Origin of the sequence: Burkholderia sp. Bp9012, assembly GCF_003853825.1 — a bacterium.
Lineage (GTDB): Bacteria > Pseudomonadota > Gammaproteobacteria > Burkholderiales > Burkholderiaceae > Burkholderia > Burkholderia diffusa.
This window is the reverse complement of sequence record NZ_QTQA01000043.1, coordinates 1-41,937: the sequence shown is the minus strand read 5'-3', so window position 1 is coordinate 41,937 and position 41,937 is coordinate 1. Positions and strand designations below refer to the sequence as shown.

Annotated in this window: 57 protein-coding genes, 2 tRNA genes and 2 pseudogenes; 25 read left to right on the top strand and 36 right to left on the bottom strand. The window is 62.3% G+C overall.

The genetic code is table 11. The features are described from left to right. Together DIE11_RS34250 and DIE11_RS34245 are read right to left on the bottom strand one after the other, a co-directional pair. Positions 1 to 181 (bottom strand): annotated as a pseudogene (locus DIE11_RS34250) (H-NS family nucleoid-associated regulatory protein); the annotation flags it as partial. A gap of 314 nt (positions 182 to 495) precedes the next feature. After that, a complete protein-coding gene (locus DIE11_RS34245; protein ID WP_124629706.1) occupies positions 496 to 1,416 on the bottom strand; it encodes a hypothetical protein in 921 nt (306 codons plus the stop codon). Positions 1,417 to 1,722: 306 nt separating this feature from the next. On the opposite strand from DIE11_RS34245, the gene DIE11_RS34240 reads away from it, so the two are divergent. Together DIE11_RS34240 and DIE11_RS37305 are read left to right on the top strand one after the other, a co-directional pair. Next, positions 1,723 to 2,832 carry an SMEK domain-containing protein gene (locus DIE11_RS34240; protein ID WP_124629705.1) on the top strand — a complete coding sequence of 370 codons (1,110 nt, stop codon included), beginning with the start codon at positions 1,723 to 1,725 and terminating at the stop codon, positions 2,830 to 2,832. Between the two features lie 112 nt (positions 2,833 to 2,944). Next, positions 2,945 to 3,040, top strand: a pseudogene (locus DIE11_RS37305) (integrase); the annotation flags it as partial. Between the two features lie 874 nt (positions 3,041 to 3,914). Here DIE11_RS37305 and DIE11_RS34230 read toward each other — a convergent pair. From DIE11_RS34230 to DIE11_RS34190, 11 genes are all read right to left on the bottom strand, one after another. Then, the gene (locus tag DIE11_RS34230) at positions 3,915 to 4,346 is read right to left on the bottom strand and encodes a hypothetical protein (RefSeq protein WP_124629704.1); all 432 of its coding nucleotides are present in this window, start codon (positions 4,344 to 4,346) and stop codon (positions 3,915 to 3,917) included. 44 nt (positions 4,347 to 4,390) lie between these two features. After that, a complete protein-coding gene (locus DIE11_RS34225; protein WP_124629703.1) occupies positions 4,391 to 4,639 on the bottom strand; it encodes a phage portal protein in 249 nt (82 codons plus the stop codon). Then, on the bottom strand, positions 4,636 to 4,908 hold the full coding sequence (locus DIE11_RS34220) for a hypothetical protein (protein WP_260437246.1): 273 nt from the start codon (positions 4,906 to 4,908) through the stop codon (positions 4,636 to 4,638). The genes DIE11_RS34225 and DIE11_RS34220 overlap by 4 nt, the downstream gene beginning before the upstream one ends. Positions 4,909 to 4,970: 62 nt before the next feature. Continuing rightward, positions 4,971 to 5,414 (bottom strand): nuclease domain-containing protein, encoded by a 444-nt coding sequence (locus DIE11_RS34215; protein ID WP_124629701.1) that lies wholly within the window; start codon positions 5,412 to 5,414, stop codon positions 4,971 to 4,973. After that, on the bottom strand, positions 5,411 to 5,743 hold the full coding sequence (locus DIE11_RS34210) for a hypothetical protein (RefSeq protein ID WP_124629700.1): 333 nt from the start codon (positions 5,741 to 5,743) through the stop codon (positions 5,411 to 5,413). The genes DIE11_RS34215 and DIE11_RS34210 overlap by 4 nt, the downstream gene beginning before the upstream one ends. Continuing rightward, positions 5,743 to 6,306, bottom strand: a complete 564-nt coding sequence (locus DIE11_RS34205) for a hypothetical protein (protein WP_124629699.1) — start codon at positions 6,304 to 6,306, stop codon at positions 5,743 to 5,745. Before DIE11_RS34205 ends, DIE11_RS34210 begins: the two co-directional genes overlap by 1 nt. Next, on the bottom strand, positions 6,303 to 6,479 hold the full coding sequence (locus DIE11_RS36625) for a hypothetical protein (protein ID WP_185633863.1): 177 nt from the start codon (positions 6,477 to 6,479) through the stop codon (positions 6,303 to 6,305). Before DIE11_RS36625 ends, DIE11_RS34205 begins: the two co-directional genes overlap by 4 nt. Beyond that, positions 6,476 to 7,483 (bottom strand): helix-turn-helix domain-containing protein, encoded by a 1,008-nt coding sequence (locus DIE11_RS34200; protein ID WP_124629698.1) that lies wholly within the window; start codon positions 7,481 to 7,483, stop codon positions 6,476 to 6,478. Before DIE11_RS34200 ends, DIE11_RS36625 begins: the two co-directional genes overlap by 4 nt. Beyond that, positions 7,480 to 8,286, bottom strand: a complete 807-nt coding sequence (locus tag DIE11_RS34195; RefSeq protein ID WP_124629697.1) for a ParB N-terminal domain-containing protein — start codon at positions 8,284 to 8,286, stop codon at positions 7,480 to 7,482. The genes DIE11_RS34200 and DIE11_RS34195 overlap by 4 nt, the downstream gene beginning before the upstream one ends. A gap of 10 nt (positions 8,287 to 8,296) precedes the next feature. Beyond that, complete coding sequence (locus DIE11_RS36620; RefSeq protein ID WP_156429861.1) at positions 8,297 to 8,470, bottom strand: hypothetical protein; 174 nt, start codon at positions 8,468 to 8,470, stop codon at positions 8,297 to 8,299. 82 nt (positions 8,471 to 8,552) lie between these two features. Further along, positions 8,553 to 8,852: a DNA-binding protein gene (locus DIE11_RS34190; RefSeq protein ID WP_081056699.1), complete on the bottom strand. Its 300-nt coding sequence runs from the start codon at positions 8,850 to 8,852 to the stop codon at positions 8,553 to 8,555. Between the two features lie 143 nt (positions 8,853 to 8,995). Between DIE11_RS34190 and DIE11_RS34185 the strand changes: the two genes are divergently transcribed. From DIE11_RS34185 to DIE11_RS34180, 3 genes are all read left to right on the top strand, one after another. Next, positions 8,996 to 9,247, top strand: coding sequence for a hypothetical protein (locus tag DIE11_RS34185; protein WP_124629696.1), 252 nt, complete (start codon positions 8,996 to 8,998; stop codon positions 9,245 to 9,247). A gap of 208 nt (positions 9,248 to 9,455) precedes the next feature. Beyond that, complete coding sequence (locus DIE11_RS36615; RefSeq protein ID WP_185633862.1) at positions 9,456 to 9,941, top strand: hypothetical protein; 486 nt, start codon at positions 9,456 to 9,458, stop codon at positions 9,939 to 9,941. 250 nt (positions 9,942 to 10,191) lie between these two features. After that, complete coding sequence (locus DIE11_RS34180) at positions 10,192 to 10,419, top strand: DNA-binding protein (protein WP_124629695.1); 228 nt, start codon at positions 10,192 to 10,194, stop codon at positions 10,417 to 10,419. Here the strand turns inward: DIE11_RS34180 and DIE11_RS34175 are convergent. Further along, positions 10,396 to 10,674 (bottom strand): hypothetical protein, encoded by a 279-nt coding sequence (locus DIE11_RS34175; RefSeq protein WP_124629694.1) that lies wholly within the window; start codon positions 10,672 to 10,674, stop codon positions 10,396 to 10,398. The genes DIE11_RS34180 and DIE11_RS34175 overlap by 24 nt on opposite strands. Before the next feature lies 1 nt (position 10,675). Continuing rightward, on the bottom strand, positions 10,676 to 10,879 hold the full coding sequence (locus DIE11_RS34170; RefSeq protein ID WP_124629693.1) for a helix-turn-helix transcriptional regulator: 204 nt from the start codon (positions 10,877 to 10,879) through the stop codon (positions 10,676 to 10,678). 53 nt (positions 10,880 to 10,932) lie between these two features. On the opposite strand from DIE11_RS34170, the gene DIE11_RS34165 reads away from it, so the two are divergent. The 4 genes from DIE11_RS34165 (at position 10,933) to DIE11_RS34150 (ending at position 13,198) form a co-directional block, all read left to right on the top strand. Further along, positions 10,933 to 11,343, top strand: coding sequence for a helix-turn-helix domain-containing protein (locus tag DIE11_RS34165; RefSeq protein WP_260437245.1), 411 nt, complete (start codon positions 10,933 to 10,935; stop codon positions 11,341 to 11,343). A gap of 601 nt (positions 11,344 to 11,944) precedes the next feature. After that, positions 11,945 to 12,127, top strand: coding sequence for a hypothetical protein (locus tag DIE11_RS34160; protein ID WP_124629692.1), 183 nt, complete (start codon positions 11,945 to 11,947; stop codon positions 12,125 to 12,127). Continuing rightward, complete coding sequence (locus tag DIE11_RS34155) at positions 12,124 to 12,531, top strand: type II toxin-antitoxin system death-on-curing family toxin (protein WP_221622481.1); 408 nt, start codon at positions 12,124 to 12,126, stop codon at positions 12,529 to 12,531. Before DIE11_RS34160 ends, DIE11_RS34155 begins: the two co-directional genes overlap by 4 nt. A gap of 484 nt (positions 12,532 to 13,015) precedes the next feature. After that, a complete protein-coding gene (locus DIE11_RS34150; RefSeq protein WP_124629691.1) occupies positions 13,016 to 13,198 on the top strand; it encodes a hypothetical protein in 183 nt (60 codons plus the stop codon). Here the strand turns inward: DIE11_RS34150 and DIE11_RS34145 are convergent. Then, a complete protein-coding gene (locus DIE11_RS34145) occupies positions 13,182 to 13,361 on the bottom strand; it encodes a hypothetical protein (RefSeq protein WP_124629690.1) in 180 nt (59 codons plus the stop codon). The two genes, DIE11_RS34150 and DIE11_RS34145, sit on opposite strands and share 17 nt — an antisense overlap. Positions 13,362 to 13,619: 258 nt before the next feature. On the opposite strand from DIE11_RS34145, the gene DIE11_RS34140 reads away from it, so the two are divergent. Further along, positions 13,620 to 13,913 (top strand): hypothetical protein, encoded by a 294-nt coding sequence (locus tag DIE11_RS34140; protein WP_124629689.1) that lies wholly within the window; start codon positions 13,620 to 13,622, stop codon positions 13,911 to 13,913. Positions 13,914 to 14,050: 137 nt separating this feature from the next. Then, complete coding sequence (locus DIE11_RS37300; RefSeq protein ID WP_260436586.1) at positions 14,051 to 14,173, top strand: hypothetical protein; 123 nt, start codon at positions 14,051 to 14,053, stop codon at positions 14,171 to 14,173. A gap of 24 nt (positions 14,174 to 14,197) precedes the next feature. Here the strand turns inward: DIE11_RS37300 and DIE11_RS34135 are convergent, their stop codons facing one another. Then, positions 14,198 to 15,052, bottom strand: a complete 855-nt coding sequence (locus DIE11_RS34135) for a hypothetical protein (RefSeq protein WP_124629688.1) — start codon at positions 15,050 to 15,052, stop codon at positions 14,198 to 14,200. Between DIE11_RS34135 and DIE11_RS34130 the strand changes: the two genes are divergently transcribed. The 3 genes from DIE11_RS34130 (at position 15,039) to DIE11_RS34120 (ending at position 17,781) form a co-directional block, all read left to right on the top strand. Next, positions 15,039 to 15,656, top strand: a complete 618-nt coding sequence (locus tag DIE11_RS34130) for a 1-pyrroline-5-carboxylate dehydrogenase (protein WP_124629687.1) — start codon at positions 15,039 to 15,041, stop codon at positions 15,654 to 15,656. The genes DIE11_RS34135 and DIE11_RS34130 overlap by 14 nt on opposite strands. A 176-nt stretch (positions 15,657 to 15,832) precedes the next feature. Continuing rightward, positions 15,833 to 17,431: a hypothetical protein gene (locus DIE11_RS34125; protein ID WP_124629686.1), complete on the top strand. Its 1,599-nt coding sequence runs from the start codon at positions 15,833 to 15,835 to the stop codon at positions 17,429 to 17,431. Beyond that, complete coding sequence (locus tag DIE11_RS34120) at positions 17,431 to 17,781, top strand: hypothetical protein (RefSeq protein WP_124629685.1); 351 nt, start codon at positions 17,431 to 17,433, stop codon at positions 17,779 to 17,781. The genes DIE11_RS34125 and DIE11_RS34120 overlap by 1 nt, the downstream gene beginning before the upstream one ends. Positions 17,782 to 17,786: 5 nt before the next feature. On the opposite strand, the gene DIE11_RS34115 is transcribed toward DIE11_RS34120, so the two are convergent. Beyond that, the gene (locus DIE11_RS34115) at positions 17,787 to 18,029 is read right to left on the bottom strand and encodes a hypothetical protein (RefSeq protein ID WP_124629684.1); all 243 of its coding nucleotides are present in this window, start codon (positions 18,027 to 18,029) and stop codon (positions 17,787 to 17,789) included. Positions 18,030 to 18,061: 32 nt separating this feature from the next. Between DIE11_RS34115 and DIE11_RS34110 the strand changes: the two genes are divergently transcribed. Next, complete coding sequence (locus DIE11_RS34110; protein ID WP_221622480.1) at positions 18,062 to 18,832, top strand: hypothetical protein; 771 nt, start codon at positions 18,062 to 18,064, stop codon at positions 18,830 to 18,832. A gap of 268 nt (positions 18,833 to 19,100) precedes the next feature. Here the strand turns inward: DIE11_RS34110 and DIE11_RS34100 are convergent, their stop codons facing one another. Then, on the bottom strand, positions 19,101 to 19,310 hold the full coding sequence (locus DIE11_RS34100; protein WP_124629682.1) for a hypothetical protein: 210 nt from the start codon (positions 19,308 to 19,310) through the stop codon (positions 19,101 to 19,103). A gap of 36 nt (positions 19,311 to 19,346) precedes the next feature. Between DIE11_RS34100 and DIE11_RS34095 the strand changes: the two genes are divergently transcribed. Further along, the gene (locus DIE11_RS34095) at positions 19,347 to 19,556 is read left to right on the top strand and encodes an excisionase (protein ID WP_124629681.1); all 210 of its coding nucleotides are present in this window, start codon (positions 19,347 to 19,349) and stop codon (positions 19,554 to 19,556) included. Further along, complete coding sequence (locus tag DIE11_RS34090; RefSeq protein WP_124629680.1) at positions 19,532 to 20,710, top strand: site-specific integrase; 1,179 nt, start codon at positions 19,532 to 19,534, stop codon at positions 20,708 to 20,710. The genes DIE11_RS34095 and DIE11_RS34090 overlap by 25 nt, the downstream gene beginning before the upstream one ends. A 25-nt stretch (positions 20,711 to 20,735) precedes the next feature. Here DIE11_RS34090 and DIE11_RS34085 read toward each other — a convergent pair. From DIE11_RS34085 to ssuD, 8 genes are all read right to left on the bottom strand, one after another. Continuing rightward, positions 20,736 to 20,811 (bottom strand) — tRNA-His (locus DIE11_RS34085). 59 nt (positions 20,812 to 20,870) lie between these two features. Further along, a complete protein-coding gene (gene dusA, locus DIE11_RS34080; protein WP_260437244.1) occupies positions 20,871 to 21,857 on the bottom strand; it encodes a tRNA dihydrouridine(20/20a) synthase DusA in 987 nt (328 codons plus the stop codon). Between the two features lie 126 nt (positions 21,858 to 21,983). Continuing rightward, the gene (locus DIE11_RS34075) at positions 21,984 to 22,238 is read right to left on the bottom strand and encodes a hypothetical protein (RefSeq protein WP_059524526.1); all 255 of its coding nucleotides are present in this window, start codon (positions 22,236 to 22,238) and stop codon (positions 21,984 to 21,986) included. A gap of 56 nt (positions 22,239 to 22,294) precedes the next feature. Further along, on the bottom strand, positions 22,295 to 22,492 hold the full coding sequence (locus DIE11_RS34070) for a hypothetical protein (RefSeq protein ID WP_124629678.1): 198 nt from the start codon (positions 22,490 to 22,492) through the stop codon (positions 22,295 to 22,297). Positions 22,493 to 22,632: 140 nt separating this feature from the next. Beyond that, positions 22,633 to 22,848 (bottom strand): molybdopterin-binding protein, encoded by a 216-nt coding sequence (locus DIE11_RS34065; RefSeq protein WP_006400187.1) that lies wholly within the window; start codon positions 22,846 to 22,848, stop codon positions 22,633 to 22,635. Between the two features lie 58 nt (positions 22,849 to 22,906). Continuing rightward, positions 22,907 to 23,866, bottom strand: a complete 960-nt coding sequence (locus tag DIE11_RS34060; RefSeq protein ID WP_059603271.1) for an ATP-binding cassette domain-containing protein — start codon at positions 23,864 to 23,866, stop codon at positions 22,907 to 22,909. Further along, complete coding sequence (gene ssuC / locus DIE11_RS34055; protein ID WP_059603273.1) at positions 23,863 to 24,675, bottom strand: aliphatic sulfonate ABC transporter permease SsuC; 813 nt, start codon at positions 24,673 to 24,675, stop codon at positions 23,863 to 23,865. Before ssuC ends, DIE11_RS34060 begins: the two co-directional genes overlap by 4 nt. Positions 24,676 to 24,691: 16 nt before the next feature. After that, positions 24,692 to 25,849, bottom strand: coding sequence for an FMNH2-dependent alkanesulfonate monooxygenase (gene ssuD / locus DIE11_RS34050; protein WP_124629677.1), 1,158 nt, complete (start codon positions 25,847 to 25,849; stop codon positions 24,692 to 24,694). A gap of 341 nt (positions 25,850 to 26,190) precedes the next feature. On the opposite strand from ssuD, the gene DIE11_RS34045 reads away from it, so the two are divergent. After that, positions 26,191 to 26,619: a hypothetical protein gene (locus DIE11_RS34045; protein WP_124629676.1), complete on the top strand. Its 429-nt coding sequence runs from the start codon at positions 26,191 to 26,193 to the stop codon at positions 26,617 to 26,619. 124 nt (positions 26,620 to 26,743) lie between these two features. Here DIE11_RS34045 and DIE11_RS34040 read toward each other — a convergent pair whose 3' ends face one another. Genes DIE11_RS34040 through DIE11_RS34030 form a run of 3 tightly spaced genes read right to left on the bottom strand, consistent with a single transcriptional unit; the run spans position 26,744 to position 28,763 of the window. After that, on the bottom strand, positions 26,744 to 27,892 hold the full coding sequence (locus tag DIE11_RS34040; RefSeq protein WP_124629675.1) for an enoyl-CoA hydratase/isomerase family protein: 1,149 nt from the start codon (positions 27,890 to 27,892) through the stop codon (positions 26,744 to 26,746). A 31-nt stretch (positions 27,893 to 27,923) separates the two neighbouring features. Beyond that, positions 27,924 to 28,262 (bottom strand): multidrug efflux SMR transporter, encoded by a 339-nt coding sequence (locus DIE11_RS34035; protein ID WP_124629674.1) that lies wholly within the window; start codon positions 28,260 to 28,262, stop codon positions 27,924 to 27,926. A 3-nt stretch (positions 28,263 to 28,265) separates the two neighbouring features. Beyond that, entirely contained in the window at positions 28,266 to 28,763 is a 498-nt protein-coding gene (locus DIE11_RS34030) for a heme-degrading domain-containing protein (RefSeq protein ID WP_124629673.1), read from the bottom strand. 216 nt (positions 28,764 to 28,979) lie between these two features. Here DIE11_RS34030 and DIE11_RS34025 point away from each other — a divergent pair. The 7 genes from DIE11_RS34025 (at position 28,980) to DIE11_RS33995 (ending at position 34,343) form a co-directional block, all read left to right on the top strand. After that, positions 28,980 to 29,056 (top strand) — tRNA-Met (locus tag DIE11_RS34025). 172 nt (positions 29,057 to 29,228) lie between these two features. After that, entirely contained in the window at positions 29,229 to 29,774 is a 546-nt protein-coding gene (locus DIE11_RS34020) for an NUDIX hydrolase (protein WP_059603283.1), read from the top strand. An 11-nt stretch (positions 29,775 to 29,785) separates the two neighbouring features. After that, entirely contained in the window at positions 29,786 to 30,550 is a 765-nt protein-coding gene (gene aat, locus DIE11_RS34015; protein WP_059532910.1) for a leucyl/phenylalanyl-tRNA--protein transferase, read from the top strand. A gap of 33 nt (positions 30,551 to 30,583) precedes the next feature. Then, positions 30,584 to 31,414, top strand: coding sequence for an arginyltransferase (locus DIE11_RS34010; RefSeq protein ID WP_059603289.1), 831 nt, complete (start codon positions 30,584 to 30,586; stop codon positions 31,412 to 31,414). Positions 31,415 to 31,593: 179 nt separating this feature from the next. Then, positions 31,594 to 32,631, top strand: coding sequence for a quinone-dependent dihydroorotate dehydrogenase (locus tag DIE11_RS34005; RefSeq protein ID WP_059603292.1), 1,038 nt, complete (start codon positions 31,594 to 31,596; stop codon positions 32,629 to 32,631). Positions 32,632 to 32,733: 102 nt separating this feature from the next. Continuing rightward, entirely contained in the window at positions 32,734 to 33,528 is a 795-nt protein-coding gene (locus DIE11_RS34000) for a cystine ABC transporter substrate-binding protein (protein ID WP_059603294.1), read from the top strand. A 122-nt stretch (positions 33,529 to 33,650) separates the two neighbouring features. Further along, complete coding sequence (locus DIE11_RS33995) at positions 33,651 to 34,343, top strand: amino acid ABC transporter permease (protein ID WP_124629672.1); 693 nt, start codon at positions 33,651 to 33,653, stop codon at positions 34,341 to 34,343. 64 nt (positions 34,344 to 34,407) lie between these two features. On the opposite strand, the gene DIE11_RS33990 is transcribed toward DIE11_RS33995, so the two are convergent. The 6 genes from DIE11_RS33990 to rnr form a co-directional block, all read right to left on the bottom strand. Beyond that, on the bottom strand, positions 34,408 to 35,394 hold the full coding sequence (locus tag DIE11_RS33990) for a Gfo/Idh/MocA family protein (RefSeq protein ID WP_124629671.1): 987 nt from the start codon (positions 35,392 to 35,394) through the stop codon (positions 34,408 to 34,410). Between the two features lie 101 nt (positions 35,395 to 35,495). Beyond that, positions 35,496 to 36,212, bottom strand: coding sequence for a FadR/GntR family transcriptional regulator (locus tag DIE11_RS33985; protein WP_059603302.1), 717 nt, complete (start codon positions 36,210 to 36,212; stop codon positions 35,496 to 35,498). A 283-nt stretch (positions 36,213 to 36,495) separates the two neighbouring features. Then, positions 36,496 to 37,188 (bottom strand): ribose-5-phosphate isomerase RpiA, encoded by a 693-nt coding sequence (rpiA, locus tag DIE11_RS33980; RefSeq protein WP_059603305.1) that lies wholly within the window; start codon positions 37,186 to 37,188, stop codon positions 36,496 to 36,498. Between the two features lie 107 nt (positions 37,189 to 37,295). After that, positions 37,296 to 38,168 (bottom strand): N-acetylmuramoyl-L-alanine amidase, encoded by an 873-nt coding sequence (locus DIE11_RS33975; protein WP_124629670.1) that lies wholly within the window; start codon positions 38,166 to 38,168, stop codon positions 37,296 to 37,298. A gap of 100 nt (positions 38,169 to 38,268) precedes the next feature. Then, positions 38,269 to 39,012: a 23S rRNA (guanosine(2251)-2'-O)-methyltransferase RlmB gene (rlmB, locus tag DIE11_RS33970; RefSeq protein WP_124629669.1), complete on the bottom strand. Its 744-nt coding sequence runs from the start codon at positions 39,010 to 39,012 to the stop codon at positions 38,269 to 38,271. A gap of 151 nt (positions 39,013 to 39,163) precedes the next feature. Beyond that, positions 39,164 to 41,617: a ribonuclease R gene (rnr, locus tag DIE11_RS33965; RefSeq protein ID WP_124629668.1), complete on the bottom strand. Its 2,454-nt coding sequence runs from the start codon at positions 41,615 to 41,617 to the stop codon at positions 39,164 to 39,166. Between the last annotated feature and the right edge of the window lie 320 nt (positions 41,618 to 41,937).

The following is a 41,937-nucleotide window of genomic DNA, read 5'->3' as shown; positions in this document are numbered from 1 at the left end:
CCTTCGTTTGCGTTCCTGACTTGCCACGACGCGCACCAAAAATGTCTTTCTCGGTAATGCCGTACTCCGCGACCTTGGCACGGATCTCTTCGACAACTGCCTGAAACTCAGCTAGGCGAGCAGCTTCTGCTTTCTCGGCCAAAGCGTCCAATTGGGCTTTCAAGACCTTGTAGGTCGCCATGATTTCCTCCCGTTGTTGTGCTGCACACATGATAGCCGAATCGGCCTTTGCGACGGAGCGCATGCAGGTTCGCTAAGTGTGGAATCCTACATAAAGCTCGGCTACCGTCCACTTCCGGTTTCAGATTTCGGCGACTGCAATCCGCCGGTTCGTCAACGAGATCGCCGAGTCGATCATCGTGAATTCCAATCAGGTGGCACAACGAGGGACCATTGCCGACCGCTTGAATCCGCCACAAGGAATGGACATTGCACATGGGCGTGTACTGGCGACAATCCTTTGGTGCGCCGCGATCTAGAAGAGCATCCTCGCTGCTAGACTCCCATAACGCCGCCGCGTCCACCGAGTCCCATGGTAAGGAAGCCCTCATGTGCGTGCGCTGCATGGTGATCGTTGAAGTTGCGTCTGTCGCATGGATGTGCGAGTGGGAGATAGGGTACGGTGCGTTGGCCGCAGCGCAGTTCGAGCGGGCGACCGAACCCTTCCTTCGTGCGGGCGTGAACGCAAACGCCAACGGGCTTGCGTATCTCCTCAACCTGCCTGCAGAGCAACTGCCAGACGTTACCTCCCCAACTGATGACCTGAACCTTGAATTCGCGACTTGCTGCCTCGACAAGCGCGTTGAAGCCTTGGACGCAGCGGTCGTACGGCTCGAAAGGGCCCTTCACCGGTTCGTTGGGCGGCCGAAAATCCGGCTTGAAGTTCAGGAACAGCAACACCTCGGACTTGTTCATGATCGCCGCCGGCACCGCACCGACGTTGATGTACTTCGTGAGGCCACGCAAGCCAGCATAGCGCGACAAAGGCACGTCGACGGGGTGCGGCTTTTTTGCCCGTCGGGGGACAATGGGATACCAGTCATGCCCTAGGATGATGGTCAATCGCTGTTGATGCATGTTCTGGCCGTAGGTCTGGAAGAGGCCGTGATCGGTCCACGGACACACGCCAAGACTTAGCCCAACGCCAGTTTTTCTGGTGATGTCTCGCAGAGCTAGGCCTCGCTGCACAGGATCAGAAACGGTGCTCTCAATTTCGATGGCGCGTTTGCTTGCTTCCTCGTATTGCTCGAACAAGGCGTTGTGGAAATCGGTCGTCAAACAGCCCCACTCGCGCTTCCGGTCGAGGTCCCAATAGTCGCGCAGTTCGGCGCCGATCGGCCCGAAGATGTGCTGGTAGGCATCGGTAATCTGCCTCACCTCGTCGCGCGTGTAGAAAACTCGTTCGTTGCTGTTCATCGCTTCTTAATCGGTGCATCGCCACGTGGAATGATAAGCTCAATATCTCCTACGCCATAGTCCGGCATGCTATGGGCTCATCCCCCGCAGGCCGCATATCAAATCAAGACGTAATGCGGCCAGTTGCGGTCTTTCGATAGCTTCTAGTGTGTTGCATCGATCGGTTGAATCCGCCGTCGATCGGCGCCGGTCGCGCGTTGCAGGGCGGCGGCCGGCCGCGTTCGGCCACGAGCATTATGTTAGAGCTGAACGGTGGTTGACCGGTTCAGAGCGAATTGAAGCCCTTCAGTTTAGTCGGATATGATCATGCGTTTAGCGCAAACTGCGCTGCTTCAAGCAGCCGGTGGTATTCTCCGGCCAGACAAATTGCGATGGAGATCACCTATGCTGAGCCGAGGCTATTTTATTGGAGAAATTGTGGATGACTTGGCCATATTGGGTGGCCAAGTCAAGATGCGAAACGCCATCCACATGTTCGACTTGACGGTTGCAACGGAGAATTTCTTTAGAGACGTTTTGAACATTCTTCTGGATGCCAGCTTCAAAAACTTGAACGCAAACAGATCAAACGAGCCCGGTCTTGATCTGGGAGATGAGAACAAGAAAATCGGGGTTCAAGTGACCTCTTCTGCGACCACCGACAAGGTCAATCACACTTTGGAGAAAATCACCGCCGATCAAGCATCGAAGTATGCAAAGATTGTCGTGCTCGGGATGAATAGGCGACAGAGCGCATATTCCATTAATGTAGCACTCGCTAAGAAGTACGACTTCACGACCGACGACGTCTGGGATCTTGACACGCTTGCCCGCAAGGCGTTCGATCTGCAGATCGATAAGTTGCAGGACCTGTACAACCTAGTACGCTCCAGTTCGGCTAGGCTAAAGATTGAGCTCGAGGTGCCCGACGAAAACGGGAAATTCCCTACTTCTGGGTACGACATGTGGGAGCGGCGGACCAAGCCGAAAGTCGGCGACGGTCGCGCGTTCTGTTCGTTCGTTGAAGAGCACGGCCACGATGCGCCTGAAATCGAGAAGGTTCAAAAAGCGCTCAAGAAGCTCGGGGCGGATCTTTCTCGCCTGCCTAGGCTAACCCGTGAATTCTTGGCGATGCTGTATGAAAGGCGCGAGCGAGGGCAATCGCGCCGATTCGGTGACGGCTCGAGCCATCTCCTGCTTAGCAAAGTGAAGAGGGAGTATCGCGGCGACGACTTGGATGGGGAGTTCGACATCCTGCGGCACGCCGACTTCCTGGACATCAATGGCGAAGACGCGTACGAGCTTGGGGCTACTGAGATCGGTTTAACGATTCCCACCGAATTGGAGGAACTCCAGCTCGAATTCGTATCGTACGTCGTCGAGAAAAAGCTCGGCTTCAGAAACGTGATCGGCTCAATCGATCTTTCAGCGTTCTAGCTGGTCCGCCTGGATTGAATGATCCACCTCGAGGCGCGGTACTTTGAAATGCCACCATCGTCGACGGAGGCAAGCCTCTGCTCGCATGAGGTCGACACAGTTCACGGCACTCTACGGGACACGTACGATGCGCAGGACAAAGGCGTCGCTGATCTACCGCCGCACGAAGAACTTGAGGGCAGTGCAGATGCTTCTCGGACACAGCAAGCATTTGCTCCGGGGAACGGTCGTTCGGCCGGCCACGACCGATGCATCGTCCCTATCAAACATCGACATGCGACTCAATCCAGACCCTGCCACCCTCGCGGCGCGGTACGCCATTTTCGACGACCGCGACCGGCCACGTTACGAGTAACGGCAGCCTGAACGATACCGTTGTTGCATAAATTGACATTAGCTCCCCAAACCGCTGATACTGATCATCCGACGAATAAAATCAGCGAGTCGAATTATGGACCTTGGTACGGCCTGCCAGCAGGCGGTTACACAATCGGATTCAAGCGACTTGCAACAGTTTGCTAACACTGTTGCGGGGATACTCAATCAAGATTCACTACTTAACGGAAATCTGCCGCAGGGCGCGACAATGTCGTACACCATACTCGCTATTAAGATAGGGGGAGATGCTCCCGAGGCCAGTTGGACAGATGACGGCACTGCGATGGGAACGTGGGTGGGTACGGTCCAAGGGGAGAAGGTGTTCGTGTTCGGTACGGCGGTCTTTTCGGATCCGACGCTGGGTTAGATCCCGCGTCATTCCATGCCGACAAGCGAACCGCATAATCAACCGCAAGGTCCCGGTGGACTTTCCAGCTCGGCTACCAGTCAGAAGGTGCGTTTCCCACTGCATTGGATTCGATGATGCAGCACGCGGAGTTGTTGCCGCGCGAATGGGGCTCCGAGCATGAAAATGTCGTTAAGGTGCGCGTTATCGCGCCGAGTCCGAGTTACCTGGGGAGTCAAGCAGACGTGGCCGATCGTCCAAGGGATGGGCGCGGCCGTGGACGCGCCGAGCCTCTTCCTATCGGTCGTTACTCGTTGGTTGGACGCGCGGAAAACGAAGGCTGAGGACTGGCCGGCCGTCATCGCCGTCCGAATGGCATCTCCCTCAACAGACCGCGCGCCCTCACGCGCGGATACAGCGCTACCTTCGCCGCCTGATAGCTCGCATGCGCGTCCGAAAGGTCGAGTCCGCGCGGATTGCTCCAAACTTTTGCGCGGCATGCCTCGTTCATTGCGCCGATTCGCTTCGCCTTCATGTGTCGCTGAATTGCTGCGCGCTCCTGCCACGTCAGAGCGTCAACGCACACGTCGACCTGTTCCGCCCGCTTCTTCGCCGCCTTCCGGTCTGCCTCTTCCGCGCGCTCGTCGGACGTCACCGTGCGTTCGTCTTCGGAGAAGCCACGGCACGACGGATCGATGCGCCCATAGCCAAGGCTCGGCACATACCCTGCCTGCCAGTCGTACCATTCGCCGAGCAGTTCTTCGATCTGGTTGCTTTCGTCGATCGTCATGTTGTTCCCGTTTTCGATTTGCTTGAGAGGTCGGTGATTCGTCGTTACATGACGACCGTGAAGTTGATGCCGTGGTGCGTGAGCCAGTCACCGATCGCATGGCGCATCGTCCGGTTACGGGGCCATGGAAACGAGACCTGCGTTCCATGTTCCGTCTCGGTGACCTCTCCTGAGAACGGGCATTCGTCGAACGCGATGAGATCCGCTCCCGTTAGCCCATCGAAGTGACGAATCGCCGAGATCAGAAGCCGGTCAGGCACGTCGCTGTACAAGATGCACGCAGCAGCACTCATGTCTCATCCCTCAGGTCGATTTCGTGTGCGCCACTAGCGAGGAACTGCCCGAGCACACGCGACTTCTGGTTGTCCACCCAATACAGCTTCGTTCGGAACACGCCCGGCGCGACCCAGCGCGGATCGCCCTTCGCGATATGCGTTCGGTACATCTCAGGAATGAACACGTCCGCCTCAACTGCAGCTACCAGTTGCCGCTTCACGGTCGGAATGCGCGCCAGCCGAAATACAGTCGCATCGATCTTTCGCGTGATCTCGGTGATGACCATCGCCCCCATGCCGCGCTTACGGGGCGTGCTACGCATCCCCGCCGGGATATGCACCCACATCCTCACTGGCAATTTGCCTCTCCCATCTTTCTGGCCCGGACCGGCGCCCATTCCTCAAATGCCCGATCCCACACATCGAACTTGAACTGTTTGGGCGTACCGACGCGGTTCTGATCGATCCACGCGTGACAGGCTCCGCAACCAGGAACCGTGAATTCGTTTTTCGCCTTCATCGCACCAGCCTTTCCGTGGCGCGATTGGTTCGAGTGGCACGGCACCACGGTTTCGTCGATTGGATTCCGCCGACAAAGGCCTGGCACGCGCAGATAACAGGGCTCGCCGCGGCAGGCCTCCAGATACCTCGAACCTTCTGCGACGGTCGGTCGTCTCGGGCGGCGCCTCTTCGTCACCTGCTGCGGGGCCGCTCCCGGCAACGGCGAACTCTTCCGGGACCACGACCCTCGCGACATCGGCTTCGTGCGCGGTTTGAATCCTGAGCGCTTCATGCCGACGCTCGCCCAACATCGACCATCGCGCGTATTGCCGGAATGACCGTGGCAATTCCCACCTCGAACGCGACGTGCCGGCGTTTATCGGCCGGCATCACCTCGTTTGATGCTGGGAACGCCTTGCCAGTGAGATGCAACTCGTAACCTTTCCTGCCCCGCCGCCCCAGCCTGATATACCCGGTAGAAATCAGACGGTTCACGGTGCGCTTCATGCTGTCAGGCGTGGATCGGAGCTGCGATGAAAGCGCCCCCAACGTAATGCCGGGACTTTCACCAAGACGCTCACAGATGCATCGTTGCGTGAAGCTCATCTTTTCGCCGCTCATCAGAATTCCTCCGTTTGCCAACCGCCGCCGTCCCTTGCACGACCAGCCTTCACCGCAATGAACCGCACCGGGTACTGATCCGCAGCGACCTTCACCTTCACGCGCGCGTCGTCTTGCCAGTGCCCCTTGACCTCATGCGCCTCGAGCTGGCCGTTGACGAGCATCACCGCGAAGTCCGGCGTGTAGAACGTGTTGTCAGCGAGCCGGAACTTGATGCCCTCGAAGCGATACCAAGCGACCTCGCCCGCCTGCTTCCGCGCCTCAAGGTGATCGGCGTACCGCTGCTCGGTCTTGTTCATCTCGCCGGTCCTCAGGCGCCCGAGTGCTTGCATGCGCGCCTTGGCGTCGGGCTGGCGGTATGCCGGCGTAAGCACGGACGGCGCACCGATCCCGTCGCCGATATCGTCGAAACCTGCGTCGACTTGCGGCCGATTGCCCGTCGCGTCGAACACTGCCTTCTGTGCCGCCGTCATCTTCGGGCGCGAGTCATCGCGCACGCGAGCCGTACCAACCGTTTTCACACCGGCGTCGACCCGCATCGGCCAGGTTGTTCGTTTCGTCATGCCTTCCTGTCGCTATCCACGTAATTCTTCAACTCACGGCGCGCCGTCTCGGCTGCCGCATTCCCAAAGCGTTCGCGCACAGATGCGATGAGCGCGTGAGCCTTGCTGTTCTTGCCGTCCCGTGCGTCTCGCACGGCGTTCATGAACCGCTCGCGACACTCGCCGGGCGTCATTCCGCTGCCTGCTGCGCGACCTGTTCGCGCGGAATGTCGTTGAAATAGGCGTACAGCGATTCGTAGCGCTCTTCGCTCTCGCGGCTAACCGTGCGCAGCATGTCCTCCATCCACTCGCCTGGTCCGGCTGCCTTGAACACCCTCGCCTTGTACTGCTCGAACACCTGATTCGGCTTTTCCTCGATACCAAGCTGCTTGCCTCTCTCGCGGATGCCCGGCGCGGTCTTCCACCAGTCCGGTGCGACAGTGATGCCAGCACCCGATGACGTCGCGGCCACGTCCCCTTTCAGCGGGAACAAGCCCGTCCAGCCACGCAGCACTGCCTCTTCGATGCATGCCGTCGGGTCTTGCCCCAGCGAACGCAGCTTCGTCAGCTTCCGGATCGATACGGTTGCCGCCGGGCGAGTCCACGGGGCGTCTTTGTGCTTTGCCTCGCGGTGCTCACACCACATGTCCCAATCCTCGAACTTCAGCCAGTCGGGCAGTTCGATCGAGCGCAGCTCGGCATGCAACGCAACTCGCGGCGCACGCCGTGCGCCTTGGTGGTTCTCTGATGGTTCCTGTGGTGGTTCATGGTGAATCGGGTGCAACCCATTGCACCCTTTTGCGAAACCCATTGCACCCTTTGTGTCGCTCGTTGCACCCTTTTTGCTAACCGTTGCACCCTTTTCGATGGGTGCATCCGTTGCACCCTTTTGGCCAGCGGAAATGGGTGCAATCTCTGCACCGTTTATCCAATCGGGATTGATTCGGTATTCGCAGGCACGGCCACGGCCGCCGCTCGCGTTCGCGACCAGAATCAACCAGCCGCGCTCAACCATGCTCTTGATCTGATACTGGACAGCACGCGCCGAGCGGCGTGTCTTCTCCGCCATCGTTTCGATGCTCGGGAAAATGTGCTCTCCGTTGTCGTCGCAGTAGTCGGCCAGCTTGAGGGCGAGCAACAGTTCATGGTCCTCGCCCGGATACCGGTCCCACACCATCGTTTGGACCTTGATGCTCATGCGGCCTCGTCGACCATGCCGAGCACCCACCGGAGAGCGTCCGCGCGCTCGCCCGTCGCCGTCGCCAGTTCCGCGGCAATCTGCTTTCGGGTGCGCATGCGAGGGGCTGCATTGCCGGTAAGCGCGGCTTTCTGCGCGCGCGACCGTTCATGCCCTTGCTTGCCTTCCCCAGCCGCAATAACGACTTTCACCTTTGCACGCTGTTCGGCAGGCTCAAGCTTCCCCAACGTTCGCGCATGCGTGACATTGATCTGCCCGGTGTCGACGGCCTTCTGAACGTCCTCGCAGCAGTCGAGCAAAGCTACGGTCGCGCGAACTGTCTGGACGTTGCACCCAAACAGAATTGCTACATCGTCCTCGGACCGCATGCGCAGCTGGCGCGCCATCTTCGCCGCCATGGAAAGCGGTGTCTCTTGTTGCCGGATCGCGTTCTCGCTGGCGATCGCGGCCGACAATACCGATGCGCGCTCGTTGCGCGCGAGACGGCGGACAATTCCTGGCACCGTGATCGGCGAATCGCCACGATCGATCAATCGACGATTCGCTTCCCGGGCAGCCTTTACGCGTTGCCGCCCGGTGACAACCTGCACCTCACCGGTATCCGGATCTTTCGTCACCTCAATCGGCTGGATCACGCCTTGGAACATGATGTTGCGGACCATGCTCTCGTCGACCGGCCAATGAACCCGCTCGTCAAAGAGCGGATGAGCCGGATCGATTACAAGCATGAGCTTGTCGGGATCGAAGTCGAGCGCGTTTCCCTTGCCCTTCGCTCCGTAGACGTCGATGGAATTTTTTGCCATTCGAGGATCCTCAGTGACCGCACGGCACGGAGCCGTCGAGAGATTCGAGCGCGCCGCACGACAGACACTTGCGCGGATACGTCGGGTGTTGGCTGGCGTCGCGCACTATGCGCCGCACTTCGTGGGAGCCGATCTCGTTCCGCTCATGCGTATCGGCCGATTGGTTGATCTGCGTGGTTTCCATAAATCTCGATCTATTAGGATTACTGAACCCGTATAGAAACGTTCTCCGTCGAAAACGCTTTTACCCGGGCCCGTCGCTTACATCACCACCGGCCGCCACACTCCCCGAAACCTTCACGTGCGCAGTGGCAGTTCACGCCGACCTTGCTCATCGTCGACAGCCCGTCCAGATACTCCCGCGAGACCACGCGCAGTTCGAGCGCATTCAGCCCGGCGTCGATCTTGTTGATCGGAACGCCAAGATTCCCCGACAGGAATCGGCTCACCTGCGAGTCGTCCCAGCCGAGCGCATCCGCCACCGGCCCTCGGCTGCGCGGATCGCTCAGCGCTTCCCGAAATGCCCGCTCGATGCTCGGTTTCCGGATGACCTCAATGGTGCTCATAGCAACTCAACTCCGTTCAAATCTGATTGAATGACCTTGAAGGTCGAATTTTCTAAACTGCATACATCACAACTGGATGCGAACCACCGCTATGCGAGAATTGAAGGCTCTAACCTCTTCAACAACCACACAACGGGGTTCGCATGACCACATCAAACGAACAAATACTCAACGAACTGGACAGCTTCCGTTACGGCGTTCTCGCCGCGCTTGCGGCGCTGAAGGCGTCGATTCAAGACTCACCCACCTTCAACCAAACGGCACTCGAGGACAGCGTTTCCTATTTCTTGGCGTCGCCGCCGTCCTCTGGCGACCAAGAAGCGTTCGAAAGCCCCCTCAGAGCTCTACTTGCCGATCGGAGCGATCTTCTGAAGGCTGTGCTGCGGCACCAGTAATCTCGATCGCCCCGTCTTTCGATATGCGCCATATGACCCGACCGGACGCCGGGTCGATCCCGCGCACCCCATCGGCATGCAACACGGCATATCCGTCTGAGCGATGGACCTCGAAATTCCACCGCACCCGAAGCCAGCGGACCACACGTGTGTACAGGCGCTTCACACAACCCTCTTCCATTGAACCCATCTCCATATTGAGATCCCGATGAAACTCGACCGCGAATATCAAAAGGAAGTCTTGACGGCACTTGCTGAGATTTACCCTTCTCTGGGACATGCTGAACTCGTTGGCGATGTATCCGAAGAAGCGCGTTCAGCGAACCTCTACTACTTGGCGGAGCACGGGTTAATCACTGATTCCGTGAAACCCAATCTCGATAGCTCCTTCCACTACCAGCCAGCGCGCATCACAAAAGACGGGATGGATTTCCTTGCTGAGGATGGTGGTCTCTCTGCAATCCTCGGCGTCGTGACGATCAAGCTGCACGAAGACACAATCAAGTCGCTCATCGAATCGAAGATCATGGAATCCGATCTACCTGCCGGCGATAAGCCTCGATTCGTCGATGCGCTTCGATCGCTGCCTGCCGACGCCACAAAACACCTAACGATGAAGCTACTGGACTTGGCGCTGTCTCACGCGCCGGGCGCACTTCACGCAGTACAAACGGCTCTTCACATCGGTTCGTGATAGGCCCTGGTAAGCGCTCGAATCGGCCCCAGCCAACCTCAGGTCCGAGTTCAACCCAGAATTCGATCAACTCACTGGATGACTCTATGACTACATGCCCATTTGCAAACACAATGGCGTCGAAGGGAATGTTCACTCGGGTGCTCTCCATCCAGGGACCGGGCTTCGGACGGTCGAACCAGAGACCAGACGTGCATACAGGCGCTTCATGGGATCTCCTTTTGTCCAAGTAAAAGTTCGAGCGAATGAAATGAAAAAAAGCGAAATCATTGCAAACTGTCTCGTTAATATGGACATCGGCATGAATGCCACCGATGCGGAAACTCGAGTCCAGCAGATTTTCGTCGAGGAATTTCCGGACGACAGCTACCATCTCTGGAACACTGACGTCGACAATGCCCTCGCACACGACCTGATCAAACAGGTTGGTCGCGCAAGCAAAATCAATGTCCGACTATTCATTCTTGATCTTTGGTGATGCCTTGCCCCCTTCGCGCGCAACCAGCCGGCCCAGCCTGGCCGCATTGCCGCTCGTCAGCGCGCCAACGCCACCGGCGAGCGGATGCTGGAACGTGCGGCCCTCGGCTTGTGCCAGCATCTCCATGTCGAACAGGCCGATCACGTCCTGCACGAATTTGAGGATATCGAGCCCGGTAACGCCGTCTCGCCGTATGACGATCACCTCAGCTTCACCGCGCTCATCACCGACAACGACCTTGATGAATCTGCTCATGTCAGGCGATCTCCTTCTGTTGAGCGACCTTTTCCTCATGGAGCCTCATCAACGCTGAAGCCAAGCGATAAGAGGGGCGGCATTTCCCAAGTCGACCGCTCTGTATTTCCGAGATCGTTGGCTGAGAGCAATCGATCGCGCGAGCAATGTCGACTTGGCTCATGCCAAGGCGCTTGAGTTCGAGGGCGATGAATTGAAGATCCATGCACTAATTATAGGTTTGCCGATTTTCATGTCAATAGGCAAACCGATGCATTCTTGTATAAGAATTCCTATATGCCAAACAGCACCTACGGAAAACGCCTTAGATCGGCGCGCAAGAACGCTCAGCTGACGCAAAAACAGCTGGCGGACAGGGTCAACCTGACGCAGGCGACAATCTCTGAGCTTGAGAACGACGAATATGATGGATCGGCCAAGACGCCGGCCATGGCGAACGTTCTTGGCGTCAATGCTCTATGGCTAGCTGAGGGGAAAGGCGATCCGTCAGCGCCCTCCCTGTCCCACGATAGTTACGATGCGGCAATAGGCGCCGCGAGCGTCGCAGCGCGGAGATTAGTCGACGCCATTCTCAAGGCTGACAAGGCTGGCGAGCCTGTACAGACGTTCGCACTGATGCTTCGAATGCTTCCGAATCCGGACGAGCCTCCCGCATTGCTGAACCCTTAACAGCTGCTCGACAGTCAAGCTCCGCCCTTTCGCCGACCGGCTCTAGCGCAGAATCGTCCGCGATTAGTGTGCGAGTCATAACGAATCGCTGCCGATCCTCTCCTACACCAAGCGCAGGCTCCCCCAAGAGGCTGACAAGCCATTTGTTTCCTTCATGCACCCGTCGAACGTGCACCAACTTCCCGACCAGTAACGCGTTCCAGGCGCGCTTGATCTTCGCCAGATCCCCCGGCCTGCATTGCAGGCGCATTGTTCCTTCTTCGCTCATCGGCCGCCCTCGTCTTCGTCAGCACAATATAACTGTATATATGTACAGTAGTGTAGCGTCAGAATTGGGAAGCTTTCAACTGTATTCAGACGGCGGCCTTGTGGCCGATGGGACTGCGCGCCTTTCGGAGCTTGCCTTTCGGCGTTGATGAAATGTCACAGTCGTTGCAAGCTAGGTACCCTCCCTCTCTTGAAAACGACGAAATCAGGCCGATAATTTCGATACAACTCAGAATTTTCTAACTGAGCTCTGCACGTGCAGAATTTCGCTAGTACAATTCGCCAACATGATTTGGCAGTGCAGCATTCCCGTTACTTCTCTTGGAGAGCCCATATGAGCATCAAAGGCAAGACCGGGACCATCCATGGAGTGGAGGTCCAGGCGCGTCAGACCACCCAACTGCCGACGGTCAAGGTTGTGACTCAGTCTCCGGCCGGTCGTAAGGCGATTCTTAACGCCGCAAAAACGGTGTACGAACAGCATCATTCCGTCATACAAGCCCTCGCGAATCGATGATCCTCGATGCAGATCTGGTAGAGATCGTCCACGATTTCATCCTGCAGCACGAACCAGGCTTGAACGGAAACACGAACAGGGGCGCTCTTGAGGGCGCCCTTGGTCGTATTGAGAACAGAATTCACTACGAAGGCTTGGCGGACGTTTTCGAAATCGCCGGCCTGTATGCGGAAGCGATTGCCCGGGGACACGCATTCCCCGACGCTAACAAGCGAACCGCCCTCGTCTCCGCGCTAACCTACCTTTTGATCGAAGGATACGAGGTTGCGCGCACCCCGGCTCTAGAGGACATCATGGTCGATGTCGCGAAGGCCCAACTCAATTATCTCGACCTCGCGAACATCTTCGCGACGCTAGCCAAACGCCTCCCTGATCCTCCAGGGTTTGAGCATCTGCCGCAATAGGCTTCAAAGGGCCACCCCTCCTCTTGGCCCGCGCAAATAAGAGACTATCGTGTCCGGCGTCTCGCGCCTCGGCGGTGTTTCGAAGTAACTTCCGATTTCACCCCCTAGTTGTTACAACTTCCCCACGCAAATATCGGCAAACCTATTGACAGATATTATCGGTATGCCTATATTTCATGCCAATGCGGCACAAGGTGCTGCGCCACCGCCCCAGGCGGATCGCTCTCTAACCCTGACGGAAGATGAATAGGTGCTCAGCACCCAGCCCTTGGCCTCGTGCGGCTGAATGTAAAAGCGCGAGAAATGGCGGCCTGATGAGCTGCTACCGCAATGCGGCGCCCGGCGACGAGTGGCGTGGTAACTCGTCGCGCCGTCACCGATCCGGAGCTGGCTCAGCCAGGTGTAGCCGGACAGGGACGTAAAGCAACGATGACCAATGCGCTTTTCACGAAAGCGTATCGGCCATCAACTACAGGAGATTGATATGGCAGAGCAAAAGCTCGAGTACCTCCACAATGGCTCGGCACTCGATTTGGTGCGCGACATCATTCGCTATCAGCCACGCGGCGACGAACCCCTCGATTCCTTCATCGATCGTGTGATCCGCTCAGTGTTTGCCGTGGACAAAGCACTGGCGACCTCGAAACGGCTCAATCAATCGCCTTAAGACCGCTATGAATCGCCCGCAGATATGTTGCGGCAATCTTTCCAAGCGCCTCCGCGTCAGCCTCATCCCCGATGCGGTCAGGACTAGGGAGTTTCAATGATCCGCTCCGAATCAGTTCGACAAGGATCTTTGTAGCTTTGCTGTCTTCGTTTTGCTCACTCATGGGTCGTTCCTTGTGACGGTGGTTAATGGATGCCGCCTCTCAGCTCGGCGCATCCATTATCGCAAGGAACATTCCCTCAATTTCTCAAAAAAGCGCACTCGTTCGCGGACATCCGCACCCATCAACCCAGCGCGGCAGCACCCTGCCGTGTGCGCGCCCTTGAGAGTTTCGACAGCGTTGATCGGACGACATTGAACGCCAGTGTCGTTCGTTGAGCGTTGTCATGTATTCGCATTCCTAATCATATTGGAGAAACGCATGACCACGGCCACCAAGGAACAGATCTACGACGAGCAGATCTCGCCGCTCATGACGCAGATCATCTCAATCTGCAAGGAACACAAGATACCGATCGTCGCGTCGTTCTTCACGCCCGGTGACGACGATCCCGAACTCGCCGTCACAACCGCCCTGCTCGGCGACGGCTTCGAAGCACCGAAGAACTTCAGCAACGCTCTGCGAGAACTTCGCCCTGAGCTATTCGGTGGAGCACCGTTGATGCTTCGAACCGAGCTCGGCGACGGCAGCACGACGCTGACCGCCATCGTCTGATACCTGCAGCGCCAGGTCAAATAACAACGTGAGGTAACGATGAATCGAGATTGGATTCCATTCTGTGTGATCGCCGGGTTCTACCTGCTTGCCGGCGCCGTCGCTCCCCCGATCGAAGCGCTGATGGGAGTGTGGTCGTGAAAACCCTTCTCATCCTGTGGCTCAAAAGTCTTGGCGTGTTGATTGTCGCCATCCTGGTTCTCGCCACCACACAACAGTGGGACGAGACTGCACGCTGCGCAGCGACCTACTGCACGTAGTCCAATCACGTTGCCGCGACGTCTTCATTCCCGGTGGTGCGTCCATATCAAGCTTTCGATCAATTCCATCGAATACTTGATGTAGCCGGCCTGCGACACAACAACCGCGTGCTCCGGCATCTGCAAGACATTCGGATACGCACTTAACCCAGGCACTTTCGCGTCCTTAAGTGCGCGAGCAGCATCCGCAATGCGTTCGCATGCAGTTCGAATCGCAATAATTGGCATAACGAATTCTGGAGATGGCAGCTCCAATACCGGAATTTCACGGAGAGCCACACCGACTACTTCAAGGCGATTCGGATCGTACAAGTTCTGCAAGTACTCGAATGTGCTCTCGGGATCTCGAAGATTGGTCAAGAGCTGATCGGCCACCGCGCTTGCCTCGCTCGCGACCTGGCGAAGATAACGGGCGCGCTTACGAATGCTTTCTGCTTTGTCGTTCTCTTGCTGCAGCCTTTGCTTGTCGAACTGCCATTTGACCATTATGGCCGAAGCAAAGATGGCAACAATGCCCCCAGTGGCTTGCACCCATGACGCCATGAAGTCTGGCTTGTAGGTTTGCGTTCCGGCTGATGTCGCGCCGAACAGAGAAACCATAATCACAATCGCAATTCCACCAAGAATTCCGAACACCGTGTTCCAGTGCCTCATCGCGTCCTCGTTGTGAAATGACGCGCGAATCCTAGCATGCGCCGTTACCCGAGCCGCGCAAATTTCGGTGCCTTGGATGCGCGGCTTTTTCTTGTGGGCGGCTTGTTCGGCGCCCTTCTTTTTTCTTCCCGGCTTCAACGGCAGACGCTCGGCTACCCAGTGCGGCCAAGCACCCGCCATTGAGGCTTCCCCTCGAACGCGTGAGGACAGCATGACGGAAGACATCGAAAACTTCCTCGGCACTGTGCCCGAGGCGACAGCGAAGGCAGTCGCGACTGGTATTGGCCTGCCGCATTTTGACGTCGTGAAAGCGATCAACAAGATGTACTCGAGCGGCATGGTCGAGCGCGAAAAGCGCCCGGGTGCCGGCAATGAATACGTGTACTGGCTCTCGCGTGGCGCGCCGGCTGCGCAACAGTCAAGCGATGCCGAGTCCTCCGCGCCCGCGCCGTTGCTGGCCGCAGCGATCGCGAAACTGCCGGTCGCTGCCCTCGGCGTAATCGACACCTCGCACGTCATCGCCGAGCTGCGTGCTGACATCGAGCGCCTCACCGCCGAGCGCGACGCCGCGCAGCTGAAGGCGGACACCTGGCGGGCGAACGCTGCGACGCTCGAGGCCCGCATCGACGAGCTGACGATCGGCCCGGTCGGCGCACGCGCGCCGCTGTTCGTGACTGTCGGCCGCAATTGCAAACCGCAGCGCCACGAATCGCTTGAGAAGGCCCAGCGCCGCGGCCGCGCCCTCGTGCGCAGCGAAAAGGAATCCGAGGTGCTTGTGCTCGAACCGATCGGCCGGATCGTGCGCGGCACCGAGTGGCTGCCCCGATGACCACAAAAAAATGCCCCGACGATGGCCGTGAAACTCGCCGGGGCGAACGAACCATGCGACGTGCATGGGACGAGGAACTGTCGGGCCCATCGTACGCCCGCAAAAGACCGTGAAGCACCTCCGAGTTCCGCCAAAACCGCATTGAAATCGGCCACTACTGTATTCAAGGAACGGATATGACAACCACCGACAAGAGCCGCGCTGATGCGCTGACCGGACCCTACAGCACCCGCCACCGCAGCGTCGGAGACTGGCTGTGGTGTGAGTTGATGGATTACTGCAACGAACGCGGCATGCCGCCCGCGGATAATGACCGTCTTTTCACAATCGTCGATCTAGCTCGTGCCGCATGGGATCGCCCTGTCGAGCAGCACGAAGCAGCGCCGGCCAGCCTCGAAGGGCTGCGCCCTGCGGTCCTCACGCCACGCGCGATCGTGCGCGACGAATACGGGATGCTGACGCATCCGGCTATCCCGGCCCTCGACGAGGACGTGAACTACCAGACGTTCTTCGCCGCGTTCGGCATCGAATCGACGTTCGTCTGCATGGAAACCGACGTCGACTGCGACGCGTACGAGCGGTACGTCGAGTCAAACGATCCGAACTGCAGCTTCTGGACGCCGAGCACACCGGCCGGCGACGGCTGGCTGCTGCTCGAGATCTACGACACCGAGGACGGCCCGGTCGCACTGTACGTGCGCGAGAAGAAGCCGGAATCGATGCGCGAACGCTGGAAACGCGAGAAACAGGAGCATCTCGCCACGCAACCCGCACCATCCGCCCCGCTCGAAGGCACAGGCAATGGGGCGGATGAAGCCGAACACAAGCTGACGTGCAGGGCGATCGACGGCGCGATGGCGTTTGGCTACCAGAACACGAATCCGCCGCCGAGCGCCGATCACTGGCTCGCGCCGTACTGGCATGTCGGGCGCAAGCAAGCCGAGCTGGAGACGCGGGCCACAGGACGTGTGGCCGTTGCTGACCTGCCGAGCTTCCCGACTATGCTGCGGAAAATGTGGAGCGGCACCGAAGTCCAGCAATGGATCGACGACTGTATCAAGCCGCTCGTGCAAGAACGTCATCACGATTGGCACTGCGCCCCTCGCACTGAGGTGGCGGGAGCGATGCTGTCCGGCGACGCGAGCGAATGCCTGATGGCCGTGGTGAGCCATCACCGTGACTTCGTGAACGCGTGCAAAGTGATGCACTTCGATGCGATAAACGACGACAGTGACGCGTACTGGGAAAAGCAGATTGATGTGCTGAACCGCATGAAAGCGCAGGCGGAACGTGCACTGTCGGAACCATTCGCAGATGCAGCTGCAGCGCCGACAGACGAGACGTGCAAATGCCACCGTATCGGAGATTGGAAAGGCTTCCATCATCCGCTGCGCGATAAGGCGCACGAAGACGCGCCCGCAGCGGGAGCGCCGCCAGACGAGCGGTTGGCGTTCGAGTCGATGCAGGGTGCCGCGCTGTTCCTGACGAGCAACCATGCCGTCACGCATGTTCCGATCGAAGGCGTGCAACGCAATCGCACGTGGGTGGCGCAGCGTCTGCTCGATCTCGTCGACGCAGCGAAGGCCCGCGCGGCAGCATCGCAGCCCACAGCGGAGCCGCGCGCCGAGGTGAAGGACGACGACGAGCTCTGCGCCGAGCGGTATCGGCTCCTGCGGCGGGGGCAGCACTGGAGCGTGATCAACGGCATTGGCGACACGCTCAGCGCTGGTGAACTGGATGCAGTCATCGACGCCGTCCGCGCAGGAGGTCAGTGATGACATATGCTAAGAAGACCCCGGCGGCCGACCGCGTGCTCGCCGCGATGACACCAGGCGAAGTGCAAAGCCCCTCCGATGTCGCGAAGCGGTTCGGAACTGCGGCCGCGCTCGTGCGGCCGGTGCTCGAGCAGCTCGTCACCGCCGGTTCGCTCAGCCGCGTGCGCCGCCCGCGCGTCAAGCTGCCGAACTACATCCTCGCTGGTACCGAGAAGAACATGACGCAGAGCGACGGCTATGTCGGAATCCCGGCAGCGGCGCGCACGTATGTCGTCACGACGGGCGACCTCGACGCGTACATGTCCGAGATCAGGCGCCGCGCCGACCTTTGCATGATGGTGCGGCGGTGAAAGGACTACCGGATGTCGTATCGGGCCTGCAGACCGGCCATGAATTCTCGAATGGCACCTTCGCATTCGACCTGGTCGTGGTCGACGCCGGACCGGCGAATCCCGCTCGTCGTCCAGTTTCCCCCGTTCGCTCGGTCCGGATCCGTAACAACCTTGGAAACATGCAGATTTCGACACGCATGCAGCCCTTCCATGTGGTCATTGATGATCTTCAGCAGCTCGTCAGCATCGATGATCTCGCGCGGCATTTTCAGCTCCATTCGGCATTGAGGAACAAATCGTGAAAGAGCGACCAATTCTGTTCAGCGGGCCCATGGTGCGCGCGATCCTCGACGGCCGCAAGACGCAGACGCGCCGCGTCGCGATCCCGAGTCGCAGCTGCGTCGATTTCATCGGCGGAGGGCCGAAGCACGGCCCGGACTGGAATGATCCGACGTGCTGGGGCTTCGAAGACCTGAACACCGGATTCTGGTGGGCGCTCCGCGGCAACGAGGACTGTCACCAGCTTGCGTGCCCTCACGGAATGGTCGGCGATCGTCTGTGGGTGCGCGAAACGCACGCCGAAGTTTTCGAAGTTGATATTCCAGCAGGCCGACCGAGAGGGCCGATAGGCACGGCGGGATCGCCGGCGCGTCCGGATTGGAAATCTCGTTACGTTTACCTCGCGGATGGCCCCATGCCGAATGTGCAGTGGCACCACGTAGGTGATAGTCAGCCGGTCCGATGGACGCCCAGCATCCATATGCGACGCTGGGCATCACGCATCACGCTCGAGATCACCGGCCTGCGCGTCGAGCGCCTGCAGGACATCTGTGAGATCGACGCCGAGGCTGAGGGAATCGACTTCCTGCGGCGCGGGCCTGACGCGGACGAAACACTCGACGCGCGCGGCCTATTCCGGTGTCTCTGGGACAGGTTGAACGCTCCACGCGACCAACGCTGGGATGCAACCCCCTGGGTGTGGGTTGTCGAATTCAGACGCCTTGAAAGTGCGGAATCTAAGGCCTGCGCCGAACGTCGCGCTCTGAGATCCAAAATCCGTCAGGGTTAATGGCGCCTCGTCGTATCACCCAGTCAACAATTTCGAGAATCTTCTGCAAATTTTCGGAGAAGGCTTTCCCATAGTCGATGGTCTGCGGATTCTGTCCTGAAACGAATATCAGAGCGGTATGAGAGATCCTGCCATCGTGATCTTGCCCGTCGACCCGCACACGAAAACGAACTGCATCGCCAGTCGTATCCCATTTACGAACGAACTCGATTCCTTGTGACATTGCGGGCTCCCAAGAGGTCTTCGTCATTGACCGCCAAGCGACCGATCAGCCGTAGCGACTGAGCCACTCAACAGAGAAGCTTTTCGCGTACACGACTGCCTCGGATTCAGTGTCGAACGTTCCAAGCTGGCGGAACGCAGCCTCCCGACTGAAACGCAACTTCGTTACCTCAACCTGGGCGGCGTACTTGCCGTCCTCCGTCACGCGCCACTCGCAGTTCATCTCGTACCCGCGCATCACAAATTTCTTCTGCATTGGTTCAACGCTTATTTGAGACAGAGGGATCGTAGCATGGTCGACTCGCCTACTCTGATTGCGCCTGCCCCCTACGTAACTGTGGCGCTTGCCGCAATGATCACCGGCCTGACCGAGAAAGCCATCCGTCGAAAGATCGAGGACGGAAAGTGGCTCGAAGGTCGCGAGTACCGCCGCTCGCCAGACGGCGGAATCTTCATTTCCATCAAAGGGTATCAACAATGGGTAGAACAAGCGGCGGCGTAGAAATCCGCGCAGCCTCCATCCGACTAAACTTTACGCTCGAAGGCAAGCGGGAGCGACAAACTCTGATGCTAAACGGCAAACCGATGCCGCCCACTCCCGCGAACGTGAAGTATGCCTATCGCCTGATCGCGGAGATCGTCGATCGGATCCGTCTCGGGACATTCAGCTTGGTCGAATATTTTCCGACCGCTGGCGCTCCCAGCACTCTAACTGTCGGCGGCTGGCTCGATACCTGGCTCGCCGCCCAGCGAATCGAATCGTCGACGAAAGACGGATACGAAAGCGCCATCCGATTCTGGAAAGCCGCGGCGTGCGACAAGAATCAGAATCCGCTCGGACCGACTCCCCTACGCAGATTGAAGTTGAGCCACATATTGACTGCGATTGCGGGCCGACCTGACCTGAGCGGCAAAACGGTCAACAATTACGTCTCAGTAATGAGAAAGGCGCTCGACTTGGCCGTGTCAGACAATCTGTTGACCGACAATCCCGCGGCAAATGTGCCTCGTGCGAAACACCAAAAGCCCCCGCCCGATCCGTTTTCCCGCGATGAATCGGAAAAAGTGATCGGCGAGGCCGAGCGTGCTTATCCCGGGCAGGTGCACAACCTCATCGAATTCTGGTTTTGGACTGGCCTTCGGACATCGGAGATCTTCGGGTTGCAGTGGCTGAATGTGGATTTGCAGAACGGGACGATCCTGGTTGCCGAAGCGCTGGTACGCGGCGAACACAAGGATCGAACCAAGACAGCAGTCGCCCGCACGGTGCGCCTAAACAGCCGCGCCCTGGCCGCGCTGACCCGTCAACGTTCATTCACCCAAATCAGTGGCGCCGCGATCTTTCATGATCCGCGGTACAACACCCGATGGGAAGATGAGCGCGCATTCCGGCGAAGCTTCTGGACGCCAATCCTGAAACGACTCGGAATTCGCTATCGCCGGCCGTACAACATGCGGCATAGCTACGCGACGGCGATGCTGATGGCCGGAATGACCCCAGCCTTTTGCGCGAAACAGCTCGGGCACAGCATCGAGATGTTCCTGACAACGTACGCGAAATGGATGGATGGCGAGCAGAACGCTCTAGAGATGGCGAGGCTCGAATCGACGTTATTGTCCCCGAGTTGTCCCCCGCAAAGCAAAACAGGCGCCTAAGCGCCTGTTTTGTTAATGCATTCTTTGGGGTGGCTGATGGGACTCGAACCCACGACAACAGGAATCACAATCCTGGACTCTACCAACTGAGCTACAGCCACCACTGATACTGCTTTGTTTCTTCGCTGTTTCGTTTCGTGTTCAGCAGCGAAGAACAAGATTATACGAAGACTTTTCCGTCTTGCAAAGCATTTTTTTCAAAATTTTCGAGAGCGTCTTTCAGATGCGTGCGTGCCTCGTCGAACACGGCCAGATCGCCACGTGCGAGCTTCTTGTTGTCCGACAGCACGCGACGCCAGCCGCGCGCGCCCGCGACGCCGCGATACAGCCCGAGTGCGTGCCGGACGATCGCACCGAGATACGTGCCGAGCTTCAGTTCCGCCGCACAGTATTCGATCAGTTTCGCCTCGGCCTCCTCGCGCGTCGGCATCGCCGCAGTCGACCCATAGAAGCGCGCATCGACGCCCGCGAGCACATACGGGTTGTGATACGCCTCGCGGCCGAGCATCACGCCGTCCACATGTTCGAGATGCTGCGCGACTTCGTCGAGCGTCTTGATCCCGCCATTGATCACGATCTCCAGAGACGGGAAATCGCGCTTCAGCTGATAGGCGTAGTCGTACTTGAGCGGCGGGATCTCGCGGTTCTCCTTCGGCGACAGCCCCTTCAGGATCGCATTGCGCGCGTGCACCACGAACGTCTCGCAGCCCGCCTCAGCCACCGTGCCGACGAAGTCCCGCACGAACGCATAGTCCTCGACCGCGTCGACCCCGATCCGATGCTTGACCGTGACCGGCACCGACACCGCATCGCGCATCGCCTTCACGCAATCGGCAACGAGTTGCGGCTCATTCATCAGGCACGCGCCGAACGCACCGCGCTGCACGCGCTCGGACGGACAACCGCAATTCAGATTGATCTCGTCATAGCCCCACTGCTCGCCGAGTTTCGCGGCGCGCGCGAGATCGTCCCGTTCGCTGCCGCCCAGCTGCAGCGCGACCGGCGATTCGTTCGGCGTGAACGCGAGATGCCGCTGGGCGTCGCCGAACAGCAGCGCGCCCGTCGTGATCATTTCCGTATACAGCCACGTGTCGCGCGTCAACGTGCGATGGAACGACCGGCAATGACGATCGGTCCAGTCGAGCATGGGCGCGACGGAAACGCGGCGGGGGGGAAGCGAGGACGATGCGGACATGGAATTCGGGGCAGCAAGCGGCGCGGGAAACAACCCGAGATTTTACCGCAACGCGACCAGGCCGGCCCGGCAGCCTGACTAGACCGGCCCGCCCTCGCCCAGTTCGGCGTCGACGGCCCGCCGCGCCTCTTCGAGTACGCGCTCGATCACGCGCCGTTCGGTCAGCAGCATCCCGTCGACTTTCACGAGCCGCCAGTCGATCCGCACGGCCGCGCCCTGCAGCACGCGGTAGTGCGCATGCTCGCCGTCCCACACCTGCTCGGTCTTCACTTCGATCTCGTAGCCGCGGTACGGCTCGCTGAAATCGCCGAGATCGCTGCCTCTCGGTTCCATCGCTCGCTCCGTGGCGAAGCAACGCCGGGCCGCCTCGGCGGCCCGGCGCCGTGCGCTCAATCGTATTCGTTAGACAAAACGGACTTGCCGTCGGCGGTCAGGTCGACACGGTCGGCCGCCGCCTGATAGATCAGCCCTTCGTTCAGCAACGCATAGACGACATCGTCGAACGCGGCGGGGACCGGACGGGTGTCGCCGAACTGGTCGATCCACTTCAGCGCCTCGAAGGCTTCGGGGGAAAGGATGGGGGTCATGCGTTGCCCTCCGGCGTCGGTGTCGTTCCATCGTAGCACTTCGTCCGAACGGCGAATACCGAGGCAAACGCAGAACCAAAATACCAGGCGCGACGGATGGCCGGATGGCCCGTCCGCGGCGCCCGGCATCGGAAACACGCTCAGAGTCGCGCGATCGACACTTCGGTTGATTTCACGAGCGCGACGACTTCCGCACCCACCTTCAGTTCAAGTTCGTCGACCGAGCGCGTCGTGATCACCGACGTGACGATGCCGAACGGCGTCTCGACGTCGACCTCGGAGACCACGGGCCCGCGAATGATCTCCTTCACCTTGCCTTTGAACTGGTTGCGCACGTTGATTGCAGTGATGCTCATCGGGTTGATCGCTCCGAACAAAAAAAGTCTGAGAACGGGCGGCCGGTGCCGCCCGGATTTAAACGGCCCAGCGAATCTGCCCGGCCGGCCGTACGTGATCGGCTTCAGCCGCGACGTGCTGCCCGGCACCGCCGGGCCCGCCCGCGAGCACACGCTGCAGCACGCGGTCCTCGAGCGCCGCGAACGCGGCCGACGCGCGCGCACGCGGCCGGTCGAGCGGCACCGGCTGGTCGAGCGCGACACGTCCCTGCTCGATCAGCAGGATCCGGTCGCCGAGCGCCACGGCTTCCTGCACGTCGTGCGTGACGAGCAGCGCGGTGAACCGATGCTCGCGCCACAACCGTTCGATGAGCGCGTGCATCTCGATGCGGGTCAGCGCGTCGAGCGCACCGAGCGGCTCGTCGAGCAACAGCAATTGCGGCCGGTGCACGAGTGCACGGGCGAGCGCGACGCGCTGCCGCTGGCCGCCGGACAGCTGCGCAGGCCAGTCGTTCGCACGCTCGATCAGACCAACTTCGTCGAGTACCGCACGCGCCTGATCGCGTGCGCCGCGGCCGAGGCCCAGCATCACGTTCTGCAGCACGGTCTTCCACGGCAGCAGCCGTGCATCCTGGTACATGATCCGCGTGTCGAGCGCACCGCCGCCGTCGCCGCGCGTCACGAGCGCGCCGCTGCTGGGTTCCTCGAGCCCCGCGACGAGACGCAGCAGCGTGGATTTCCCGCAGCCGCTGCGGCCGACGATCGCGACGAAGCTGCCGCGCGCGATGCCGAGTTCGACGTTGTCGAGCACGGTGCGCGCGCCGAAGCGCTTGCTGACGCCCGACAGCGTCACCGCGTCGTCCTGTGCCGTGCCGCCCGTCCGCCGCCGCGCAAGCGGAACGACGGATGCGCCGCCGTTCCGGTCGACGATCGCCGCATTGCGTGCGTCGTCGTCCGTCACGCGTGCGTGCGCCAGCTCGGCCTCAAGGTCTGCACCGGCGAGCGGGCCGTAGGAGACCGCCGAAGTCGTCGCATTCATGCCTTTGCTCCAGATTGATAAGCGGGGTGCCAGCGCAGCGTCACGCGCTCGATCGATTTCGCGAGCACGTCGGCCAACTTGCCAAGCACCGCATACAGCAGGATGCCGACCACCACCACATCGGTTTGCAGGAATTCCCGCGCGTTCATCGTCATGTAGCCGATGCCCGACTGCGCGGAGATCGTTTCCGCGACGATCAGCATCACCCACATCAGCCCGAGCGCGAAGCGCACGCCGACGAGAATCGACGGCAATGCACCGGGCAGGATCACGTCGCGATACAGCGCGAAGCCGCGCACGCCGTAACTCTTCGCCATCTCGATCAGGTTCGCGTCGACCGAGCGGATCCCGTGATATGTGTTGATGTAGACGGGAAAGAACACGCCGAGCGCGACGAGAAACAGCTTCGCCTTCTCGTCGATGCCGAACCACAGGATCACGAGCGGAATCATCGCGAGCGCGGGGATGTTGCGGATCATCTGGATGGTCGAATCGAGCGCGACCTCCGCTGCTTTCGACAGGCCGGTCGCGAGCCCGAGCGCCAGGCCGACGCCACCGCCGATCGCGAAACCGAACAGCGCGCGCCAGGTACTGACTTTCACGTTCGCCCACAGCTCGCCCGATGTCACGAGCGACCACGCGGCACGCACGACCGCCACCGGCTCGGGCAACACGCGGGTCGACAGCCAGCCGACGCGCGCGCCGACCTCCCATGCGACCAGCAGCACGAGCGGCACGAGCCACGGCGCGATGCCGCGCCAGGCGCGGGCGGCCACGGCCGCGCGCGTCGTCGACGTCTTCGTTGTCATCTCAGGCCTCCTTCGTTCAGCTCTGGCTCGCCTTCGGCAGGTAGTTGTTGCCGACGATCTCGCCGAACGGCCCCGACAGCGGACCGGACGGCCGCGCCGCACCCTTGCCCTTGATCAGCGGGAACACGAGCTCGGCGAAACGGTACGACTCCTCGAGGTGCGGATAGCCGGACAGGATGAACGTCTCGATGCCGAGATCCGCATATTCGCGCATGCGTTCCGCGACCTGCTCGGGGTTGCCGACGAGCGCGGTACCCGCGCCGCCGCGCACGAGACCGACACCGGCCCACAGGTTGGGATACACCTCGAGCGCCTCGCGGCCGCCGCGCTTGCCGCCGTGCAGCGCGGCCATCCGGCGCTGGCCTTCCGAATCCATGTTCGCGAATGCCTGCTGCGCGCGAGCGATCGTCTCGTCGTCGAGACGGCTGATCAGGCGCTCGGCATCGCGCCAGGCTTCGTCCTCGGTCTCGCGCACGATCACGTGCAGGCGGATGCCGAACCTGATCTTGCGGCCGCGCGCCTCGGCGCGGGCGCGAATATCGGCGATCTTCTTCGCGACGGCCTCGGGCGGCTCGCCCCAGGTCAGATAGGTGTCGATGTGATCGGCGGCGATCGCGTGCGCGGCCGGCGACGATCCGCCGAACCACAACGGCGGATGCGGGCGCTGCACGGGCGGATACAGCGCCTTGCCGCCCTTCGATTGAAGATGCTTGCCGATGTAGTCGAACCCGCCGTTGTCGTGCGATGCGGACAGCAGCCCGCGCCAGATGTTCAGGAAGTCGTCGGTGATTTCGTAGCGCGTGTCGTGGTCGGCGAACAGTCCGTCGCCTTCGAGCTCGGCGGCATCGCCACCCGTTACGACGTTGATCAGCAGGCGGCCGCCCGACAGACGGTCGAACGTCGCGGCCATCCGCGCCGCCAGGCCGGGCGATGCGATGCCGGGTCGCACGGCGACCAGGAACTTCAGGCGCTGCGTCGCCGGAATCAGGCTCGACGCGACGACCCACGCATCCTCGCAGGAACGGCCAGTCGGCAGCAGCACGCCTTCATAGCCGAGCGTGTCGGCCGCGACGGCGATCTGCTTGAAATAATCGTAATCCGCGGCGCGCGCGCCTTCAGCGGTGCCGAGGTAACGGCTGTCGCCGTGTGTGGGAATAAACCAAAAAACATTCATCTGCTGCTCCTGCTTGACTGTTCTTGCCGGAATCTGGATAAAACGAGCCCCTGCTCGCGTCGCGGATGAGCGACGCATGCATGGTGTGCGTTCGAATCGGGATGGCTCGCCGGTCAGGCCGTGCCGCGGGCGAGTACGCTATTGCACGGCTGTTTCTGGGAAATCAGTCTATGGATCGCTGCAGGGCTTTGGAACGATTTTTTTGAGCTTAGGTTTTCCGCTTTCGTGATTAGCACGACGCTCCAGCGAATATCGCGTCGGCCGGGCCCTATAATGACGCACCTATCCGAATAACTTCGCCCGGACGGCCCCGGCCGGCCGCGCGTGCAATGCACTCACCGATGCAGAAAGTCATCCTGCCGTTCCTGTCCGGCTTCCTGGCCGCCCTCTTCTTTCGCGAAGCAACGCTCGCGCTCCTGCATACGGCCGACCTGATCGCCGCCACCGGGTTCTCCACGCAACCTTTCGCGCCGCTCGGCATTCCTGAATTTGTTGCGAACGCATTGATCAGCGCGTGCTGCGCGATTCCGATGGCGTGGCTGCTGCGCGTGACGCCGGATCGTGAGGCGCCGTGGATCGGCGCGCTGGTGTTCGGCGGCATCGTGCTGACGGCCGCCCGCGTATTCGCGATCGATCCGCTGCGCGGGATCTGGCCGTCGGGCAACATGATGCCGGTGCTCGCCGCCGGTTTCGCAGCGAACGCGGTCTGGGGCTTCGGCGCGCTCGTGTTCATGCGCGCGTTCATGTCGGACGACGCCGGCGACGAATAACGCACGTCTTGCGGCAAGGCCCCCGGCCCACTGCCGCCAGGCCGGGTCGGCATCCCCAAATGAAAAGGCCGCCTGCACACAATGCAGGCGGCCTTTTTGCTTTTCGCGTCGATACCGCGGCGCGTCAGTCCTTCAGGTTGCGCAGCGGATGCGTGTCGGGCGTCCACGGGCTGTCGAACATCGCGAGGACGTCGGTGCGGTCGATATCGGCGATCGACTTGAAACGCCAGGCCGGCTGATGGTCCTTGTCGACGATCAGCGCGCGCACGCCTTCGATCACGTCGCCGTGCGCGAACGTCGAACGCGTGAGGTCGAGGTCGCGCCGCAGGCAATCGGCCATCGTCGCCCCGCGCGCCCGTTCGACGACTTCGAGCGATACGGCCATCGACAGCGGCGACAGCTGGCTGCGCATCGCATCGGTCGCCTTCCCGACCCATCCGTCGACCGCAGCGCAATCCTGCTCGGCGTCGAGCGATGCGAGGATCGCACCGATATCGGCTTGCGCGAAATGCCGGTCGATCCCGGCGCGCGCGTCGGCCAGCGCCGACGTGTCGGGCGTCGGCACGACCTTGTGCGACGCGGCCGCGTCGGCCACGCACGCGACCGCCTGCGCGCCGCTGTCGATGCGCGCGCTGCGCAGCGTATCGAACAGCGCCGGCAGCGCGGCATCGGGCAGGTATGCGTCGGCAAGCTGCGCATACAGTGCGCCGGCCGCGTCGAGTGTCGCGCCGGTCACCGCGAGATAGGCGCCGATCGCGCCCGGCGTGCGCGCGAGGAACCAGCTCATCCCGACATCGGGGAACAGGCCGATGCGCGTTTCGGGCATCGCCATCTTCGTCGAGTCGGTGACCACACGCAGGCCGCCCGTATGTCGTGCCGCCTGCGAAATGCCCATGCCGCCGCCCATCACGACGCCGTGCATCAACGCGATGTACGGTTTCGGATAGGTGAAGATCGTATGGTTGAGCGTGTATTCCTCGATGAAGAACGTATCGACCGCATCGCGGTCGCCACGCTGCCAGGCGTCGTGGAAGAAACGCACGTCGCCGCCCGCGCAGAACGCGCGAGGATGCGGGCTGTGCACGACGACGGCGACCACGTCGGCGTCGTCGCGCCACGCGTCGAGCGCCTGCTGCATCAGCCGGATCATCCCGACCGACAGCGCATTCAGCGCCTTCGGCCGGTTCAGTGCAAGATAGCCGATGCGGTTCGCGACATACGCGCGGACATCGGGCTGGGCGGATTCCGCGGAAGCGGAAGTGGCATCGGTCATGTGTGTCATCCGGCGTATCGCGGGCGCACGCTCAGTGCGCCTGCATCTTCGAGAACAGGTTCAGCACCACGACGCCCGAGATGATCAGCCCGAGGCCGATCACGGCCGGCAGGTCCGGCACCTGGCGATAGAGCAGCATCGCGACGAGCGTGATCAGCACAATGCCGGCACCCGACCACACGGCATAGATGATGCCGACGGGCATCGTGCGCAACGTGAGGGACAGACAGTAGAACGCGATGCCGTACCCGGCCACGACGAGCACCGACGGCCAGAGGCGCGTGAAACCGTCCGCCGCGCGCAGCGCGGACGTGCCGACCACTTCCGCGACGATCGCGATCGCGAGCCATGCGTAACCCGGAAGCTGCATCGCTCAGCTCCTTGCAAGTGCCAGCACGGCGTAGTCCTGCCCAAGCTCGGCGCACAGCGCTTCGACGACGAACTCGTGATCCGCGCGCTGCGGCAGCCCCGATGCGGTGATCGAGCCGATCACGCCGGCCCCCGCGACAGTCAGCGGAAACGCGCCGCCGTGCGGCGAATATTCCGAGATCGGCAGTCCGTGCTTCTCGGCGAGCGTGACGCCGGCCTGCTGCATGCGCAGGCCGATCGCATACGAGCTGCGGCGGAAATGCGCGACGACGTTGCGCTTGCGGCGCACCCAGTCGGCGTTGTCGGGGGTCGCACCGGCGAGCGCCGCATAAAACAGCGGCTGGCCGAACGTGACGATGTCGATCGCGATTGCATGACCGCGCGACGTCGCGAGCGCATGCATCCGGTTGCCGAGCGCCCAGGCGCGAGCCGGGTCGAAATGGGGAAACACAAGCGCCTGTTCCTGCGCGCCGATCGATTGCAGATCGTGAGCGATGTCCATGAATCCGTCGATGCAGTAGTCAAGTGTTGCAACGGCACCGACGCAATTCGCGCGCGACCCCGCTGCAGGAATGAACGACACAAGCAAACCGCTCGATTCTAGCTCACGCGCCTGCCGTACCGGCCCTGCAAGCGCCCCGCCGGCGATTGCGACGCGATTGTCAGAAAGTGCTTGCAAGCGTTCCGGATAGTCCATATAATTCATTTCTTCGACGGACGCGGGGTGGAGCAGTCTGGCAGCTCGTCGGGCTCATAACCCGAAGGTCGTAGGTTCAAATCCTACCCCCGCAACCAACGTCCCGATTCATGCAAAAAGCCCGGCTCAATGCCGGGCTTTTTGTTTTTCGGCGCCCGATTCCGCGCATCACACGTTGTGCTTCGCACCGCACGCCGCGCGCATGCGCTCGCGTTCAAGAATGCCCCGCCCCGGTGATACACTCGCATCACCTCGTCCCTCCCACTCGACATGAAATTCTGCTCCGTCTGCGGTCACGAAGTCATCGCGCGCATTCCTCAGGGCGACAACCGTGAGCGCTTCGTCTGCGATCACTGCGGCACGATCCATTACCAGAATCCGCGTAACGTGGTCGGCACGGTGCCGGTCTGGGGCGAACAGGTGCTGCTGTGCCGCCGCGCGATCGAACCGCGCTACGGTTTCTGGACGCTGCCGGCGGGCTTCATGGAGATGGGCGAGACGACGGCCGAGGCCGCCGCGCGCGAAACGCTCGAGGAAGCCGGCGCACGCGTCGAGGTGCAGAACCTGTTCACGCTCCTCAACGTGCCGCACGTGCACCAGGTCCACCTGTTCTATCTGGCGCGGCTCACCGATCCGGCTTACGAGGCCGGCGAGGAAAGCCTCGAAGTCAAGCTGTTCGACGAAGCCGACATTCCGTGGGACGAAATCGCGTTCCCGACCGTCAGCCAGACGCTGCGTTTCTTCTTCGCCGATCGCGCCGCCGGCGACTACGGCGTGCATACCGGCGATATCTTCCGCTCGCTGCGCAACGGCTGAGCCCGCGCCCCATGGTCCCCTGGCTCGGCCCGGACGATCCGTTCCCGCCCATCGAACGCGCGCTCGGTCCGGCGACCGGCGCGCCGGGGCTGCTCGCCGCGAGCGCCGACCTGCTACCGTCGCGCCTGATCGAGGCCTACCTGCGCGGCATCTTCCCGTGGTATTCGGACGGTCAACCCGTGCTGTGGTGGAGCCCCGACCCGCGGATGGTCCTCGTGCCAGCCGAATTCAAGGTGTCCCCGTCGCTGCGCAAGACGCTCAGGCGCGTGCTGCGCGACCCCGCGTGGGAAGTGCGCGTCGACCACGACTTTCCGGGCGTGATGCGCGCGTGCGCGCAGGCGCCGCGTCGCGGGCAGCGCGGCACCTGGATCACGGCCGAAATCATCGACGCGTATACGTCGCTCTATCGTTCCGGCAACGCGCACAGCATCGAGACGTGGCATGACGGGCGCCGCGTCGGCGGCCTCTACGGCGTCGCGTTCGGACGGATGTTTTTCGGCGAATCGATGTACGCGGATGCCACCGATGCGTCGAAGATCGCACTGGCGACGCTCGTTGCCCATCTTCGCGAGCAGGGGCTGGAGATGATAGACTGCCAGCAGAATACGTCGCATCTAGCGTCGCTCGGCGGCCGCGAGATCGCACGCAAGGCCTTTGTCGCTCACGTGCGCCGCGCGGTAGCCGAACCGCCGATTCCGTGGCAGTTCGACAAGCGCGCGCTCGCCGCACTGACGGGCCCCGCAGAACCGGCCGCCCCCTCCGGGATCGAGCGCTAGCGCGGCACTCCCTCCCTGCATCGAGAGCTGCCCATGACTCACCCGACTGAGCTGCCGCTTTCACCGCTTTCGGCGCTGCAATTCTATGCAACGGCGCCCTATCCGTGCAGCTATCTGGACGGCCGCGTCGCGCGCTCGCAAGTCGCGACGCCGAGCCACCTGATCAATTCCGATATTTATACCGAGCTCGTGAAGGCCGGTTTCCGGCGCTCGGGCGTGTTCACCTATCGCCCATACTGCGACGGCTGCCGCGCCTGCGTGCCGGTGCGCGTGCCGGTCGGCGCGTTCAAGCCGTCCCGCACGCAACGCCGGATGTGGAAGCGGCACCGCGCGCTCGTCGCGACGGTCTCGCCGCTGCACTACGACGAGGAGCACTACGCGCTCTACATGCGCTACCAGTCGGCGCGCCACGCGGGCGGCGGCATGGATCGCGACAGCCGCGACCAGTACGAGCAATTCCTGCTGCAGAGCCGGATCAATTCGCGCCTCGTCGAATTCCGCGACCTCGACGCGCCGGGCGGCGAGCCCGGCAAGCTGCGCATGGTCAGCATGATCGACATCCTCGGCGACGGACTGTCGTCGGTCTATACATTCTTCGAGCCGGACGACCAGCACACGAGCTACGGCACGTACAACATCCTGTGGCAGATCGAACAGGCTAAAAGCCTCGGTCTGCCGTACGTGTATCTCGGATACTGGATCCGCGAGAGCCCGAAGATGGCCTACAAGGCAAACTTCCATCCGCTCGAAGGGTTGCTCGACGGCCGCTGGAAAGTGCTCGATCCGGATCGGGTCGATCTGCCGCCGGTCGACGCGGCACTCGCCCGCGCGCCGCTGCCGGGTGGACATTCCGGGTCGGGCTGACGTGAGCGACACCGGCGCGGTTGCACGAGAGCGGCGCGCGTCCGTCCCGGCCATGAAGCGGCTGACGCGCGGCACGCCGACCGTCGCCGCGGGCCGCCACGAAGCGAAGCCCGCCCTTGCCGCACAACTCCCGGTAAAATAGCGGGTTGTCATTCATTCCGGCCGTCCGCCCAATTCCCGTGTTCAGTTCCCTCTATCCGCTGGCCCGCGCATCCCTGTTCAAGATGGATGCGGAAGACGCTCACCACCTCACGCTGCGCGCGCTCGGCGCGGCCGGCCGCACCGGCCTCGCCTGCGCGCTGTCGGCCCGCGTGCCCGATGCGCCGCGCACGGTGATGGGGCTCACGTTCCGCAACCCGGTCGGCCTCGCCGCCGGTCTCGACAAGGACGGCGCGGCCATCGACGGCCTCGCGGCGCTCGGCTTCGGCTTCATCGAGGTCGGCACGGTCACGCCGCGCCCGCAGCCGGGCAACCCGCGCCCGCGGATGTTCCGCCTGCCGCAGGCCGAAGCGCTGATCAACCGGATGGGCTTCAACAACCACGGCGTCGACCAGTTCGTGAAGAACGTCCAGGCCGCCCGCTATCGCGGCATCCTCGGCCTGAACATCGGCAAGAATGCCGATACGCCGATCGAACGCGCCGCAGAGGATTACCTGTACTGCCTCGAGCGCGTGTATCCGTTCGCGAGCTACGTGACGATCAACATTTCGTCGCCGAACACGAAGAACCTGCGCCAGCTGCAGGGCGCGGGCGAGCTCGACGCGCTGCTCGCCGCGCTGAAGGACAAGCAGCAGCGCCTGGCCGACCTGCACGGCAAGCTCGTGCCGCTCGCGCTGAAGATCGCGCCCGATCTCGACGACGAGCAGGTCAAGGAAATCGCCGACACGCTGCTGCGCCACAAGATCGAAGCGGTCATCGCCACCAATACGACGCTGTCGCGCGCAGCCGTGCAGGGCCTGCCGCACGCGGACGAAGCCGGCGGCCTGTCGGGCCGCCCGGTGTTCGACGCATCGAACGAAGTGATCCGCAAGCTGCATGCCGAAGTCGGCAGCGCGGTGCCGATCATCGGCGTCGGCGGCATCTTCTCGGGCGAGGACGCACGCGCGAAGCTCGCGGCCGGCGCGTCGCTCGTCCAGCTGTACACGGGCTTCATCTATCGCGGCCCTGCACTCGTCGCCGAATGCGTGAAGGCGATCGCGCACGAACGCGCCGCGTAATATAGCTATAATCAAACGATATTTAGATATCGATTGCGTTTTTGCTATGATCGACCTCACATTCAGAATCAAGCGCCCCGCTGGGGCAAGGAAGCCCACACGATGAAAATTTCGCTGCTGAAGAAGCTGCTGGTCGCCGGCCTGATCGGTACGTCGTTCGCTGCCGCCACCGCGCATGCGGCCGACCTCCTCGACGAGGTGAAGCAACGCGGCACGCTGCGCGTCGGCCTCGAAGGTACGTTCCCGCCGTTCAACTCGAAGAATCCGCAAGGTGAACTCGTCGGCTTCGACGTCGACATCGCGAAGGCCGTCGCCGCGAAGCTCGGCGTGAAGACCGAGTTCGTCACGACCGAATGGAGCGGCATCATCGCGGGCCTGCAGGCCGGCAAGTTCGACGTGATCGCCAATCAGGTCGGCATCACCGACAAGCGCAAGGAAACGCTCGACTTCTCGCCCGCGTACACGTACTCGTCCGCTCAGCTGATCCAGCGCAAGGACGACACGCGCCAGTTCAAGTCGCTCGACGACCTGAAGGGCAAGAAGCTCGGCGTCGCGCTCGGCACGAACTACATGGACATGGCGAAGTCGGTGCCCGGCGTCGACGTGAAGACGTACCCGGGCGCGCCGGAGTACCTGCGCGACCTCGCCGCCGGCCGTCTCGATGCGGCGCTCAACGACCGCCTGATGCTCGCGTACCTGACGAAGAACTCGCAACTGCCGCTGCGCCCGGGCGCGAACGTCGGCTCGGCGAACCCGTCGGGCATCCCGTTCAAGAAGGGCAACCCGAAGTTCCAGAAGGCGATCGGCGACGCGATGGCGCAACTCGAAGCCGACGGCACGTTCACGAAGATCTCGGACAAGTGGTTCGGCATCGACGTGACGAAGCCGATCAAGTAAGCACGCCTCTGTTTCCCGCCTGACGGCGGGCCGGAAAGGGCGGCATCCGAAACGATGCTGCCCTTTGTTTTATCGGTCCGGTTTATGATTGCGCTTTCGCGCACGCATTCGCTTCGTATTCCATGTCGACAACGTCCCTGCTCGTCCAATCGCTGCCGGTGCTCGCCCAGGGTGCCGTGCTGACCGTCAAGTTCGCCGTGCTGTCGATGGTGTTCGGCCTGCTCGGCGCCGTCGTGCTCGCGATGATGGGCATCCGGCAAAGCGAGCCGCTCGACGGCTTCGAACGCATCTGGGTCAACGCGCTCGCGGGGCTCGCGCGCGCGTACGTGAGCCTGATGCGCGGCACGCCGCTGCTCGTGCAGATCTTCGTCATCTATTACGGGCTGCCAAGCCTCGGCATCTCGCTCGACCCGACGCCGGCCGGCGTGATCGCACTGTCCGCGAACGTCGCCGCCTACATGTCCGAAAGCATGCGCGGCGCGATCAACGGCATTCACCGCGGCCAGTGGCTCGCGTCCTACAGCCTCGGGCTGTCGTGGGGGCAGACGGTGCGCTACGTGATCGGCCCGCAGGCACTGCGCATCGCGGTGCCGAGCCTGTCGAACAGCCTGATCAGCCTGATCAAGGACACATCGCTCGTATCGGTGATCACCGTGACCGAACTGCTGCGCAGCGCACAGGAAGTGATCGCGGCGACCTACCAGCCGCTGCCGCTGTACCTGGCCGCCGCCGCTGTCTACTGGGTGCTGTGCCAGATTCTCGAATGGGTCCAGCGCTGGTACGAAAAGCGCCTGTCGCTGCCCGCGCGGCACTGATCACGAAACACCTCCCGCCGGGCCGCGATTGCGCGCCCGGCTGCCGCCTTCCCTTCCTTCCCGCCTACTCGCCCGAATAGCGCACGCCGAGCGCCGCGCGTGCCGCGTCGGTCATCGCAATCATTCGCCGCGAATGGTCGTGCGTCATGATCGGGCTCTCGAGTTCGCCGGCGCGCAGCAGGTCGCAGAAATGCGCGGTCTCGTAGTTCAGGCCACCGCCATCGATCGGCGCATCGAGTTCGACCGTGCGCCCATCCGCATAGCGAATCGTCGCCCGCGCGGGGTTCCACCACTTCTCGTGAATCGTCACGTGCCCGCCTGCCGCGGCGATCAGCGCGTCACCGCGTCCCATCACGTCGAGCCCGCAAAAGAGCTGTGCGATGCCGCCGTTCGCGTGACGGCTGTTCAGGCTCGCGAACACGTCGACGCCCGTGGCGCCGATGCGGCCGAGCGTCTGCACGTCGACTGCCTCGCCAAGCCAGTCGACCGCGAGAAACGCTTCGTAGATCCCGATGTCGAGCAGCGCGCCGCCGGCGCGGTCGAGTCGATAGACGGAATGGTCGTCCGGCACCGACGACGACGCGCAGCCCGCGCGCACGAGCCGGATTTCGCCGATCGGGTCGTCGTGCAGGTGCGCGCGCAACTGACGATACAGCGGAAAGAACGGCGGCTTCATCGCTTCCATGAAGAGCCGTCCGGCAACGCGTGCCGCATCCAGCACGGCGTCGAGTTGCGTCGCGTTCAGCGTCGCGGGTTTTTCGCACAGAACGGCCTTGCCGGCGGCCAGCGCCGCTTGCGCGTAGTGCGCGTGACTGTCGTGGAGCGTCGCGATATAGATCGCGTCGATGTCGCTCGCGAGGAGCGCGTCGAGGCTGGCGGCAGGCGCGCCGCCGCAGCTGTCGCAAAAGGCGGTTGCCGCGTCGGCGCGGCGTGCCCATACGCCGGCGAGCGTGGCACCCGGCACGTGAGCGAGGCTTTGCGCGAATCGGCGTGCGATGCTGCCTGCGCCGACGATGCCGAAGCGCACCGGGCGGTTGTCGAGGTCGTTCATCCGGATCTTCCGTGTCGGTCGTATGACGGTGGCCGGCACGCTGCCGGTCGGCCGTCATGATAAACGGCTCGCCGGCGCACGGATAAGCGACGCGTGTCGATTCAGGCGCGCACGGGTACGTCGACGGAGAAATCGCGCGAAATCTCGTCGGCGCTGAAATCGATCAACGCGAGCGAAGCCGCTTCGGCTTCGCGCGGGTCGCGGCGTTCGATCGCATCGACGACGCGCGCATGCGCCTTCACCGCGACGTCGTGCGCCCCCTCCTTCTGCGCAACGCGCGGATTCACAAGGCGAACCGCGCCGCGCACGATGGCCGCCATCTGCTGGAAAAACTGGTTGCCGCTCGCCTGAACGATCCGCGTGTGCAGCAGTTCGTCCGCCGTGTCGTATCCAGGGTCGCCCGGCTGCAACACCTTGAACGCTTCGAATGCCTCACGAATGCCCGCGATGTCGACCGCCGTCGCACGAACGGCCGCCTGCGCGGTCGCGCGCGGTTCGATCAGCATCCGGAATTCGATGACGTCGCGCATGAACTGCGGATCCGGCTTTGCACGGAACCGCCAGCTCACCACGTCTTCATCGATCATGCGCCAGTCACGCATCGGTCGAACGCGCGTACCAACTTTCGGACGCACGTCGAGCATGTCGCGCGCAAGCAACATCGACAATGCTTCGCGCATCACCGTACGGCTCACGTCGAACTCTTTCGACAGCACGTCCTGCGGCGGCAAGATGCCGCCGTACTTGTCTTCGACGATACCCGAGACAAGCCCATCCATCACTTTGGCGACCAGTGACCGGTCTTTGCCCTGCTCCATGACACCTCCCCGTGCGTCGATTTGCGAACACCTGCTCCGCAGTTCCGCCGGCCCTGGTTACTACTGTTCTTATGATCTATAAGTTGATGAGTTCGGGGATATTTCGCTATCTGGTAAACACCTGACAGGGTTATCCCTCTTTCTGATGTGGTGATTTATAAGGCTTCAAAAAAAGCCCGGAAAGCGCGCTGCGCTTGCCGGGCCGGGCTTTCCGTCGAATTTAAACATGCAATCCATTACGGCATCCTGACGCCATTACGGACTGCTTCTCATTCAGTTTCGATTAATCGGGATAAACGATCGTTTCAACGCCGTTTGCCGTGCCGAGCAGGCACAGATTCGCGCCGCGCTCGGCGAACAGGCCGACCGTCACGACGCCCGGCCATGCGTTCACCTGCGCTTCGAAACCGCGCGGATCGGTGATCTGCAGCCCCTTCACGTCGATGATTTCGTTGCCGTTGTCGGTGATGTACGGCTCGCCGTCCTTCGTCACGCGCAACACCGGCACGCCGCCCAGCGCGGCCAAGCGCCGGCCGATCGCCGTGCGCGCCATCGGCACGACCTCGATCGGCAGCGGGAATGCGCCGAGCACCGGCACGCGCTTGCTGCCATCCGCGATGCAGACGAACGTATCGGCCACCGACGCGACGATCTTCTCGCGCGTCAGCGCACCGCCGCCGCCCTTGATCATTGCGCCGCTTGCGTCGATCTCGTCGGCACCGTCGACGTACACCTGCAGCGATTCGACCTCGTTCAGGTCGAACACCTTGATGCCGTGCGATTTGAGGCGTTCGGTCGTCGCGATGGAACTCGACACGGCGCCGCGGTAGCGCGATTTGACGGCCGCGAGCGCGTCGATGAAGCAGTTGGCGGTCGAGCCGGTGCCGACGCCGATCACGGCGCCTTCCGGCACGTTCTGGATCACATAATCGGCGGCTGCCTGGCCGACCAGGCGTTTGAGTTCGTCTTGAGTCATGGGGTGGGAATACAGCGGGATTGCGGAAAACCGGCAGTTTACCGGACTCGGATGACGACCCGGGCTTTTTCGGTGCGTGTTGCGGCACCGCGCGCCCTGATCGATCGTCAGGGCGCGCCCGTTGCGGCACCGTCCTCCGCAGGTGGCGTGGCGGGGAAATACTTGTCGAGCAGCGCTTGCGCGATCGCATCGGTCCCGGCGTCCGGGTTGCCCGCATAGTCGGATGGCCGGAAATGCATCTGAAACGCCGAGAATACGCGTTGCGTGCGCGCGTCGAGCACGCCGTCGGTTGGCACGTCATAGCCGTAGCGTGCAAGCTTCAGCTGCAATTCCCGCACGTCGACGAGCGCGTGCGGATCACGACCGCCTAGCCGCGCGGCTACGGTCGCATCGTCCGGCCACGCGCCGACGCCGGCTTGCGCAAGCGCGTGCCACGGGAACAGCGGCCCCGGATCGATCTTGCGTTGTGGCGCGATGTCGCTGTGCCCCACCACGCGCGTCGGCAAAATTCCGTAGCGCGCGACGATGTCCTTCGACAGGCGGATCAGCGCATCGACCTGTTCGGGCGGATACGGCTGCCACGTGCGGTCTTGCGGATCGAGCGGGCCGCGGTTCACGTTCTCGATGCCGATCGACGCCGCGTTGAGCTCGGTCGTGCCCTGCCATTCGCTGATACCCGCATGCCATGCGCGTTTCGATTCGGGAACGAGCTGGTAGACGACTGGCATCCCGTGTTCGACGCGTGGTTGCGGCGGCACGACGTAGTGCGCGCTGACTGAATCGCCCGTCAGCGTGCTCAGCGATCTCGCTTCGTCGCTTTCGGTGTAATGCATCACGAGAAAGCGGATCCGCGAATCGGCGCCGCGCGCGTGCAGGCTCGTATCGGCGTAGTAGGTATCGCGCTCGACCAGCGACGGCGATGTACAGGCGGCCAGCAGGCCGAGGATGGCGCACAATGCGCCGAGGCGAAACAGGGTCATGGTCCGCGAGTTCCGGGAGCCGCGCGCCGCGCGCAGTGGCGGCACGCGTCGTTCGGGGCGTAACGGCCCGCGCATCGGGCCGCGTGGGTCAGCCCGTATATCAGCCCTTCACGCGCCGCTGCCGCACCGCTTCGTAAAGGCACACGCCGCTCGCGACCGACACGTTCAGACTTTCGACGCTGCCGGCCATCGGGATACTCATCACTTCGTCGCAGGTGTCGCGCGTGAGCCGACGCATGCCTTCGCCCTCCGCACCCATGACGATGGCGACAGGACCATCGAGCTTCGTGTCGTACAGCGTCCCCGGCGCCTCGTCCGACGTGCCGATGATCCACACGCCGGCCTCCTTCAGCTCGCGCAGCGCGCGGGCGAGGTTCGTGACCGTGATGTACGGCACCGTGTCGGCCGCGCCGCTCGCGACCTTCGCCGCGGTCGCGTTCAGGCCGACCGCGCGGTCACGCGGGGCGATCACCGCATGCGCACCGGCCGCATCGGCGACACGCAGGCATGCGCCGAGGTTGTGCGGATCGGTGACGCCGTCGAGCACCAGCAGCAGCGCCGGACCCTGGATGCCGTCGAGCAGTTCGGACAGGTTCTGAGCGAGCGGAACGTCCTCGACGCGCGCGACGACGCCCTGGTGGCGCTCGGTATGCGCGAGACCCCACAGGCGGGTTTCATCGGCTGCGATCAGCCGCACGCCCGCTTCTTTCGCGGCGTGCAGGAAGTCCTGCATGCGGCGGTCGCGGCGCGTCTGGTCGTACAGCACCTCCGCAACCGTCGACGCATCGTGCCGCAAACGTGCGGTCACCGCATGAAAACCGTAAAGAACCTTCAGACGTGACATGACTGGAACAACCTTCGATCAAACGTGCGGCCGCGCGATGGGCGCAGCCGCGATCCATGGAAAAGGAAAGCGCCGCGTTGCCGGCCGGTGACCGGTAGAACGCGGCGTCTCTCGATACTGCAGGGGCACGCGCGTGCGCTGCCCCAAACGCTCAATACTTTTTGCGGGCGTGTACCTTCTTCGCGGCCGTCTTCGCCGCCACGCCGCCCTTCTTCTTCGCCGCACGCGTGTCGTTTACCGCGGCGGCCGGTGCGCTGGCCGTCCGCTTGCGACGCGGCGCGGCTTCCTCCACCGGCGGCAACGAGCGCACGCGCGGGCCGCCGCGATCGTTGCCGTTGCCGACAGCAACCGGCGCCGATGCGGGACGCGGCGCCTTCACCGGCGTGTCGCGCACGAGGCGGAAGTCGATCTTGCGCGCATCGAGATCGACGCGGCTCACCTGCACGCGCACGCGATCCGACAGGCGATAACGGATGCCCGTGCGCTCGCCGCGCAGCTCGTTCTTGATCTCGTCGTACTGGAAGTAGTCCGAGCCGAGTTCCGTGACGTGCACGAGCCCTTCGATGAACAGCGTGTCGAGCTGCACGAAGATGCCGAACGACGTGACGCCGTTCACCATCCCGCCGTATTCCTCGCCGAGCTTGTCGCGCATGAAGTAGCACTTGAGCCAGGCCTCGACGTCGCGCGACGCTTCGTCGGCACGCCGCTCGTTCGCCGAGCAATGCAGGCCGAGCTCTTCCCAGATCGCGGTGTTCACGCGCGAACGGCCGCGCGCTTCGTCGTCGGCCTGCTGCATCGCGCGGGCGCGTGGCGACAGCGCGGTGTTCAGCTCGAAGCCGTCCGGTGCCTTCGGCGTGTACTTCTTGCCCGACAGGATCGCGTAGATCGCGCGGTGCGTGAGCAGGTCGGGATAGCGGCGGATCGGGCTCGTGAAGTGCGCGTACGCCTCATACGCGAGACCGAAGTGGCCGATGTTGTCCGGGCTGTAGACGGCCTGCTGCATCGAGCGCAGCAGCATCGGCTGCAGCATCTGCGCGTCGGGCCGGTCGCGAATCTGCGCCATCAGCGCCGCATAGTCGCTCGCATGCGGCTTCTCGCCGCCGCCGAGCGACAGGCCCATGCCGCGCAGGAACGCGCGCAGGTTCTCGAGCTTTTCCGGCGTCGGCCCCGCGTGCACGCGGTACAGGCCCGCATGCTTGTTGCGCTTAAGGAAATCGGCCGCGCAGACGTTCGCGGCCAGCATGCATTCCTCGATCAGCTTGTGCGCATCGTTGCGCTGACGCGGCACGATCTGTTCGATCTTGCCCTGCGAGTTGCAGACGATGTACGTCTCGGTCGTGTCGAAGTCGATCGCGCCGCGCTTCTGGCGTGCGGCGAACAGCGACTTGTAGACGCCGTACAGATCCTGCAGGTGCGGCAGCAGGTCCGCGCGGCGCGCGGCCTCCGGCCCCTTCGTGTTCGACAGCACGGCGGCCACTTCGGTGTACGTCAGGCGCGCGGCCGAATGGATCACGGCCGGATAGAACTGGTACGCCTTGATCTCGCCACGCGCGGTAATCACCATGTCGCACGCGAGCACGCAACGGTCGACCTGCGGATTCAGCGAGCACAGCCCGTTCGACAGCTTCTCCGGCAGCATCGGGATCACGCGGCGCGGGAAATAGACCGACGTGCTGCGTTCCAGTGCGTCGGCATCGAGACCGTTGCCCGGCTGCACATAGTGCGACACGTCGGCGATCGCGACGATCAGGCGGAAGCCGTCGCCGCGACCGACCTTGGTCGGCTCGCAGTAGACGGCATCGTCGAAGTCGCGGGCATCCTCACCGTCGATCGTCACGAGCGGCACGTCGCGCAGATCGACGCGGAAGCGCAGGTCGGCCGGCCGCACCTTGTCGGGCAGCGCGGCGGCTTCATCGAGTGCCGGCTGGCTGAATTCATGCGGCACGCCGTACTTGCGCACCGCGATCTCGATTTCCATGCCCGGATCGTCGATGTCGCCGAGCACCTCGACGACGCGGCCGAGCGGTTGCGAATGGCGGCTCGGGAAGTCGGTCAGTTCGACGACGACGACCTGCCCGACCTTCGCCTTCTTCACGTTCTGCGTGATCAGGATGTCGTGGCCGATGCGCTTGTCTTCGGGTGCGACGATCAGCGCGCCGTTCTCGTTGAGCAGGCGGCCGATCACGCGCTTGTTCGCGCGCTCGGTCACTTCGACGACATGGCCTTCCGGACGGCCGCGGCGATCGTAGCCGACGATCCGCGCGAGCACGCGGTCGTTGTGCATGACCTTTTGCATTTCGCCGTTCGGCAAGAACAGGTCGTCCTGGCCGTCGTCGCGGATCACGAATCCGTAGCCGTCGCGATGCCCCTGCACGCGGCCGGCGACGAAATTCGACGGATGGGTGAGCTGATAGTGGCCGCGCTTGTCGAGGCGGATCTGGCCGTCGCGTTCCATCGCGGCGACACGCCGGAAGAACCCTTCGCGTTCCTGGCGTTTGATCGACAACGCTTCGGCGATGTCGTTGGCTGCCAGCGGCGCGTCGCTCGTACGCAGCACGCCGAGAATTTCTTCACGGCTCGGAATGGGGTACGGATATTTGCTCAAGGGTTTGTCGATGATTGTTCTCGTTGCGTTGACTGATGGTGCACGGCATCAACATAGAAGTGTCCGTCAGACAGTTCTATAGTGACGGCGACGGATCATTCTATCACCCGCCTGTGTTGCCAAAAGACGCGAATGCCGCGTGCAGGCGCCGCAGCGGCGGGTTTGCAGTGCATTGCAAAAAAATGTTGACACAATTAATTGGGGCGCTATAATTTCACTTCTTTGCAGCAAGCAGCTACTGCAAAACGTGCCCAGGTGGCGGAATTGGTAGACGCACTAGGTTCAGGTCCTAGCGGTGGCAACACCGTGGAGGTTCGAGT

Excerpts from the sequence above, each read along its gene's own strand:
- DIE11_RS34245 (WP_124629706.1), bottom strand. The coding sequence starts at position 1,416 with ATGAACAGCAACGAACGAGTTTTCTACACGCGCGACGAGGTGAGGCAG.
- DIE11_RS34240 (WP_124629705.1), top strand. The coding sequence starts at position 1,723 with ATGCGTTTAGCGCAAACTGCGCTGCTTCAAGCAGCCGGTGGTATTCTC.
- DIE11_RS34230 (WP_124629704.1), bottom strand. The coding sequence starts at position 4,346 with ATGACGATCGACGAAAGCAACCAGATCGAAGAACTGCTCGGCGAATGG.
- DIE11_RS34225 (WP_124629703.1), bottom strand. The coding sequence starts at position 4,639 with ATGAGTGCTGCTGCGTGCATCTTGTACAGCGACGTGCCTGACCGGCTT.
- DIE11_RS34220 (WP_260437246.1), bottom strand. The coding sequence starts at position 4,908 with ATGGTCATCACCGAGATCACGCGAAAGATCGATGCGACTGTATTTCGG.
- DIE11_RS34215 (WP_124629701.1), bottom strand. The coding sequence starts at position 5,414 with ATGAAGCGCTCAGGATTCAAACCGCGCACGAAGCCGATGTCGCGAGGG.
- DIE11_RS34210 (WP_124629700.1), bottom strand. The coding sequence starts at position 5,743 with ATGAGCGGCGAAAAGATGAGCTTCACGCAACGATGCATCTGTGAGCGT.
- DIE11_RS34205 (WP_124629699.1), bottom strand. The coding sequence starts at position 6,306 with ATGACGAAACGAACAACCTGGCCGATGCGGGTCGACGCCGGTGTGAAA.
- DIE11_RS36625 (WP_185633863.1), bottom strand. The coding sequence starts at position 6,479 with ATGACGCCCGGCGAGTGTCGCGAGCGGTTCATGAACGCCGTGCGAGAC.
- DIE11_RS34200 (WP_124629698.1), bottom strand. The coding sequence starts at position 7,483 with ATGAGCATCAAGGTCCAAACGATGGTGTGGGACCGGTATCCGGGCGAG.
- DIE11_RS34195 (WP_124629697.1), bottom strand. The coding sequence starts at position 8,286 with ATGGCAAAAAATTCCATCGACGTCTACGGAGCGAAGGGCAAGGGAAAC.
- DIE11_RS36620 (WP_156429861.1), bottom strand. The coding sequence starts at position 8,470 with ATGGAAACCACGCAGATCAACCAATCGGCCGATACGCATGAGCGGAAC.
- DIE11_RS34190 (WP_081056699.1), bottom strand. The coding sequence starts at position 8,852 with ATGAGCACCATTGAGGTCATCCGGAAACCGAGCATCGAGCGGGCATTT.
- DIE11_RS34185 (WP_124629696.1), top strand. The coding sequence starts at position 8,996 with ATGACCACATCAAACGAACAAATACTCAACGAACTGGACAGCTTCCGT.
- DIE11_RS36615 (WP_185633862.1), top strand. The coding sequence starts at position 9,456 with ATGAAACTCGACCGCGAATATCAAAAGGAAGTCTTGACGGCACTTGCT.
- DIE11_RS34180 (WP_124629695.1), top strand. The coding sequence starts at position 10,192 with ATGAAAAAAAGCGAAATCATTGCAAACTGTCTCGTTAATATGGACATC.
- DIE11_RS34175 (WP_124629694.1), bottom strand. The coding sequence starts at position 10,674 with ATGAGCAGATTCATCAAGGTCGTTGTCGGTGATGAGCGCGGTGAAGCT.
- DIE11_RS34170 (WP_124629693.1), bottom strand. The coding sequence starts at position 10,879 with ATGGATCTTCAATTCATCGCCCTCGAACTCAAGCGCCTTGGCATGAGC.
- DIE11_RS34160 (WP_124629692.1), top strand. The coding sequence starts at position 11,945 with ATGAGCATCAAAGGCAAGACCGGGACCATCCATGGAGTGGAGGTCCAG.
- DIE11_RS34155 (WP_221622481.1), top strand. The coding sequence starts at position 12,124 with ATGATCCTCGATGCAGATCTGGTAGAGATCGTCCACGATTTCATCCTG.
- DIE11_RS34150 (WP_124629691.1), top strand. The coding sequence starts at position 13,016 with ATGGCAGAGCAAAAGCTCGAGTACCTCCACAATGGCTCGGCACTCGAT.
- DIE11_RS34145 (WP_124629690.1), bottom strand. The coding sequence starts at position 13,361 with ATGAGTGAGCAAAACGAAGACAGCAAAGCTACAAAGATCCTTGTCGAA.
- DIE11_RS34140 (WP_124629689.1), top strand. The coding sequence starts at position 13,620 with ATGACCACGGCCACCAAGGAACAGATCTACGACGAGCAGATCTCGCCG.
- DIE11_RS34130 (WP_124629687.1), top strand. The coding sequence starts at position 15,039 with ATGACGGAAGACATCGAAAACTTCCTCGGCACTGTGCCCGAGGCGACA.
- DIE11_RS34135 (WP_124629688.1), bottom strand. The coding sequence starts at position 15,052 with ATGTCTTCCGTCATGCTGTCCTCACGCGTTCGAGGGGAAGCCTCAATG.
- DIE11_RS34125 (WP_124629686.1), top strand. The coding sequence starts at position 15,833 with ATGACAACCACCGACAAGAGCCGCGCTGATGCGCTGACCGGACCCTAC.
- DIE11_RS34120 (WP_124629685.1), top strand. The coding sequence starts at position 17,431 with ATGACATATGCTAAGAAGACCCCGGCGGCCGACCGCGTGCTCGCCGCG.
- DIE11_RS34115 (WP_124629684.1), bottom strand. The coding sequence starts at position 18,029 with ATGCCGCGCGAGATCATCGATGCTGACGAGCTGCTGAAGATCATCAAT.
- DIE11_RS34100 (WP_124629682.1), bottom strand. The coding sequence starts at position 19,310 with ATGCAGAAGAAATTTGTGATGCGCGGGTACGAGATGAACTGCGAGTGG.
- DIE11_RS34095 (WP_124629681.1), top strand. The coding sequence starts at position 19,347 with ATGGTCGACTCGCCTACTCTGATTGCGCCTGCCCCCTACGTAACTGTG.
- DIE11_RS34090 (WP_124629680.1), top strand. The coding sequence starts at position 19,532 with ATGGGTAGAACAAGCGGCGGCGTAGAAATCCGCGCAGCCTCCATCCGA.
- dusA (WP_260437244.1), bottom strand. The coding sequence starts at position 21,857 with ATGCTCGACTGGACCGATCGTCATTGCCGGTCGTTCCATCGCACGTTG.
- DIE11_RS34075 (WP_059524526.1), bottom strand. The coding sequence starts at position 22,238 with ATGGAACCGAGAGGCAGCGATCTCGGCGATTTCAGCGAGCCGTACCGC.
- DIE11_RS34070 (WP_124629678.1), bottom strand. The coding sequence starts at position 22,492 with ATGACCCCCATCCTTTCCCCCGAAGCCTTCGAGGCGCTGAAGTGGATC.
- DIE11_RS34065 (WP_006400187.1), bottom strand. The coding sequence starts at position 22,848 with ATGAGCATCACTGCAATCAACGTGCGCAACCAGTTCAAAGGCAAGGTG.
- DIE11_RS34060 (WP_059603271.1), bottom strand. The coding sequence starts at position 23,866 with ATGAATGCGACGACTTCGGCGGTCTCCTACGGCCCGCTCGCCGGTGCA.
- ssuC (WP_059603273.1), bottom strand. The coding sequence starts at position 24,675 with ATGACAACGAAGACGTCGACGACGCGCGCGGCCGTGGCCGCCCGCGCC.
- ssuD (WP_124629677.1), bottom strand. The coding sequence starts at position 25,849 with ATGAATGTTTTTTGGTTTATTCCCACACACGGCGACAGCCGTTACCTC.
- DIE11_RS34045 (WP_124629676.1), top strand. The coding sequence starts at position 26,191 with ATGCAGAAAGTCATCCTGCCGTTCCTGTCCGGCTTCCTGGCCGCCCTC.
- DIE11_RS34040 (WP_124629675.1), bottom strand. The coding sequence starts at position 27,892 with ATGACCGATGCCACTTCCGCTTCCGCGGAATCCGCCCAGCCCGATGTC.
- DIE11_RS34035 (WP_124629674.1), bottom strand. The coding sequence starts at position 28,262 with ATGCAGCTTCCGGGTTACGCATGGCTCGCGATCGCGATCGTCGCGGAA.
- DIE11_RS34030 (WP_124629673.1), bottom strand. The coding sequence starts at position 28,763 with ATGGACATCGCTCACGATCTGCAATCGATCGGCGCGCAGGAACAGGCG.
- DIE11_RS34020 (WP_059603283.1), top strand. The coding sequence starts at position 29,229 with ATGAAATTCTGCTCCGTCTGCGGTCACGAAGTCATCGCGCGCATTCCT.
- aat (WP_059532910.1), top strand. The coding sequence starts at position 29,786 with ATGGTCCCCTGGCTCGGCCCGGACGATCCGTTCCCGCCCATCGAACGC.
- DIE11_RS34010 (WP_059603289.1), top strand. The coding sequence starts at position 30,584 with ATGACTCACCCGACTGAGCTGCCGCTTTCACCGCTTTCGGCGCTGCAA.
- DIE11_RS34000 (WP_059603294.1), top strand. The coding sequence starts at position 32,734 with ATGAAAATTTCGCTGCTGAAGAAGCTGCTGGTCGCCGGCCTGATCGGT.
- DIE11_RS33995 (WP_124629672.1), top strand. The coding sequence starts at position 33,651 with ATGTCGACAACGTCCCTGCTCGTCCAATCGCTGCCGGTGCTCGCCCAG.
- DIE11_RS33990 (WP_124629671.1), bottom strand. The coding sequence starts at position 35,394 with ATGAACGACCTCGACAACCGCCCGGTGCGCTTCGGCATCGTCGGCGCA.
- DIE11_RS33985 (WP_059603302.1), bottom strand. The coding sequence starts at position 36,212 with ATGGAGCAGGGCAAAGACCGGTCACTGGTCGCCAAAGTGATGGATGGG.
- rpiA (WP_059603305.1), bottom strand. The coding sequence starts at position 37,188 with ATGACTCAAGACGAACTCAAACGCCTGGTCGGCCAGGCAGCCGCCGAT.
- DIE11_RS33975 (WP_124629670.1), bottom strand. The coding sequence starts at position 38,168 with ATGACCCTGTTTCGCCTCGGCGCATTGTGCGCCATCCTCGGCCTGCTG.
- rlmB (WP_124629669.1), bottom strand. The coding sequence starts at position 39,012 with ATGTCACGTCTGAAGGTTCTTTACGGTTTTCATGCGGTGACCGCACGT.